Consider the following 57,057-nt stretch of genomic DNA (forward strand, 5'->3'; position numbering starts at 1 on the left):
GCGCGGCCGCGCGGGTCGCCGTAGTCGAGGGCCTGGTTCGGGGCCGAGGTCAGGGCGCGGCGGGCGGCCTTGAGCCACTCGGCACGGGGGAAGGAGGCGAGGTCGGGCAGTCCGGGGACCAGGTCGTAGGCGGGGCTGCTCGGGGCGCGGGGGTGGGGCGCGGGCGCGGAGGGCGGGCTGACCGGGCGGTCGGCCACCCGGGTGCCCGAGCCCTGGCGGGCGGTGAGCCAGCCCTCGGCGACCAGGTCGGCGTAGGCGTCGGCGACCGTGTTGCGGGCGATGCCCAGGTCGGTGGCGAGGGCGCGGGAGGAGGGCAGCCGGGTGCCGGGGGCCAGCCGGCCGGTGCGGACGGCCTCGCGCAGCGCGTCGGTCAGGCCCCGGCGCACGCCCGGTCCGGTCGGTTCCAGGTGCAGGTCGACACCCAAAGTGGCCCATGATTTCGCCATGGAAATGGACCATACTCCTGGGCTGCCTGGCTCCTAGGGTCGAGGCATGACGACACAGGAAGCCACCGAATACGCTGCCGAGCAGCCGGCCCGGATGCGCTGGGCCCAGCACGCCCCCGAGGTCTACAAGGCGATGGTCCGCCTGGACACGGCCGCCAAGAAGGGCCTGGACCCCCGGTTGGTGGAGCTGGTGCGGCTGCGTGCCTCCGCGCTCAACCACTGCGCGTTCTGCCTCGACATGCACACCAAGGACGCGCTCGCGGCGGGTGAGAGCGTCCAGCGGATCGTGCAGCTGAACGCGTGGGAGGAGTCGAAGCACTTCTACACGGAGAAGGAGCTCGTCGCGATCGAGCTGACGGAGGCGGTCACCGTCCTGACCGACGGGTTCGTGCCGGACGAGGTGTACGAGAAGGCCGCCAAGCACTTCGAGGAGGCGGAGCTGGCGCAGCTGATCGCCACCATCGCCGTGATCAACGCGTGGAACCGGTTCGGGGTGACCACGCGCGCGGTGCCCGGTCACTACCAGCCGGGCGACTTCTCGTGACGGCCCGTACGCGGGTCCTGGACCGGGCGGTCGCCCAGGCCATGTCGGCGGTGAGCGCGGCCGCCAAGCGGGGGCTCGGGGATCCCGCCCTCGCCGAGCTGGTCGTCATCCGGGCCTCGCAGCTCAACCACTGCGCCTTCTGTCTGGACATGCATCTCGCGATCGCCCGCGAACACGGGGTGAGCGAGCGGAAGCTGGACCTGCTGGCCGCATGGGAGGAGGCGGAGGACGTCTTCGACGAGCGGGAGCGGGCCGCGCTGGCGCTGACCGAGGCGATCACCGTGTTGACGGCCGGCTTCGTACCGGATGAGGTGTACGACAGGGCGGCCAAGCACTTCGACGACGGCCGGCTCGCCCATCTCGTCGGCCTGGTCGTCGCCATCAACAACTGGAACCGGGTGATGGTCAGCCGCCGTATCCCGCCGGGAGGGTACACGCCATGAGCAAGGTCGACGTCTTCCGCGCCCTGCACCAGGGCCGCCTCCCGAACGACCCGCTGGTGCTGCCGGGCCCGTGGGACGCGGCCGGTGCGCGGGTGCTGGAGGAGGCCGGCTTCCCGGCGCTCGCCACGCCCAGCGCGGGGATCGCGGCCTCGCTCGGGTACGCGGACGGGGCGACCCCGGCCGACGAGATGTTCGCCGCGGTGGCGCGGATCTGCCGGGCGGTGGACGTGCCCGTGTCGGCCGATGTGGAGGGCGGCTACGGGCTGGCGCCGAAGGAGCTGGTGGAGCGGCTCCTCGAGGCGGGGGCCGTGGGCTGCAACCTGGAGGACTCGCACCGGGGCGTGCTCAAGGACCCGCGCGAGCACGCCGACTGGCTGGCCGAGGTGCGGTACGCGGCCGGGGACCAGTTGTTCGTCAACGCCCGCGTCGACACCTTCACGCGCGGCGACGGCGATCCCGAACGGGCCATCGAGCGGGCCGCGTTGTACGTCGCGGCGGGCGCCGACTGCGTCTATCCGATCGGCGCCCCGACGGACGTACTGCCCCTGCTGCGGTCCGGGATCCAGGGGCCGATCAACGTGTACGCCACCCTGGAGGGCGGTCCGCGGCCCGCCGAGCTCGGCGAACTCGGGGCCACCCGCGTCACCTTCGGGCCGGGCCTGCAGCGCTGGGCGACGCTGGCGTTCAAGGGGATGGCCGACGAGCTGAAGAAGCGCTGGTGATCAGGACAGCCACGCCTTCCAGGTGGACGCGTGGCTGTCGACCCACTTCTTCGCCGCGTCCTCGGGCGACAGCTTCTGGTCGGCGATCATCAGGGAGACCTCGTTCTGGTCCTCGGTCGTCCACCTGAACTTCTTCAGGAAGGCCGCCGCCTTGCCGCCCTTCTTCGCGAAGTCGGCGTTGAGGTACTTCTGTAGCGGGGTGTGCGGATAGGCGCAGGCGACCTTCGCCGGGTCCGCGTCGCAGCCCTCCTTGTACGCGGGCAGCTTCACCTCGGTCATCGGGACCTTCTTGAACAGCCACTGCGGCGAGTACCAGTACGTCAGGAAGGGTTTCTTCTCCTTGGCGAACTGGCGGATCTGCGTGATCTGCGCGGCCTCGGAGCCGGCGAAGACGACCTGGTAGTCCAGCTTGAGGTTCTTCACCAGCGCCTTGTCGTTGGTGACGTAGGACGGGGAGCCGTCCATCAGCTGGCCCTTGCCGCCGCTCTCCGCGGTGCGGAAGAGGGAGGCGTACTTGTCGAGGTTCTTCCAGTCGGTGATGTCCGGGTGCTGCTTGACGAGGTACGTCGGCACGTACCAGCCGATGTGCCCGGTGACGCCGAGTGCGCCGCCGTGCGCGATCGTCTTCTTGTCGTCGACGTAGCGCTTCTCCTGGTCGGGGTGGCCCCAGTCCTCCAGGATGGCGTCGACACGGCCCTGGCTGAGCGCGTCCCAGGCGGGCACCTCGTCGACCTGGACGGTGTCGACGCGGTAGCCCAGCTTGTGCTCCAGCAGGTACTGCGCGACGGCCACGTTGGCCTGCGCGCCGACCCAGGACTGCACGGAGAGGGTCACGCTCCTGGTGGTGCCCCCGGCGTGGGCGAAGGGGGACGCCTGCTTGGTCATGTCGGCGGCGCCGCATCCGGTCAGCAGCACCAGGGAGCCCACCACGGCGGTCGTGCGCAGTCGCATGTCACGCTCCCTTCTTCGTACGGCGTTCCGTCGGCTGGGTCACCCGGTCGAGCATCAGCCCGAGGCAGACGATGGCGGCGCCGGCCACCAGACCGGTCGCCAGGTCGCCCTGGGCGAGCCCGAACACGACGTCGTAGCCGAGCGCGCCGCCGCCGACCAGGCCGCCGATGATGACGACGGCGAGGACGAGGACCACGCCCTGGTTGACGGCGAGCAGCAACGCAGGGCGGGCGAGCGGCAGTTGGACCTGGCGCAGCTGCTGGGCGGGGGTCGCCCCGAGCGAGCGGGCCGACTCCAGGGCGGCCGGGTCGACCTGGCGCAGGCCCTGGGTGGTGATGCGGACGACGGCCGGCAGCGCGTAGACGACGGCGGCGGCGACGGCGGGCGCGCGGCCGACGCCGAACAGCGCCACGACCGGGATGAGGTACACGAACTGCGGCATCGTCTGGAAGACGTCCAGGACGGGGCGGAGCAGCCGCTCGAAGCGGTCGCTGCGGGCCGCCGCGACACCGGTCGCGAAACCCAGCACGAGGGTGACGGCGACGGCGGCCAGGACCTGCGACAACGTGTCCAGGGACGGCTTCCACACGCCGAGCACGCCGATCGCGGCCATGGCGAGGACGGCGGTGAGCGCGGTGCGCCAGGTGCCGATCAGCCAGGCCAGGGCGGCGACCAGAAGCAGCACGGACCACCAGGGCAGCCACTGCAGGCCGCCGCGGACCGGGTCGAGCACCCAGGTGGTGAAGTGGCCCGCCCAGTCGGCGGTGCCGCCCACCACGGGCACGCCCGAGTACAGGTGCGCGGTCATCCAGTCGACGGCGCGGTTGACCGGTTCGGCGAGGTTCACCGTCCAGGCGTCGGGCCAGTCCAGGCGGCCGGCGAGCCGCCCGGCCACGGCGACGACGACCACGGCGGCCAGGGCGTACGGCCATCCCCGGGGCCGGGTCTCGCCGGAGCCGTCGCCCGCGGCCGCGGTCACCCGGTCCAGGACGACGGCCAGCAGCACGATCGGGATGCCGGCCTCCAGGGCGGCGCCCACGTCGACCGAGGCCAGCGCCTGGTAGACGCGGTCACCGAGGCCGCCGGCGCCGATGACCGACGCGATGACCGCCATGGACAGGGCCATCATGATCGTCTGGTTGACGCCGAGGAGCAGTTCCCTGCGGGCCAGCGGGAGGCGGGCGGTCAGCAGGCGCTGGCGGGCGGTGGCGCCGAGCGAGTCGACGGCCTCCAGCACCTCCTTGTCGGCGCCGCGCAGGCCGAGGGAGGTCAGGCGGGCCATCGGCGGGGCGGCGTAGACGACGGTGGCGAGCACGGCCGCGGGGACGCCGATGCCGAAGACCAGGACGACCGGGAGCAGGTAGGCGAAGGCGGGCAGCACCTGCATGGTGTCCAGGACCGGGCGCAGGGCGCGGTCGAGGCGGTCGGACAGACCGGCGCCGAGGCCCAGCAGGGCGCCGACGACGACCGAGGCGAGGACGGCGACGACCATCAGGGCGAGCGTCTGCATGGTCGGGATCCACATGCCGAGCAGGCCGCAGGCGAGGAACGCCGCCGCGGTGCCGAGGGCCAGCCGGACACCGGAGGCGCGCCAGGCGACGAACGCGCCCAGCGCGGTGACGCCGGCCCAGCCCGCGCCGAGCAGGAGGAGGTAGACGGCGCGTACGGAGACGACGACCGCCTCGCTGACGTAGCCGAAGCCGTACAGGAACAGCGGGTGGCTGTCGCGGTTGTCGATGATCCAGTCGCTGACGCCGGTCAGCGGCTTGGACAGGTCGACGGTCAGCGCCTGCGGCCAGCTGCCGCCGGCCCAGCGCGCGTTGGCCAGCGGGGCGAGGACGGCGGCGGCCAGGGCCAGGAGCAGGAGCTTCTGGACGGCCCTGCGTTTGAGCAGGCCGCCCGAGAGGGGGACGGGCACGGAGAGGGTCGCCATCACGCGGCCTCCTTCAGCGGCTCGGTTCCGGCGACGACACCGAGGAGCCTTTCGTGGTCCACGACGCCCAGACAGCGGCCGTCCTCCACGACACAGGCCGGCTTGCCGCGGGCGGCGACGACCTTGATCGCCTCGGCGACGACGGCGTCGGCGGCGACGGCACCCGGATGCTCCGGGCCCTCGCACTCCCCGGCGCGCATGGCCCGCCGCACGGTCATGACCTGCTCGCGCGGCACGTCGCGCACGAACTCGCGCACGTAGTCGTCGGCGGGGCTGCCCACGATCTCCTCCGGGGTGCCCAGCTGGACCACCCGGCCGTCGCGCATCAGGGCGATGCGGTCGCCCAGCTTCAGGGCCTCGCTGAGGTCGTGGGTGATGAAGACCATCGTGCGGCCCTCCTCGCGGTGCAGCCGGACCACCTCCTCCTGCATGTCCCGGCGGATGAGCGGGTCGAGCGCGCTGAAGGGCTCGTCGAACAGCAGCACCTCCGGATCGACCGCCAACGCCCGCGCCAGGCCGACCCGTTGGCGCTGGCCGCCGGAGAGCTGGGCGGGGCGGCGCTGTTCCATGCCCTCCAGGCCGACCTTGGCGACGACCTCGGCGGCCCGCTCACGGCGGCGCGCCTTGCCCAGGCCCTGGATCTCCAGGCCGTAGGCGACGTTGTCGAGGACCGTGCGGTGCGGGAGCAGGCCGAAGTGCTGGAAGACCATCGCGGCACGGTGGCGGCGCAGTTCGCGCAGCCGGGTGCGGTCCATCGCGCGGACGTCCTCGCCGTCGATGGCGATGGTGCCCGCGGTGGGCTCGATGAGCCGGGTCAGGCAGCGCACGAGGGTGGACTTGCCGGAGCCGGACAGGCCCATCACCACGAAGACCTCGCCCTTGCGGACGTCGAAGGAGACGTCCCGGACGGCGGCGGTGCAGCCGGTGCGGGCGCGCAGTTCGGCCGGGTGCAGGGAGGTCAGCTCGGGGTCGCCGGGGACGCGGTCGGCCTTCGGGCCGAACACCTTCCACAGACCGTCGACGGCGAACACGGGGGCGTTCATCGCGCACCACCCCCGATCAGGTCGGCGGCCCGCTCACCGACCATGAGCACCCCGATCATCGGGTTGACGGCGGTCATGGTGGGGAACACGGAGGCGTCGGCGACACGGATGCCGTCCAGACCGCGGATGCACAACTCCGGGTCGACGACGGCGAGTTCGTCGTCCGTGGCGCCCATCTTGCAGGTGCCCGCCGGGTGGTAGACGGTGTGCGCGACCTTGCGGGCGTACTCGCTCAGCTCCTCGTCGCCGGTCACCTCCGGCCCCGGGCACATCTCCCGCTTGAGCCAGCCCGCCAGCGGTTCGGTCCTCGCTATCTCGCGGGCGATGCGGATGCCGTCGACGAGGGTGCGGCCGTCGTAGTCGTCCTCGTCGGTGAAGTAGCGGAAGTCCAGGGCCGGTTTGACCGACGGGTCGGCGCTGGTGAGGTACAGCCGGCCGCGGCTCTTGGGCTTGGGGATGTTGGGGGTCATCGAGACGCCGAACTCGGGGCGCCGGTAGCCCAGTCGCTCCGGGTTGTCGGTGAACGGGATCTGGTAGAAGTGGAACATCAGGTCCGGACCCGGGTGTCGGGGGTCGCGGCGCACGAAGAGCCCCGCGTCGCTGTCCATCGCGGAGTTCTCCGGGATGGGCCCGTTCGTCTCCCACACGATCACCGACTCGGGGTGGTCGAGGAGGTTCTCGCCGACGCCGGGCAGGTCGTGGACGACCGGGATGCCGAGCGCTTCGAGGTCCGCGCGCGGGCCGATGCCCGAGTGCAGCAGCAGCCGGGGCGAGTCGACGGCGCCGGCGCACAGGACGACCTCGTCGCGGGCGCGCACGAGGATCTCCTCGCCGTCCTTGGTGCGCACGTGCACGCCCTCGGCGCGGGTGCCGTTCAGCTCCAGCCGGTACGCCCAGGTCTCCAGCAGGATCGTCAGGTTGGGCCGCTCGTCCATCACCGGGTGCAGATACGCCACCGACGCCGACGACCGCTTGTTGTCCTCGGGGTGGTAGGCGAGGTCGAAGAAGCCGACGCCGTCGGTGAACGGCTTCCTGTTGAAGCCCTCCACCCGCGGGACGCCGAGCGCCGTCTGCGCGGCGTCGACGAAGTCGCGGGCGATGGCGTTGCGGTCCTTCTCGTCGACCGGGACGATGTTGTTCTTCAGCCGGGCGTAGTACGCCTCCATCGGCACCGCGCCCCAGCCCTTGGCGCCGGCCGCCTCCCACTCGTCCCAGTCGGAGGGCAGCGGCTTGAACGCGATGAGGGTGTTGTGGGAGGAGCAGCCGCCCAGGACGCGGGCGCGGCTGTGCCGGATGTGGGAGTTGCCGCGGGGCTGCTCGGTGGTGGGGTAGTCGTAGTCCAGCTCGCCGCCGAGCAGGCCCATCCAGCGGCGCAGCGTCAGGACGTCCTCGCGGCCGACGTCACTGGGGCCGCCCTCGATGACGGCGACGGTGACATCGGGGTTCTCGGTGAGGCGGGAGGCTATGACGGAGCCCGCGGTGCCGCCTCCGACGACGACATAGTCGTAGACATGGGGGGACTGGGACATGGAGGTACTCACTCCTGGAGGTGGGGACGGGGGCGGGGGGCTCAGCCGGCGAACCAGCGGACGGGCTTCGGGGCGAGGTTCTGGTAGACGTGCTTGGTCTCGCGGTACTCGGCGAGTCCGGCGGGGCCGAGTTCGCGGCCCACTCCGCTCTTGCCGAAGCCGCCCCACTCCGCCTGCGGGAGGTAGGGGTGGAAGTCGTTGATCCAGACGGTGCCGTGGCGCAGCCGCCCCGCGACCCTGCGGGCCCGGCCCGCGTCGGCGGTCCACACCGCGCCGGCCAGGCCGTACTCGGTGTCGTTGGCGAGGGCCACGGCCTCGTCCTCGGTGCGGAAGGTCTCGACGGTGAGGACGGGTCCGAAGACCTCCTCCCGTACGACCCTCATCTCGCGGTGGCACTGGTCGAGGACGGTCGGCTCGTAGAAGTAGCCGCCGGCCGGGCGCTCGGGGGCCGGTTCGGGCCGGCGTCCGCCGCAGCGCAGCACGGCGCCCTCGTCGAGCGCGGAGGCGACGTACGACTCGACCTTGGCGCGCTGCTGCGCGGAGACCAGCGGCCCGCACTCGACGCCGTCCTCGGTGCCGCGGCCGAGGCGGATCCTCGTGGCGCGGCGGGCGAGTTCGGCGACGAAGCGTTCGCGGACGCTCTCCTCGACGATGAGCCGGGCGCCGGCCGAGCAGACCTGGCCGCTGTGGACGAAGGCCGCGTTGAGGGCCTGGTCGACGGCGGTGTCGAAGCCCTCGTCGGTGGCGCAGGCGTCGGCGAAGACGACGTTGGGGTTCTTGCCGCCGAGTTCGAGGGCGACCTTCTTCACGCCGGGCGCGGCGGCCTGGGCGACCTTGGTGCCGCTGACCAGGCCGCCGGTGAAGGAGACGAGGTCGACGTCGGGGTGCTCGGCGAGCCGGGCGCCGACGGAGTGGCCGGGGCCGGTGACGATGTTGGCGACACCGGTGGGGAGCCCGGCCTCCGCGAGCAGCTCGATGAGCGCGACGGTGGTCAGGGGGGTGATCTCGCTCGGCTTGACGACGAAGGTGTTGCCGGCGGCGAGGGCCGGGGCGATTTTCCAACTGGCCTGGAGCAGCGGGTAGTTCCAGGGGGTGATCAGCGCGCAGACGCCGACCGGCTCGTGCACCACGACGCTGTGGATGTCGGGCGAGCCCGCGTCCACCACCCGGCCCGGGGCCTCGGCGGCCACGAGGTCGGCGAAGTAGCGGAAGGCGTCGGCGACGCAGTCGATGTCGACGCGGCCCTCTTCGGCGGTCTTCCCGGCGTCGCGGCTCTCCAGCAGGCCGAGCCGTTCGCGGTCCCGTACGAGGAGGTCGGCGACCCGGCGCAGCAGGGCGGCGCGGTCGGCGGCCGGGGTGTGCGGCCAGTCGCCGCGGTCGAAGGCGTGGCGGGCGGCGGCGACCGCCAGGTCGGTGTCCTTCTCGTCACCCTCGGCGACGACGGCGAAGGGGAGGCCGTCCGCGGGGTCGATGATCTCCCGGGTGGCGCCGGAGACGGCCTCGCGCCACTCTCCGGCGGTGTGGATGGTCTGCTGTGCCTGCCGTGCCTGGTGTCCGGCCATGATCGGTGTTGCCTTCCGTTCCTGTTCAGCTCCCCTGTGTTTACACACGTGACTTTCGGGGACCGTGAGCACCTGCCCTTGCCCCCCGGATGCATGCGCAATCCATGGCCGAAAGTGCGCCGCGTCACTGAACATCCGGACAAATAGGGTGAAAACCAGGCCGAGTCGGTGGCGCGCATCACAGAGGGGCACCTACGAGCAGCGAGGCGACGTCGTGCGAGGACCCGTCTGCATGCAGAGGGGCGCGGGCCCGGCGTTCGCACCCGCACTCTCGTCCGGCGTCCCAGGGCCTCGTGGAGCGCCTAGTCGACGGCGGGGTCGGCGTCGCAGGTGGTGTAGGGCGGGCAGAACCAGTCCAACGCCGTGGTGAGGTGGGCGAGTCCGTCCTCGTCCTGGCCGTCGGAGTCGGGGCCGTAGGAGGCGATGGCGTAGATGTTGCCGTCCGGGGCGACGAAGCGCTCGTCGTAGACGTGCCAGGTGCCGACGTCGGGCTCGCCCTTGATGGTGTCGGCCAGGTACTCCAGCCGCGAGCCGGTGAACTCGCCGTCGTCCAGGTTCCGCAGGTCGAGCTCCTGGAAACCGGCCGGCTTGCTGGTCTGGTCCGACAGGTACAGGTCGAAGGAGGCGTCCGGGGAGTCCTCCTGCACCTGGTAGACCTGCAACCGGTGTTCCCGGTCCGGGCTGCGGTAGTTGACGACGGCGATCCCGTACGACGACGGAACGGTACTGCGCGTCCACCCCTGGGGGATCGCGATCCGGAACCCCTCCTCGTCGTCGTACGCCTCGTAACCGTCGGGGGGTGCGGTGGCGGACGGGGACGATGACGGCGAGGCGGTGTCGGTGTTGGTGGGGGTCGGTTCGGACGGCGGGGACGTGACGGAGGAGCCGGCCGCGACCTGCTTGTGCCCGGGGTCATCGCCGTCCCCCTTCCCCACGACCAGGGTCAGCACGAGGCTCACGGCCACTCCGACCACGGCGGCCCCGACGACGACGGACCACACGACCCGCCGGTTCGGTCCGGCGGCCGGGGCGGGCTGCCACGACTGGTCGACGGGCGGCCAGGACCCGGCACCGGACCACTCGGGCGAGACGGAACCACCGGGCCCCCCGACGCCGACGCCGTCCTCGTCCACGACGGTCCCCCCGGCCCCGGGACCGTGCCAGCCGCTGCCGGCCCCGCCACCGGGCCACCGCGACGCCTGCCCGGCTCCCCCCGCATCGGAACCCGGACCCGCCGCCGGAGCCGGCACCTCCGACGGCGGCGGAGGCACCGCGGGCGGGGTCGGCGTCGAGGGCGCAGGCGTCGGTGGCGTGGGCAGTGGCGTCGAGGCCGTCGACGTCCCCGTCTCCGTCCCCTCCTCCTCCCACCTCTGCGTGTCCTCGTTCCAGTACCGCGGTCCCCCGGTCATCGCGTCACATCCCCAGCAGGCCGGCGACCGTGGCGGCGGAGGTGAGGACCGTCAGCAGGGACTGGGAGTCGGCGAGGAGCCGGCGCAGGCGTTCGCGGCGGGACGGGGTCGCCTGGCCGGTGCCGGTGAGCTCGGTCTCCGTCTCGGCCAGCGCCGCGTCCAGCGCGGTCGTCTCGTCGCTCGCCCGCACCCGGGCCAGGTCGGCCCGCAACTCCCGTACCGCGGCGAGCAGTCGCTCGGCGTCCTCGTCGCGCTGCGCGCCGCCCGTGCCGTGGTGGTGGCTCTCGGCGTGCGCGTGGCTGCCGATCGCGAACGTGCTCCCCGTGACGTTCCCGAGGTTGACGCGGGGCTCTTCACCGGCCATTGCTGTCGGCTCCCTTCTGCGGCCCGGAGCCGCCCGAAACGCTGGATGCGGAGGCGTACTTGCCCACCGCGAACGTGCTGTTCTCGATCCGCTCGACGTTCAGCACGTCACCCTGCACGATCTTCTGGACGAACTCCCCGGTCTCGTAACCGGATTCGGAGAGCGCCGCACGTACGCCGTTCGCCACCCGGTCCTGCACACTGCGCAGGTAGCGGGCCACGTCCATCTCCTGGAAGAGGGAGCCGTACGGCACCGCCCCCAACTCCCGTACCGACAGCGCCGGTCCGTCCGGCAGCGCCCCCGCGTAACCGCCGGTCAGCAGCCGCCACGCGTACACCAGCCCCCGCCCCAGCGAGGCCAGCGAGCGGCCCGCCGAACCCGGCACCAGGACGATCGCCGCCGCGGCCTTGCCGAACGCGTGGTTGTGCCGGAACCGGTGCGCCGCGCGGTCGGCGTCCTTGAAGTCCTGCCGCACCGGCGTCAGCACATGCGGCGCGATCTCCAGCATCAGCATCCGGCCCTGGGTGTGGATGCGCACGAAGACCGTGACGACCAGTTCCTCCTCCCATCCGCCGACGCGGATGCGCAGGAAGTGCCGCCGCTTCTCGGCGCCCTCCTCCACCGCGCGGGCCCGGTGGTCCTCGAAGGCCTGCGGGTGGTACGGCGCCTGCGCCCGGTCGAGCAGCCCCTCGGCCGGCAGGAACACGCACTCGTCGATCTCCAGCCAGCGCAGCCGGTCCCGGACGCCGGGCCCCGCGTACTCGGCGGGGACCCGCAGCTGTTCGAGCAGCGGGCGCACCCGCTCCAGGATCACGCGGTTGCTCAGCGGCTGCTGCTTCTTCTCCTCGTCCGGCCGCAGTTCGACGGCCAGCACCCAGGTGTCGTACGCCGCTCCCGCCCCGCAGAACGGGCGCGCCTCGTGGTACATGACCAGCGGCGCGTGCTGTTCGAGCCGGATGCGCTGCTTGATCCGCTGGAAGCGCGGGTTGTCGGCCTGCTCGGCGGGGTCGCCCGCGGCGTCCGGGAAGCGCTGCGGGGAGAGTTCGGCGGCCAGCGCCCGGCTGAACTGGTTGCGCTGGGCGTGCACGCACAGGGCGATCAGCACGAAGATCCCGATGGTGAACCAGGCCTGCCAGGGCTTGACGAAGTCGTTGAGACCGAAGTCCGGCACCACGGCGTCGCCGAGGGTGCCGGTGTCCGAGGTGCCGTAGGAGGAGTCGTACGAGTCGTAGGAGGAGCCGCTGTCGTCGCCTCCGCCGAAGGCCGCGACGACCGCGAGGACCAGGAACGCCGCGAAGGCGTACCGCCCCCACCAGCGCACGAGGAACGCGGCGATCTTGCGGTACAGCGGCTGGTCGCCGCGGCCCCGGATCCAGGGCGCGAGCGCGAGCAGCACGCCGGCCAGCAGGAACAGCAGCAGCAGACCGCCGCTGAGCGCCAGCCCCACGATCCACAGGCCGAGGATCGCCGCGGACCACAGCAGTTCCTGGCGGCGGGCGCGCAGGGCGTGGGCGAGGACGCGGGCGGCGTCGAAGCCGAGCGACGGCGCGACGATCCGCTGTTCGTTGAGGTGGAGTTCCTCGATGACCCGGTCGCGGTAAGCGGAGTCCAGATACGTCCCCGCGCACAGCAGCCGGGTCGCCTCGCTGGCGTGCGGCGGGGTGGGCGGCGCCGGTGGCGCGCCCGCGGGCGCGGGCTGTGGCTGCTGCGGCACGAAAGCGGTGCTCACGCGATTCCCCCGATGCGTGTGAAGAGCCGTCGGCATACGCTCAGTTGACAAAGGATCAGCATAGAGCGACGGGTGGGACGGACGAAACCGGAATGCCGGGGTGGACGGCTCACGCTTCTTTGACTAGAGTCAAAGAAATATGGAGGCAGGAGCGCCAGGACCCCGTACGGAGCCGGTGCCCGCGGAGCACGTCGCGGCCCTTCGCCGGTTCAACCGTTACTTCACGCGCCGCATCGGAGCGCTCGACGACCACTACCTCGGCCAGGACCGCCCGCTCGGCGAGGCCCGTCTGCTGTTCGAGATCGGCGAGGGCACCTCCCTGCGCGAGCTCAGGAGCCGGCTCGGCCTGGACGCCGGGTATCTGAGCCGGATGGCCCGGGCGCTGGAGGCGCAGGGCATGGTCCGGCTGAGCGTGCACCCGGACGACAGCCGGCTGCGCAGGGTCGAGCTGACGCCGGCCGGACGCGCCGAGGTCAGGGAGCAGAACCGGCGGGCCGACGCGCTCGCGACGGGCCTGCTGGACGCCCTCGATCCCGCCCAGCGCGCACGCCTGGTCGAGGCCATGGCGACCTCGCAGCGCCTGCTGCGCCTGGCCGCCATCACCGTCGAGCGCGTCGACGGCGCCCATCCCGACGCCCGCGCCTGCCTGGACGCCTACGCCGCCGACCTCGACGCACGCTTCCCGGAGGGCTTCGACAAGGCGGACCTGGTGGGCCCGGAGGAGGTGTCCGGGGCGGCCGGCGCGTTCTTCGTGGCGTACGAGGAGGGCCGGCCGGTGGGCTGCGGGGCGCTGCGCCGGCTGGAGCGGGGCGTGGGCGAGATCAGACACGTGTGGGTGCACGAGGACGCCCGACGGCTCGGGCTGGCCCGCCGCATCCTCGGCGCGCTGGAACAGGAGGCGTCGGCGCGCGGCCTGAGCGTCGTCCGCCTGGACACCCACGCGAGCCTCACCGAGGCGCAGACGATGTACCGGGCGAGCGGCTACACGGAGATCCCGTCGTACACGGACCACGTCTACGCGGCCCACTGGTTCGAGAAGCGGCTCACCGGATAGGCCCCCCGGCCCACTCGGCCAGCAGTTCCCGCACCGTCCGCCGCAGCCACGCGTGCGCGGGATCGGCGTCGTGCCGCGGATGCCAGGCCAGCCCGAGGCTCAGCGGCGGAAGCGGGAGCGGGACGTCGAAGGCGACCAGGTCCAGCGCGGCCGCGAGCGGCAGCGCCCAGGAGCTGATCAGCCCGACCAGATCGGTGTCCCGCACGACGAAGAGCGAAGCGGGGAAGGTGCCGACCGCCCCCACGACCCGGCGCCGGAGGCCGAGTTCGGCGAGGGCGGTGTCAACGGGCCCGTGCAGCTTGCCCCGTCGGGACACGATCAGGTGATCGGCCTCCGCGGCGAACCGCTCCGCCGTCAACTCGCCCTCCAGCAGGGGGTGTCCGGCGCGCACGACCCCCAGCATCCGGTCCTCGTGCAGTGACTCCACACGCACCTCCGGCGCCGAGGTGTCCACCACCCCCACCTCCAGGTCGGCGGTCCCCTCCCGCAGGAACGGCGCGTCCACGTGGCTCTCGGCCAGGAACCGCAGGCGGATGCCGGGTGCCTCGGCGGCCGCGCGGGCGAAGAGGGCGGCACCGCAGGCGGCCGCGATCGCGTCGTGGCCGAGGATCGTCAGCGTGCGCCGCACGGTCCGCAGATCGGCGTCCGGACCCGGCGCGAACAACGCCCGCGCCCGCTCCACGACCGCGCTCACCTCGGCGCGCACGGCGAGCGCGTGCGGGGTCGGCACCATCTGCCGTCCGGCGCGCACCAGGACGGGGTCGCCGAGCGCCTTGCGGATGCGGCCGAGGGTGCGGCTCATCGCCGGTTCCGACAGATGCAGCCGGCGGGCGGCGGCGCCGACGCTCTGCTCCTCCAGCAGGACGTCCAGCGCGACCAGCAGATTCAGGTCCAGGTTCGCGGATTGCGTCACACGCATCGATCCCTTGCAAAGGTTGCACTGGAGTGCAGGACGGGAGCAAGCCTACGGTGACGGCACAGCCCCCCACCAGTCACCGGACTTCCCAGGAGGAGCCATGTCCCCGCCCGCCCTGAAACGGTCCACCCTGCTCGCCCTGTGCGCCTGCGTCCTGGTCGCCCAGAGCATGGTCGCCGCCATCAACCTCCTCATCCCGCAGCTGAGTTCGTCGTCCCTGCACCTCTCGCACGGCGAACTGCTGTGGACCGTCGACGCCTACGTCATCGCCTTCGCCTCGCTCCTCGTCCCGGCCGGCGCCCTCGGCGACCGGCACGGCCGCAAGGGCGCCCTGCTGGCCGGGCTGGGGGTGTTCGCCGCCGGGGCCGCCACCAGCGCCCTGGCGCCGAACCCGGCCCTGCTGATCACCGGACGCGGCCTCTCCGGGGCCGGAGCGGCGCTGATCACGCCGGCCACGCTGTCGATCCTGATGCGCCTGGCCGGCCCCGAGGAGCGGGCGCGGGCCATGGCCTCCTGGACCCTGGCGCTGGGCGCCGGCGGCCTGGTCGGCAACCTCGGCGGCGGCCTGGTCGGCCAGTACCTCAGCTGGCGGGCCCTGTTCGCCGTGATGACCCCCCTGGCCGCGCTGCTCGCCCTCGCCGTCGCCCGCACCACCCCGCGCACCGAACGGGCCCCGCACAACCACCCCGACCCCCTCGGCACCCTCCTGCTCACCGCGGCCCTGGTCGCCCTCCTGTCCGGCATCATCGAGGGCCCGGCGTACGGCTGGAGTTCACCGCTCATCCTGGGCGCCTTCGCGGCGGGCGCGCTGCTGACGGCCGCCTTCGCCCGCCACGCCCTGCGCTCGCGCACCCCCCTGTTCGACCCGCGCGTCTTCGCCTCCCGCCGGCTGCGCGCCGCGGCCCTCGGCATGGCCACCGGCTTCTTCGGCCTGTTCGCCCTCTTCTACGTCAACTCCCAGTTCCTGCAAGGCGAGAAGGGCTACGGTCCGGCCCTCACCGGGGTCGCGATCGTCCCGCTCATCGTCGGCATGGCCCTCATGCCGAGGCTGGCGGCGCGCTGGTCGTCCCGCCCCCGCCCGGTCATCGGCGGCGGGCTCGCCCTGATCGGGCTGGGCCTGTTCGGCGTGTCCGTCGCCGACGCGGGCACGCCCTACCCGCTGTACGCCTGCTGGCTGCTGGTGATCTCGGCCGGCGCCGGCCTGTGCATGCCCGCGCTCACCCTGGGCGTGGTCACCTCGCTGCCGGCACACCAGGCGGGCCTCGGTTCGGGCCTGGGCACCTCCGCCCGCGAGGTCGGCGCGGCCCTCGGCGTCGCCGTCACCGGCACGGTGCTGGCCTCGCACCCCGACTTCGCGCACGGCATGGGACCGGCGCTGCGCACGGTCGCGGTCCTGGTACTGGCGGCCACGGCGGCGGTCGTGGCCGGATACGGCGACCGCGCGAAGTCGCGCACTATCGCGTCGGACGGGAAACGCGTACTATCGCGTTCGGGCCGGCCGTGACGCCGCCACCCCGCCAACTCCCTTTCCCCGCCCGAGAGTTCCAGGAGCACCCCCATGCCCACGCTGCCCTCCCCCGTCCTGGACCTGCTCACGCTCCAGGGCACGATCACCGAGGCCGAACCCGTCGCCGCCCGCATGCGCCGGCTCCGCGTCGAGAGCGAGGCCCTGGCCGGGCTCGCCGTCCGGCCCGGACAGCAGGTGCGGGTGCTGGCCGGCGGCGGGCTGACCCTGCGGACGTACTCGATTTGGCGCTACGACCCCGCCGGCGCCGTGGAGTTGTGCGTGCTGGACCACCCCGGGGACGGGCCCGGGGCGCGGTGGGGGCGCAGCGCCGGGGTGGGCGACCGGGTGCGGCTGCGGAAGCCGGAGGGCACGTTCACGCTCCGGCCCGACGCGGCCCACCACGTCTTCGTCGGCGACGAGACCGCCTCCGTCGCCTTCGGGGCGATGCTGGCCGCGCTGCCGGACGGGGCGCGGATCTCCGGCTGCGTGGAGACGCGGACGCCGGCGGACCGGCTGCCGCTGCGCCACGCCGACCGGCTCGACTGGCTGACCAGGGGCGCGAGTTCACTGCCGGACGCCGTACGGCGGCTGGCTCCCGCACCGGGCGGCATCGCCTATGTCGCCGGGGAGGCGCGGACCGTGCAGCAGGTCCGGCAGGTGCTGGTCCGGGAGGCGGGATGGGACCGGCGCGCGGTCCTCACCAAGCCGTTCTGGGCCCCGGGCAAGAAAGGCCTGGAGTGACGTGCGGGCGCCTCAGACGCACTCCGTGCCCGTCGGGCAGAAGGACCGCACCGCCGTGGCCAGCGGCGTGCGCACCAGGGCGGGGTCCAGGTCCGCGGGACCGCTGGAGCGGATCGCGTACAGGGTGCCGTCGGCGGCGCGGAAGCGGTGGTCGATCACCTGCCGGGCGCCCTTGTCCGCGTCGTCGTAACGGTACGACAGCTCCGCCCAGGTGTCCCCGTGATCGCGGTCGAGGACTTCGTACCCGGGCTGCCTGGCGAAGCCGAACCCGGGGTCCTTCTCGGCGAGGGTGAGGGACTCGTAGGGAGTGGCCTCCGTGACCTCGAAGATCTGCAACTGGCGGCCGTCCGACGGGGAGTCGTAGAAGACGACCGGCGCGAGCTTGCCCTGCTTCTGGCGGCGGGTCCAGCCCTGGGGCACGTCGATCGTGTAGCCGACGGGGTCCTGGGCGCTGCGGTAGCCGGCGGCCGGTGAGACGGGCGCCGGGACCGACGGGGTCGCGGTCGCCGTGTCCTGCGGCGCGCCGCTGCTCGGCGGCGGGCTGGTGGCCGGCCGTGCCGAGGGCGTGACGCCGGCGCTGCTGCTCGTCACCGGCCCGGCCTCGGGGCCCGTGCGGTGGCCGCGCACGAGGTACCAGGTCCCGGCGCCGGTGCCCGCGCCGATCACCACGACGAGGGCGATGACGGCGAGCGTCCGCCCGACCCGCCGGGGCGGCGGAGGCGTGGGCACGGGTGTGGGCGGCAGGGTGTACGGCGGGGTCGGGGGCGCCGGATGGACGGGGCCCGGCGGCGGGGTCGGCACCCAGGGCGGGGGCAGCGTGCCGCCCGTCTGCGTCTCGGCCGAGGCCCACGGCGGCACGGTGCCCGGCTCGCCGTCGGACCAGGCGGCCCGGCCTCTCTCCTCGCTCGGCTCCCGCTCCGGCCCGGAGCCCGAGCCGTACGTGTCCCATCCGTTCATCGCGAACCCCCCGAATCACCCCACCGGGTACCGCTTCAGACGGTAGCGGCGAAAACGGGAACGGGCCCCGCTCCGGCCGGAAACCGGAACAGGGCCCGTGCGGGCTCGTGACAGAGCCGTCGAGAACGCGCGGTTCCCGGTCGGGTCAGATGAGGCCCAGACCGCGGACCGCCTCGCGCTCCTCCTCCAGCTCCTTGACGGAGGCGTCGATGCGGGCGCGGGAGAACTCGTTGATCTCCAGGCCCTGGACGATCTCGTACCTGCCGTCCTTCGTGGTGACCGGGAAGGAGGAGATCAGGCCCTCGGGGACGCCGTAGGAGCCGTCCGACGGGATGCCCATGGAGGTCCAGTCGCCCTCGGCGGTGCCGTTGACCCAGGTGTACACGTGGTCGATGGCGGCGTTGGCGGCGGAGGCGGCCGACGAGGCGCCGCGGGCCTCGATGATGGCGGCGCCGCGCTTGGCGACGGTCGGGATGAAGTCCTCGGCCAGCCACTTCTCGTCGTTCACGACCTCGGCGGCGTTCTTGCCGGCGACCGTGGCGTGGAAGATGTCGGGGTACTGGGTGGCGGAGTGGTTGCCCCAGATGGTCAGGCGCTTGATGTCGGCGACCGTGGAGCCCGTCTTCTTCGCGAGCTGGGTCAGCGCGCGGTTGTGGTCCAGACGGGTCATCGCGGTGAAGCGCTCGGCCGGTACGTCCGGGGCCGCGGCCTGGGCGATCAGGGCGTTGGTGTTGGCCGGGTTGCCGACGACCAGGACCTTGATGTCGTCCGCGGCGTGGTCGTTGATGGCCTTGCCCTGCGGCTTGAAGATGCCGCCGTTGGCCTCGAGCAGGTCACCGCGCTCCATGCCCTTGGTGCGGGGGCGGGCGCCGACGAGGAGGGCGACGTTGGCGCCGTCGAAGGCGACGTTCGGGTCGTCCGTGATGTCGATGCCCCGAAGGAGCGGGAACGCGCAGTCGTCGAGCTCCATGGCGGTGCCCTCGGCGGCCTTGAGCGCGGGCGTGATCTCCAGGAGGCGCAGCTTGACCGGCACGTCCGCGCCGAGCAGCTGGCCGGAGGCGATGCGGAAGAGCAGGGCGTAACCGATCTGGCCGGCCGCGCCGGTGACGGTGACGTTCACGGGAGTGCGGGTCATGGCGTTCTCCGTATGACAGCTGGCGGTGGGCGTCCTTGCCCTGGGGTGCGGACGTACATTTGATCGATCTCTTGGCATCAAGAGATCCACCGGTCAGGCTATCGCGCATCCGGGATGCCGGACGTCCGGGTCCGTGTGGCCCGTCCCACAGCGCCGGGACGAAAGGGGGCGGCCGCCCGGTCCGGGAGAGGAGGGACTGAGGCGGCCGCCGGTGGGGGTTGCCGACAGTGCCGGACTCCCGTGGGGGTACGGGTCGCGTGCCCGCGAATCGGCGGACCATGCGTACCCCGACGGAATTCTTTTCGCCCGGTCTCCTTGCGGCCTTCCGCCCTGCGGCGGACGGCTCTACGGCGTGCAGCCCCGCTGCCCCGAGGCCAGCGTCGCGCAGGCCCTGGCCTCGCCCGCGTCCTTCACGGCGACCATCGGGGTGTAGGCGATCGTGTCGCCGGCCGCCGTGATGCCGTCGCTCTCCTTGGCACCGCCCGCCGTCACCTGGACCTGGTCGCCCTGGGCGGCCTGGGTGATACGGCCCCATGCGGCGGCGCACGTCTTGCTGTAGCGCACCTCGACGGTGACCGTGCCGACGGTGGCGGTCTTGGCGGTCGTCACCGCGGTGGTGTCCTTGGTGCAGCCCATGGCCTCCGCGTCCTTGCCGGTGCAGGAGGCCCCGCTGCACTTCACGCCGGCCGGCAGGTCGGTCCGGGCGCTGGCGGTGGGCGACGGGGACGCCTTCTTGCCGGCGCTGTCGTCGCCGCCGCGGTCGGTCAGGAAGAACACGGCCGCCATCACGACGAGGACACCGACCAGCCCGGCCAGGAACATGGTCAGCCGCCGCCGGCCGCCCCCGGTGGGCGACGGCCCGCCCGGTCGCGGGCCCTGCGGGGGTTCGCCGTACGGACCCGGCGCGTCCGCCGTCCACGCGGAACCGTCGGGCGACGCGGCCGCGCCCGCCCGCGAGGGACCCTGATACCCGGCCACGCCCCACGAGTTGCCGCCCGACCCCTCGGAGGAGGACGAGGGGGCCACCGGATCGGAGGACGCCGGCTGCGGCGGCACCGTGGGCGCCACGCCCGCCGGACCCGCCACCCCCGGTGTCGCGGTCGCGCTGCCGCTCTTGCGGGCCGGTTTGCCCTTGGCGTTGGCCGGCGGCGCGCCGAACTCCCCGAGCGCGGCCCGCGCCTGGGAGATCCGGATCGCCTCCATGGTCATGTCGTGCCGCATCTCCGAGCGGCTCCAGGCCCGCTCGGCCAGCTCCCACATGGTCGTCAGATGGACCGGATTGGTCCCCGTGACCTCGGCCAGCGCCACGATCGCCCCCTTGGGCGCGAGCAGCCGGCCGTTCAGATAGCGCTCCCAGGACGTCTTGCTGTAGCCGGTGCGGTCGGCCACCGACGCCACGCTCAGTCCACTGCGGTCCACGAGCCTGCGCAACTGGCTCGCGAACTCCCTGACCTGCGGATCGAGTTCATCCGGCAAGGCCCTCCAACGAGGCATTGCTTCCCCCCTCTTTCCCCCGGTCTGTGCTGTTCTCCGCTTCCCCCGCGCGTGGCGCCCCGGCCGAGTCCCGTTCTGGCTACCCACAGGGATGCGCCCGGTAAGGATCTCAGTTCCCGGAGTGGGGGCGCACGGGAGCACTCGGACCCGCACACGCTAACCCGGCCGCCGGACGACTCCGCACCGAGTTCGCCAACTTGTCGATACATCAGCACAGTAGCCGCACAGGGGCAACCCCACCCGTAACGGTCGTATCCACCCGCTCACCGGCCACATGATGGTCGTCCGGCGGTCGTTCAGCCCAGGGCGACGACCCCGGCGACCGCGATCAGGGCCATGAGGGCGAGGAGCGCGACGGCGTACCGCAGCAGCCGCCCGCCGGGCGACGGCTCCGGCGCGTCCCACCACGGCAGCGTCGGGTCGTCCTCGTAGGCGTCGGCGTCCTCGGGCCGCGCGGGCGGCTGGGCGGGCCGGGGCCAGGCCTGTACGGCCAGTTCCCAGCGCACCCCGAGGCGTTCGGCGTCCGTGGTGTCGAGGCCCGCGATCCGGCACAGGGCGGCGACGGCCTGCCGGGGCGGGGGCTGGCCGGCGTTGAGGTAGCGGTGCCAGGAGGACTTGCTGTAGGCGGTGCGGGCGCCGAGCGCGACCAGGCTGAGGCCGGTGCGGTCCTTCAGGAGGCGCAGCTGCTCCACGAAGCGCCGCACCTCCGGCGGCAGATCCTCCGGCAGCGGCTGCCAGGCGCCCATCGCTCGCTCACCTCCGCGGCGTCCTCGTCCTGCCCGGTCGGTCCGAGGGACGACGGCGGGCGGCGGTTGGTTCCTTCGCCGTGGCCGTGCGGGGACCGCGTCGCGGAACGGTCACCGCTGTGCCACAGCGCCCTGACAGCGCTTGAACAGGCACTTCAGGGCACGGGAGGGTGAGAACACGCGACGGCCCGTCCTTCCTCGGGGGAGAGGACGGGCCGTCGTGCGACCGCGTTCCTAGTTGCTCAGCGTGAAGTGCAGGGTGTCCTTGAGGAACGGGATCTGCAGCCACGGGTTGGGCTGGACCATCATCGCCAGCAGGACGATCGCCAGGCCGAGCGTCCCGTAGGTGGCGATGTCGGTGAAGCGGGAGCGGACGGCGAGCATGCCGACGTCGGGCAGCAGCCAGCGCAGGACGGCGCCGGCGACCAGCGCGATGCCGATCAGGAGCGTGCCGTAGCGGAAGGCGTCCAGCGCGGTCAGCAGCAGGCCGACGGCGACCACGCCGAGCACCGCGAGCATCGGCCACTGCCGGGCGGGCGCCGGCGCGTCCCCGGGGGCGGCCCGGCCACCGCCCTCGGGCCGCGCGGTGTCCCGGGTGAACAGCGGGAAGCGCCGGGTCACCCGTCGGGGCCGCCCGGTGGCGTCGGGCGCGCTGATCGCGTCCCGGACGGTCTCCTCCGCCTGCGCCTCGGGGTCCTCGACCTTGACGTCGGCGCCGTCGACGTGGTTGTCCGCGGCCCGCGTCCCGGGTGCCGTGACCTCGGGTGCGGGGCCGTCGGTCTCGCCGCGCCCGGGGCCCTTCGCCTCAGCCGACACTGCGCTCCGCCGCCTCGACCACGTTGACGAGCAGCTGCGCCCGGGTCATCGGGCCGACGCCGCCGGGGTTCGGGGAGATCCAGCCGGCCACCTCGCGGACGTCCGGGTGGACGTCGCCCACGATCTTGCCCTCGGGGCTGCGGGAGACGCCGACGTCGAGGACGGCGGCGCCCGGCTTGACGTCCTCGGCGCGGATCAGGTGGCCGACGCCGGCGGCGGCGATGACGATGTCGGCGCGCTTGAGGTGCGCGGAGAGGTCACGGGTGCCGGTGTGGCACTGGGTCACCGTGGCGTTCTCGCTGCGGCGGGTCAGCAGCAGCGGCATCGGGCGGCCGATGGTGACACCGCGGCCGACGACCACGACCTCCGCGCCCTTGATCTCCACACCGTGGCGGCGCAGCAGGGTCAGGATGCCGTTCGGGGTGCAGGGCAGCGGGGCCGGCTCGTTCAGCACGAGGCGGCCGAGGTTCATCGGGTGCAGTCCGTCGGCGTCCTTGGCCGGGTCCATCAGCTCCAGCACGCGGTTCTCGTCGATGCCCTTGGGCAGCGGCAGCTGGACGATGTAACCGGTGCACGCCGGGTCCGCGTTGAGTTCCCGTACGACCGCCTCGATCTCCTCCTGCGTGGCGGTGCCCGGCAGTTCGCGCTGGATGGAGGCGATGCCGACCTCCGCGCAGTCGCGGTGCTTGCCGGCGACGTACTTCTGGCTGCCGGGGTCGTCCCCGACCAGGATCGTGCCGAGGCCGGGCGTGACGCCCTTCTCCTTCAGCGCCGCCACGCGGGCGGTCAGATCGGACTTGATCGCGGCTGCGGTGGCCTTGCCATCGAGAATCTGGGCGGTCATGCCCCCATCCTCGCGGATGACCCGGTCCGGGTTCCAATCCGGGTCCCGCGATCGCCATCCGGTCGTATCCGGTCAAGATCGGCCAGGTTGCAGGTGCACAACGCGTATCGAATGTGGCTGGACAAGTAAGTACTCGGTCAAGAACGATGACTGGGCAGTGCCGCGGGCAGCTCATCGGGGGGACGCACCGCAACCGCAGACCTTCCTCCGTACGGCGCCGCGCGTCGTCCCCGCACTCGGAACAACGGAGGAAGACCCGCCATGAGTTTCGGCGACCCGAACAATCCCTATGGCGCGCCCCAGGGCCAGCAGCCCGGCTACGGCTACCCCCAGGCGCAGGCGCCCGGTTACGGCTACCCGGCCGCTCCTCCGGTGGGCCCCTACGGCGGCGGACCCGTGATGACATCGATGCCCGGCACGGTGAGCGCGGCCCGCGTGATGCTGTGGGTGATCGTCGGCCTCCAGCTCATCGGCGTCGGCCTGTTCGCGGTCGCCGCGGCGGGCGTCAGCGCGGCCAAGAACGACGACCAGCTCAAGGACGACGCGGCCTTCCAGCAGCTCGCCGACTACTCGGCCGGCATGCTGTGGGCGTTCGCGGCGTTCGCGCTGGCCTGGGCGGTGTTCGCGATCGTGCTGGCGGTGAAGTTCAACAGCGGCGGCAACGGCGTGCGCATCACCACCCTCGTCTTCGCGATCATCACGGCGATCCTGGGCATCTACCCGTTCATCGTCGTGGGCCTCATCCACACGGTTCTCGCCATCCTCGTCGCCGTGTTCGTGGGCAACGCCAACGGCAACGCCTGGTTCAACCGCGCCAAGTACGCGGGCGGCGCGCACTACTGAGCACTTCGCGCCAATAACCGTCCGGGGCCGTGTCCCACCCGTCCGAGGGGGGCACGGCCCCGCTGCGTCGCCCTAGTCTGACGTGGGTAGCCGTCAGGCACGGGGAGACGCACCTTGTACAGCATCATCGTGGTACCTCCGCCGACCCCGGAGGACGACCGTGACCGCCCCACGATCCGCCTCGCACCCGGCGAGCGGCTCGCCTTCGGGCGTTCGGCACCCGGCAACGACCTGACCATCGCCCACCCGGGGGTCTCGCGCAGAGCCGGTGAGATCACCGCGCAGGGCGCCTTCTGGATCCTGAGCAACCTCAGCCGGGAGCAGACGTACGTCGTGGAGAACCCGGAGGGCGCCGGCGAGCACATCAAGGTCGGTCCGGGCCGCCTCGACGCGCCCATCCCCTTCGAGTTCTCGCGGATCGTGCTGCCGGCCGCCGGCGACCTGCTGGCCATCGAGGTGTGGGCACCGCGCCACGACTACCTCCACCCCCGGGCAGGCGACGACGACGCTGTCGGCGCGACGACGGCCCCCGCGTTCTCCGTCGACCGCACCAAGCGGTACTTCGCGGTCCTCGCGGCCCTGTGCGAACCCCGGCTGCGCGGCGACCCGCACGCCCCGCTGCCCACGGTCGACCAGGTCGTCGACCGGCTGCGCCCCGGCTGGCCGGCCGCCTCCCGCACCTCCGTGCAGTGGAACATCGACTACCTCGCCGTGAAGCTGCGGCTCAAGCCCGCCCCGGAGGAGGCGGAGAAGGGCCCGCGCCTGAACGGCAAGAAGGAGTCCCTGGTGTCGCTGGCCCTGCGCTTCGACCTGGTGCGCGAGGACGACCTGGTGGTCCTCGCGGCGCCGTCCGGCCGGGTGCCGGGATGAGCGAGCCGTACGCCGTGCCCGTGCCGAAGGGGTACCGGGTCGGCGAGTGGGAGGTGCGGGGTCCTCTCGCGACGGGGGCCTTCGGCAGCGTCTACGAGGGCCGGCGCGCCGCGGGCGAACCGCGCACCGCCGCCCTGAAGTTCCTGCCCACCGGCACGGGCACCCCGCGCCGGCTGGCCCATCTGCGCGAACTGGTGGACCGCGAGGTGGAGTTGCACCGCCGGCTGCGGCGCCCCCGCCTGATCCGCATGTACGACACCCTCACCGTGGACGACCCCGGCCACCCCGCCCTCGACGGCGCCACCGTCCTCGTCCTGGAGAAGGCGCGGACCTCGCTGGCGACCCTGCTGGAGCGGGAGGCGCGTCCGGCCGCGGGACCGGCGCTGCTCGCGCAGGTCTGCGAGGGGCTGGCGCAGCTGCACCGCGCCGGGTGGGTGCACGGCGACCTGAAGCCGGCCAACGTGCTGATCATGGCGGACGGTTCGGCCCGGCTCGCCGACTTCAACATGGCGGGGGAACTGGAGGGCACGCACGCGTACACGCCCGCCTTCTCCACGCCGGACTACACACCGCCCGAGCTCCTCTGGTCCGAGATCGGCGAACGGGGCCGCCGCGTCCGCCCCTCGGCGGACGTCTGGGCGTTCGGCGTACTGGCCCATCTCGTCCTCACCGGTTCCCTCCCGCTGCCCGGCGCCACCCCGAGCACCCGCCGCGACGCGGCCGCGGCCTACGCCCGGGGCGCCGACGAACTGCGCCTGTCCCCCCGGCTCCCCGACGCCTGGCGGGAGATCGTCCGCGCCTGCCTGTCCCGTACGCACGCCGACCGCATCGGCACCGAGGCGCTGCTGCGCCGCGTCGAGGCGGCCGCGGGCACGGGCCGCTCGCCCCGCCCGCGGTTCGCCCGTCGCCGCGTCACCGTGGCCGCCCTCGCCGCCGGGGCCACGGTGACGGCGGCGGCCCTCGGCTACGGCATCAGCACCCGGGCCTCCGACACCGGCACCTCCGCCAAGAGCGCGGCGGCGGCCTACGGCGCCGCCGAACTGCGCACCGACAAGGGCGTCCCCGTGCGGTACCGCAAGCTGATCGTCGACTCGGCGCACCAGTGCAGCCGGCCCGAGGTCACGCCGGCGCTGATCGCGGCGATGCTCAAGTCGGAGAGCGACTTCGACCCGGACCTCTCCGATCCCGGCAACCAGGAGTACGGCATCGCCCGCTGGACGCCGGCGGTGCTGCGCTGGTGGATCCGCGCGGACGGCGTGCCCGCCTCCGCGACGCCCACCCCGCCGCTGACCCCCTCCCAGTCCATCCCGGCCATGGGCCGCTACCTCTGCTACATCGACCAGCACCTCGACGACGGCCTCCCGGGCGACCGGCGCGTCCTCGTCGCCGCCGGCTACCGCACGTCGTACAAGAAGGTGAACGCCGCGGGCGGAGTTCCCCCGAAGAACCGCGACTACTGCGCCCGCGTCGCCCACTACCTCAAGGAGTACACCCCCGCGGTCCGGAAGTGACCCTGGGACTTCACAGGTACCGAAGCCGGGGTGCCGCGTGGTCCGGTGGAGCCCACAGTGTCCAGGCAACTCCATGGGGGAAACGGCATGAAGATCGCACGACCCGCGGCCCTGCTCCTCGCCACCACCGCCCTGCTCACCGTCACGGTGACCACCGCGTCCGCCACCACCCCGGACGGCACGCGGGTGACGAACACCCCGGACGGCACGCGGGTGACCTCCAGCCCGGACGGCACCCGCGTCACGTCCACGCCCGACGGCACGCGGGTCACCGTCACGCCGGACGGCACCCGAGTGACCAGCGTCGGGTGACCGGCGCCGTCCAGGCCGCGGTCTCCGGCTCCCTCGGGGGAGGGCCGGAGACCGCGACCGCGCGGACGGGCGTGCGGGTCAGTGGAAGAAGTGGCGCGTCCCCGTGAAGTACATCGTGATGCCCGCCTTCTTCGCGGCCTCGACGGAGAGTTCGTCGCGGATCGAGCCGCCGGGCTGGACGATGGCCTTGACGCCCGCGGCGGCCAGCACCTCGATGTTGTCGGGGAAGGGGAAGTACGCGTCGGAGGCGGCGTACGAGCCCCGGGCCCGCTCCTCGCCGGCCCGCTCGATGGCGAGCTTGCAGGAGTCGACACGGTTGACCTGCCCCATGCCGACGCCCACGGAGGCGCCGTCCTTGGCGAGCAGGATGGCGTTGGACTTGACCGCGCGGCACGCCTTCCAGGCGAAGGCCAGCTGCCCCAGCTCCGCCGGGTCCAGCGGCTCGCCCGTCGCCAGCGTCCAGTTGGCCGGGTCGTCGCCGTCGGCCTGGAGGCGGTCGGTCTCCTGCAGGAGCACCCCGCCGTCGATCGCCTTGACCTCGACCGGGTTGGCGGGGGCGCCCGCGGCCTTCAGCACCCGGATGTTCTTCTTCTTGGCGAGGGCCTCAAGGGCCCCCTCCTCGTAGTCCGGCGCGACGATGACCTCGGTGAAGATCTCCGCGACCTGCTCGGCCATCTCCTTCGACACCGGACGGTTGACGGCGATGACACCGCCGAACGCCGACAGCGGGTCACAGGCGTGCGCCTTGCGGTGCGCCTCGGCGACGTCCGCGCCGATCGCGATCCCGCACGGGTTGGCGTGCTTGATGATCGCGACGCAGGGCTCGTCGTGGTCGTACGCGGCACGGCGGGCGGCGTCCGTGTCCGTGTAGTTGTTGTACGACATCTCCTTGCCGTGCAGCTGCTCGGCCTCGGCGAGGCCGGAGTGCGTGCCGTCCACGTACAGGGCGGCCGGCTGGTGCGGGTTCTCGCCGTAGCGCAGGGTGTTCTTGCGCTCCCAGGTCGCGCCGAGGAAGTCGGGGAACCGCGAGTCGTCGACGGGGGCGTAGGCGGACGCGAACCAGCTCGCCACCGCGACGTCGTAGGCCGCCGTGTGCTGGAAGGCCTCCGCCGCCAGGCGCTTGCGGGCGGCGAGGTCGAAACCGCCGTCGCGTACGGCGGCCAGCACGTCCGCGTACCGGTCGGGGCTGGTGACGACCGCGACCGACGGGTGGTTCTTGGCCGCGGCGCGGACCATCGAGGGGCCGCCGATGTCGATCTGCTCGACGCACTCGTCGGGGGTGGCCCCGGAGGCGACGGTCTCGCGGAACGGGTAGAGGTTGACGACGACGAGGTCGAACGGCTCCACGCCCAGCTCGGCGAGCTGCTCGCGGTGGCTCTCCAGGCGCAGGTCGGCCAGGATGCCCGCGTGGACCCTGGGGTGCAGCGTCTTGACGCGGCCGTCGAGGCACTCGGGGAAGCCGGTGAGCTCCTCGACCTTGGTGACGGGAACGCCGGCGGCGGCGATACGGCCGGCCGTCGACCCGGTGGAGACGAGCTCGACGCCCGCCTCGTGCAGGCCGCGCGCGAGGTCTTCGAGGCCCGTCTTGTCGTAGACGCTGACGAGCGCCCGGCGGATCGGCCGCTTACTGGTCCCGGCGGTGGCGGTCACTGGATAACTACCTTTCGTCCCTCAATGCGATAGCCGTTGCGGGCGAGCCGCCCCACGACCTCGACGAGCAGCCTTCGCTCGACTTCCTTGATGCGCTCGTGCAGAGCGCTCTCGTCGTCCTCGGTGCGGACCTCCACCACGCCCTGCGCGATGATCGGCCCGGTGTCGACGCCGTCGTCGACGAAGTGGACGGTGCAGCCGGTGACCTTGGCGCCGTACGCGAGCGCGTCCCGCACGCCGTGGGCTCCGGGGAAACTGGGCAGCAGGGCGGGGTGCGTGTTCACGAACCGCCCGCCGAAACGGGCCAGGAACTCCTTGCCCACGATCTTCATGAACCCGGCGGAGACGACCAGGTCGGGCTCGTAGGAGGAGACGGCCTCGGCGAGGGCGGCGTCCCACTCCTCCCGGGTGCCGTAGTCCTTGACCCTGCGCACGAACGTGGGCAGACCGGCGCGCTCCGCGCGCGCGAGCCCCTCGATGCCGTCGCGGTCCGCGCCGACGGCCACGATCTCGGCTCCGTACGCCTCGGCGCCGGTCGTCGCGATGGCGTCGAGGAGCGCCTGGAGGTTCGTACCGGATCCGGAGACCAGCACGACGAGGCGCTTGGCCACGGGCTTGGCGGCCACGGTGGAGCCCTTTCTTCGGGAGACGTCTGCACGACCGGTACGCACGGTCGCTTCGCTCACCGCCGCGTCGCCCGGTCGCTTTGTACGGTCGTACGAATGCTTCGCGCCCCCGGATACGGGGAAGTCTACGAAGCGGCCGACCGTCAGCAACGATACCGGCACACCGGGCGGCCCCCGTGGGACGGGGGCGTGGCCGGAAGGTAGCGTCTGCGTGGAGCGGGCTCGGGAACGCGGTGCGTGTGCGGTGCGTTCTGGGAGTGAGGGGCTCGCGCCACACCAGCCTTGGTCACCGAATCCGCCGTACACACAAGGAGAAGACGCTCACTTGATGCCGGACCGCAGTCTGCGACTCCACCCGCTCCCTCCGCTGTCGGCGCAGGAAGGGGAGCGCATCGGCGTGCTGCTGCGGGAGCGCCCCGCCTCGCCGCCCGACGCGCCCTCGGGCCGCAAGAGCGGGGACGGCCAGGAGAGCGGCGCCCAGGACGACAACCCCTTCGCGCCGCCGCCGGAGGGCACGCCGGACCGCCCCTGGCAGCCGCGCAGGCCGGCCGGCGGCGAAGGCGGCGAAGGCGACCAGGGGCAAGGACACGGCCAGGGGCAGGGCCAGGGGCAGGGTTCTCCCTGGGGCAGCCAGTGGAGCGACCGCCAGCCCGGCCGCTCCCCCGGCGGTTTCGGCGAGCGTCCGGGCGCCCCGGGCCGCAGCCCCGAGGGCCAGGGCCCCGGGCCGGGGCCGGGGCAGGGACAGGGGCCGGGCGGCGGTCCCGGCGCGAACATGCGCTGGGACCCGACGGACCCCGTCCAGCGCCGTGCGCGCTACGCCCTGCTGTGCGGGATGTGGGCCTTCTTCTTCGCCCTCTTCAGCTGGCCGTACGTCGCCCTCCTGCTCGGCGCGCTCGCCCTGTACTGGGGGATCAGCGCCCTGCGCGCCAAGCCCCGCGGCACGGACCCGACGGAGCGGCCCCAGACGACGGCGGCGGTGAGCGGCCTGGTCACGGCGTCCCTGGCCATCGCCCTGGTCGGCGCGGGCTTCACCGCGCAGCTGGTCTACAGCGACTACTACACCTGCACCTCCGACGCCCTCACCAACGAGGCGAAGCAGTCCTGCAGCCACCTCCTGCCGAAGGAGCTGCGGGGGGTGCTGGGGAGCAGCGGCTGACGGGACACCGGCCGGGGCGCCCGGTTCACGGCGTCTCCGGTGGGTCGGCGGCTTCCCGCAGGGCCGTCCAGCGGGACTCGCGGGAGAGGTCGTCGTGCCAGGGGGCCTCGTCCGGGACGGGGTCCGCGGGGAGGAAGTCGTACGGGGCGAGGTCCGGGTCGTCCGGGTAGGGGACGTGGGACGGCGTGGCCGCCGAGGACCGCGGGGACGGCTGCGGCAGGTCGCCTCCGGGCTCCCGCCCCCTCACCCCGCCCGTCGGCCACCCGCCCCGTCCGGGCAGCGGCAGCCGGAACCCGCGCCTTCCGGCCGGCGCCTCCGGCCTCGGCCCGGCCACCGTCGGCCCGCTCCCTCCACGTTCCCGGCACCGCCACGCCCGCAGCCCGAGCGCCGTGGGCACCGCGACGACCGCCGTCCACCCGAGCGCCGCGCCCCCGGCCTGCCACCACACCGGCCCGAACCGCGCCAGCGCCGCGGACCCGAGCCGCCCGCCCGCCAGCCCGGCGAGCACGGCGAGCAGCCCCGCGCACAGCACCGAGGCCGCCGCGGCCACCCCGGCGGTCCGCCCCCGCGACCAGGCCGCCGTCGCCGCCGGACGAGGGCCTGTCGCGGAAGTCCCGTCGTCGCCTTCCGCCACCGCCCCGGGGTCCCCGCCCGCCACGACCCAGCCCACCACCAGGGCCGCCACCACCGGCACACCCCCGGCCAGCCAGTTCAGCAGCCCGCCGGGACCCGCCTCCGGGACCGCCGCGAGCAGGGGGAACCGGGGCAGCAGGGGGGCCGGGGCGGAGGAGAGAGGGGTGACCGTGTGGCCCGCGGCCAGGGTGAAGCCGGGGCCCAGGGCGTAGGACGCCGCCCAGATCGCCGCGTTCGGCGCGAGGGCCACGCACAGCAGCAGCACCGCGAAACGGCCCGACCAGCCCTCCGTCAGCCGCAGGAAGGACGTGCGGGTCGCCCCGCCGTGCCAGGCGAGGGAGAGCACGAGCAGCAGGGCCCCGCCCCCGACGAGCACCGCGGCCCCGGCCCCCGCCGCACGCGCCGCCGTGTCCACGCGTGCCCGGGCCTCCTGGCCGAGGAGCAGGCGCCGCGCGCCGGCCGGCAACGACACCAGCACGTCGTCGATCGCGTCGCGCGGACGGCCGTACGCCGTCCAGACCCCCGCTCCCGCGGCGAGTGCGACGACGAGCGGAACGGAGACCGCCGTCCACACCCACGCGGGCCGCAGCTCGCCGCCGGACGCGTACAGCGCGGCGGCCGTGCCGACGCCGAGGTAGCCGAGGACGACGCCCGCCCACGCCGTACGCGCCGAGACGTGGTCGTCGTCCGCCGCGTCCCGCGCCGCCCGGTGCACCAGCCAGACGGGGAGGACGCACAGCAGCAGGGGCGTGACGCCCACCGGCGCCGGCGCACCGGAGAGCGTGTCGGTGCGCACCAGCTCCGCGCCGTGCGCCAGCAGCCACAGCGCCGCCGCGACGTCCAGCGCCCCGCCCGGTCCCCCGTCGGGGTACGGCGAGCTGATCCACAGCACCATCACGAGCACGGCGAACGCCCCGAGCCCGAGCCCGGCCGCGAGCGCGCCGCCCAGGAGGCCGGCGCCCAGGCCGGGCGATCGGTCGCGCATCCGGGTGAGCAGGGACGGCAACGACGGTCGGCGAGCGGTCATCTGGATCACGACCGCCATGCTCCCAACGACACGCGCTTTCTCGTCGTAACAGGCGAACCCCCGAAGTGTCGCTCAATATACGGTTATGTACTTTTTCGTACGAAGGGGCGCCTCGTGACGCAGAGCCAGGAGACCGACGACCGGCCCGTCCTGACGCCCGCTCAGGCCTTCGACGCGCTCTACGCCTTCTGCGCCCCGGCCCTCGTACGGCAGACCTACCTGCTCACCGGCCGGCGCGACCTGGCCCGCGAGTCCGTGGAGCGCGCCTTCCAACTCGCCTGGCAGCGCTGGCCCGAGGTGGCCCGCGACCGCGACCCGGCGGGCTGGGTGCGGGCGATGGCGCACGACTGCGCCCTCTCCCCCTGGCACCGGTTCCGCCCGCGCCACCGCCACCCGGAGCCCCCACCCGCCGACGCGTCCGACCGCGCCCTGCTGACGACGCTCCTCACCCTCCCCCCGCCCTACCGGCGCACGGTCCTGCTGTACGACGGCGTCGGGCTCGGGCTGCCGGAGACGGCGGCCGAGACGGAGGCGAGCACACCGGCCGCCGCGGGCCGGCTCAGGTACGCCCGCGAGACGATCGCCGCCCGCCTGCCGGACCTGGCCGACCCCGGCGTACTGCGCCGGCGGCTGGCGGAGCTGGCCTCCGCGGAGCGGTTGCGCGCGGCGGAGCCGCCGACGGTGCGGGTGGGCGGCGAGCGCCGGACGCGGTTGTGGACGCGCGCGGCCATCGCCTTCACGGCCGCCCTGATCGGGACGACGGCGGTCGCGCTGCGGACGGCGCCCACGCACTACGAGCCGCCGGTGGCGCCGGGGGTGGCGGTTCGGGGGGTGCCGCCGCGGGTGGCGCAGGGGGCCCTGTCGGAGGCGGAGGCCGAGCTGCGGGCGAAGCTGCGCCGGGAGACGGCGCCAGGCCCGGAGCGACTGGTGCCGCTGACGCGCTAGCGGGCGGCGCGCCCTCGCCGTACGACGGCGGTGGGCCCGCCCCCACCCGGGGACGGGCCCACCGACGAACCGCTTGCGAACCTCAGGCGCTCAGGATCTCCCGCGCCAGCTTCGCCGTCTCCGTCGGCGTCTTGCCGACCTTGACGCCGGCGGCCTCGAGGGCCTCCTTCTTCGCCTGCGCCGTGCCGGAGGAGCCGGAGACGATGGCGCCGGCGTGGCCCATGGTCTTGCCCTCGGGCGCGGTGAAGCCCGCGACGTAGCCGACGACCGGCTTGGTCACGTTCTCCTTGATGAAGGCCGCGGCCCGCTCCTCGGCGTCGCCGCCGATCTCGCCGATCATGACGATCAGGTCGGTGTCGGGGTCGTCCTGGAAGGCGGCCAGGGCGTCGATGTGGGTGGTGCCGATGATCGGGTCACCGCCGATGCCGACGGCCGTGGAGAAGCCGATGTCCCGCAGCTCGTACATCATCTGGTACGTCAGCGTGCCGGACTTCGACACCAGGCCGATGCGGCCCGGCTTGGTGATGTCGCCCGGGATGATGCCGACGTTCGACTGGCCCGGGGTGATGATGCCGGGGCAGTTCGGGCCGATGATGCGGGTCTTGTTGCCCTTCTTGCCGGCGTACGCCCAGAAGGCGGCCGTGTCGTGCACGGCGATGCCCTCGGTGATCACGACGGCCAGCGGGATCTCGGCGTCGATGGCCTCGACGACCGCGTCCTTGGTGAACTTCTCCGGCACGAAGATGACGGAGACGTTGGCGCCGGTCTTCTCGATGGCCTCCTTGACGGTGCCGAAGACCGGTACCTCGGTGCCGTCGAAGTCCACGGAGGTGCCCGCCTTGCGCGGGTTCACGCCGCCCACGACGCTGGTGCCGTCGCCGAGCATGAGCTTGGTGTGCTTCATGCCGGTGGAGCCGGTCATGCCCTGGACGATGACCTTGCTGTCCTTGTTGAGCCAGATAGCCATGGTGTTCGGTGTCCTCGTCCTCGTGCTTACTTGGCGGCGGCCAGCTCGGCGGCCTTGTCGGCCGCGCCGTCCATGGTGTCGACGCGCTGCACCAGCGGGTGGTTGGCGTCGGTGAGGATCTGGCGGCCCAGCTCGGCGTTGTTGCCGTCGAGGCGGACGACCAGCGGCTTGGTGACGTCCTCGCCGCGCTCCTCCAGGAGCTTCAGGGCCTGCACGATGCCGTTGGCGACCTCGTCGCAGGCGGTGATGCCACCGAAGACGTTGACGAAGACGGACTTGACGTCCGGGTCGCCGAGGATGATCTCCAGGCCGTTCGCCATGACCTGGGCGGAGGCGCCACCGCCGATGTCCAGGAAGTTGGCGGGCTTGACGCCGCCGTGCTTCTCGCCGGCGTAGGCGACGACGTCCAGGGTGCTCATCACGAGACCGGCGCCGTTGCCGATGATGCCGACCTCGCCGTCGAGCTTGACGTAGTTGAGGTTCTTCTCCTTGGCGGCGGCCTCCAGCGGGTTGGCCGCGGCCTTGTCGTGGAGCTCCTCGTACTCGGGGTGACGGAACTCGGCGTTGTCGTCGAGCGACACCTTGCCGTCGAGGGCGATGACCTCGCCGGAGGCGACCTTCGCCAGCGGGTTGACCTCGACCAGGAGGGCGTCCGACTTGATGAAGGTGTCCCACAGCTTGACCAGGACGTTGGCGACCTTGTCCGCGACCTCGGCCGGGAACTTGGCGGCCGCGACGATCTCGCGGGCCTTGGCCTCGTCCACACCGTCGATCGGGTCGATCGGGGTCTTGGCGACGGCCTCCGGACGGGTGGCCGCCACCTCCTCGATCTCCATGCCGCCCTCGACGGAGGCGATGGAGAGGAAGGTGCGGTTGGCACGGTCGAGGAGGAAGGAGACGTAGTACTCCTCGACGATCTCCGGGGCGGTCTCGGCGATCATCACCTTGTGGACCGTGTGGCCCTTGATGTCCATGCCGAGGATGTCCGTCGCACGGGCGACGGCCTCGTCCGCGGAGGCGGCCAGCTTGACGCCGCCGGCCTTGCCGCGACCACCGACCTTCACCTGCGCCTTGACGACGGACTTGCCGCCCAGACGCTCGGTGATCTCGCGCGCCGCCTCAGGCGTGTCGATGACTTCACCGGCCAGCACCGGTACATCGTGCTTGGCGAAGAGGTCCCTCGCCTGGTACTCGAACAGGTCCACGCGCTTCCGTCCCTATCAGTGATCTCGCGGTTCGTTGGATGCGTGGGCGTGCCGCGAAGGGCAACGTGACGACGTCCGCATGTGTCACAAGGGAAGCGCACACGGTGTCCGAGCGCGCGGCATGTCCGTCTCGCAGGTTATCGCCGCTTGCGGGACCTCCCTAAATCGAGGGTCACACCTGAGCGGTGATACCTGTCACATGATGCCGCGCTCACTGGCACGGCGTGCCGGATGTGAGGGCGCGCCCCCGGAAAGCGCTCCCGGGGGAGCTGGGGAGGAGAGAGCGGAAAGGTGCGGCGGAGGTGCCGGGGAGAGACCGGGAAGGGGCTCGGCCGGCGGCCGGGAATCGGCCAGGGTGGGTGACGAAGGCCGAGAGGCCGGGGCAGGGCCTCACCGGGCTGGGGTTGGCCCGATGAGGCCCCTTGTACGGCCCCGAAGCCCCTCGGAAGGGCCTGGTCGCGGGGCCTGGGCGGGCGGTCCCCACCCCAATGGGGACCGCCCGCCCCTGCCGTGAGGGTGCCGGACGGACGGACCGACGGCTTTCGGCCGTCCGGGCCCTTCGTCCTCACGGAGTCGGTGTTCGCCGCGGCGGTCGCATCCGCTCGCCGGGCGCGGTCGTCGCGGGTGGCGCCTTACGGCGCCGGTGGGCGGCGGGTCAGATGCTGTACGGGGTGGCCTGGTGGCCGTCGCCCGGCGTGACGTGGCCCGGCGTGACCGACTCGGCGACGCTCTGGACGCCGGTGACGGCGTGCCCGGCGAGCGGGGCGCCGGTGGCCTCGACGGTGCCGGTCAGCTCCTGGGCGAAGGGCGCGACCTGAGCCGTGACGCCGTGCGCGAAGGGGCCGGCCGAGCCGACGACACCGTCCGCGAACGGGGCGACCTCACCGGTCACGCCGTACGCCAGCCCGCCCGCGCTGCCGGCGACGCCCCGCACGACCGGCTGCACGAGGTCGACGACGGGCTGCACGGCCCCGCCGACCCCCTGCGCGAACGGACCGACCTCACCGGTCACGCCGTACGCCAGCCCTTCCGCACTGCCGGTGACGCCGTGGGCGAGCGGCGGCACACCGCCGACGACACCGCCGGCGACCCCGTCGGCGAAGGAGGTGACGTCACCCCCCACGCCGTACGCCAGCCCGCCCGCGTCCCGCACGGCCTGCCCGGCGACGGGCAGCACCCCGTGCACGGCGGTGTCCACGACCGGCGGCAGCACGGACCCGGTGACATCCGACGTGACCTGCCCGACCAGCCCGGTGGCGTAGGCCGGCACGGCACCGACGACACCGGCGACGACCGGGGTCACGCCGTGCACGGCATCCGCCGCGGTCGAGGTGACGCCCTGGGCGGCATCCGTCGCAACCGACGTGACGCCCTGTACGGCAGTCGTGGCGACCGGCGTCACGTCGGCCGCCGCGTTTCCGGCGACCGGGACGACGCCCGTGACCGTGCCCTCGACGACCGGGGTGACGCCGTGCACGGCGGAGACGGCCACCGGCGGGACGGCCGCGGTGACCGCCTCGTCGACGACCGGGGTGACCTGGCCGGGGAGCCCCTGGACGGTGCCGACGACCTGCTGGTGGACGCCGTTCACCGTTCCCGTGACGTGGCTCGGGACGCCGGCGACGGAGGTCTCGGCCGCCGCGGTCACCCGGCGCGCGGCGCTCACCTGGCCGCCGGCGGTGCGGCCCGCGCCCGCGACGGCCTGGACCGCCTTCGTCCGTACGGCGCCGTCGACGCCCTGCGCCTGCGTGCGCGCCGCCGACTGGACGGCCTGGAGCTTGGTCTGGGCGGCGGCCAGGGCCTCCTCCACCTCGGGGGCGAAGGCGGCGAGCGGGCCGAACAGGTAGTCGACCTCGCCCCCGGCGGACGTCGTGTCCGAGACCGCCGTACGCGCCACGGCCTCGCTCTCCCCGGCGGCGGCCTTGGCCCGCGCCTGCGCGGCCCGGGCGGCCTTGGCGCCCTGGATGGCCGCGGCGCCCTTGATCTTCGAGGCCCTGGAGCCGGCGGCCTGGCGGACCTGCTCGGTCGTGGTGGTCGCCGTAGGCGCCTTCGTCGCGCCGGTCACGCCGTCGGCCGTGCCCTCGGCCGTGCCCGTGACGGTGGACGCCGCCTCGCCCGCGCTGTCGGCGGTCGTCGAGGCCGCGTCGCCGGTCACGCCCGCGACGGTGTCCCGCACGCCGGTCACCACACCGTCGACCGTGTCCGTCACGGTGTCGGTGACCTGGCCGAGGGTGTCGGTGAGGACGGAGGTGTCCCCGCTGGTGGTGGTCGTGCCGGTCGTCGCGTCCGGTACGGAGACGGAGGTGGCCGACAGTTCGTCCGCGCTGGCGGCGGCCGAACCGAGCGCCCAGGCGCCGGTGACGCCGGCGGCTATGACGATGGAGCGGCGGATGTTCTTGTTCATGGGTGCGTCAGATCCTTGGATCCTCGGGAGCTTCGCGGGCGCGACGGGACACGCGGAGCCGAGTGGGCTCCCGGTGTTCCCGGGCCTCGGAGGCTGGGGGGACATTTCCGGGGCCGGTTTCCGGTGGTGGTCCGGGGAGTCGGGGACCAGCGGAGCCGGCGCGTGCGTCCGGGGTTCGGAGGGGGTCCGGACGGGTGGGCAGACCTGTTCCGCCCCCGCGCGTCAGGTCTGCGGCGGGGGGAGGGTCTGTCGCCTAGGCGGGGGAAACCGGAATGTCCCGGTGCCTGTCCCGGATCGGCGCCGCGTCGGCGCGCGCGGGGGTACCGGCCACGAGGCGCAGCGGCGCCCGGTGGTCCAGGGTCACGGCGCAGGCGCCGCCGTGACGCGGGGTGCCGTTGTCGACGGCCGAACGGTTGCCCTGCGCACCGCCCGTGTCACCGTCGGGCGCCCGGTGCGCCGGGGGGAACCCGGTGTGGGCGGCCGCCGCCCGGCCACCGGCGTGCGCGGCGCCGCCGGTCGCGGGGGTGGTCCCCGGCCCGTACGTCACGCCGGACGCCCCGGCACGGGTACGGCCGTCGGAGGACGGCGCGTCCGACGGCTGTCCCGCCGTGCCCGGCTGCGGTGCCGGCGTGACCGGTGCCGGCGAGGTCTGCACCGGAAGCCCCGGCAGACCGGGCACGGAGGGCAGGCCGGGCAGGCTCGGGAGACCGGGCAGGGTGGTCGACGCTCCGGGGAGCGTCGGGAGGGCGGGCAGCGACGACAACGGCGGTATCTGCGCCGTCACTTCGCCGAGCCCGGCCGTGACCGTTTCGACCAGCCCGCCGACCGGGCGCAGTACCTGCTCGTCCACGGACCGCAGGACGCCGTCGGTCAGGGGGGCGAGGATCTGACCGACCTGGCCGACCTGGCCGACCTGTGTCGGTGGGGTGGTGACGGGGTCGGTGGGATCAGCGGGGGTGGGCTCGGCCGGTGCCGGCTTCGGCCTGGCCGGGGTTGCCCTGTGGTGGGGGGCCGGCTTGGCCGGGGGTGCCGGGTGGGTCGGTGCCTGGGGGGCGGGGGCGCTCGGGGCGGGCTGGACCGGAGTCGTCCCCTGGGACGGCGTCCCTTGAGGAGCGGTTCCCCGAGGAGCCGTCGCCTGAGGCGTGGCCGGTCCAATCTGCGGCGGCAGCAGCGCGCCGACCGTCCCGTTCACCAACGCGCGCACGGCGTGCGCCGGTTGGGAAGGCACCGACGGAGCCGACGAGCCGTCCTGCGCCGTGAGTGCCGTCGGCGTGCCCTCCGCCGCGTGCGCCTGTTCCCCACAGAGGAACCCGAGCGCGAACAACCCGCCAACCAGCAGCACCACGTGCAGCGCACGCCGCCCCGCCGCCGTGCGCATCACGCGCAGAGCGGCACCGGACAGTGCGGCTGGCGAGGTCAAGAGGGGAAGAGTCCTCCCGTGCGGCGGAACGGTTGACGCGTGACGAGCGACGAGACGGCGCGACGCGGAAGAGCGAGCGGAGCGCTGCGCACCGCTGAGGTGTTCGATCCTTGCACGGCCCTCCCGAGGTTGCGCAAGCCCCGCGTTACCGATGGGTAGTCATGTCCCTTTTGCTGGCCCGGGTCCGACGACGATGGGTCGACAAATCGTCAGCTACCCTGCCGGGTCGCCCGGCCGTCACGCAGTCTCCGGTATCGGCAGCGGCCGCTTCTCGATCGCCGCCGCCATCACCTCCGGGAAGAGATCGGGCGTGCAGGCGAACGCCGGTGCCCCCAGCGCGGCGAGCGCCGCCGCGTGCTCCCGGTCGTAGGCGGGCGCCCCTTCGTCGGACAGCGCGAGCAGCGCCACGAACTGCACGCCCGACGCCTTCATCGCCGCCACCCGCTTCAGCATCTCGTTGCGGATGCCCCCTTCGTACAGGTCGCTGATCAGCACGACGACCGTGTCCGCGGGCCGGGTGATCTGCGACTGGCAGTACGCCAGCGCCCGGTTGATGTCCGTGCCGCCGCCGAGCTGGGTGCCGAACAGGACGTCGACCGGGTCGTCGAGCTGGTCGGTGAGGTCGACGACCGCCGTGTCGAAGACGACGAGCCGGGTGGTGATCGACCGCATGGACGCCAGCACCGCCCCGAAGACGGAGGCGTAGACGACGGATGCCGCCATCGAGCCCGACTGGTCGATGCAGAGCACCACTTCCTTCTTGACCGACTGCGACGCCCGCCCGTACCCGACGAGCCGCTCCGGCACGATCGTGCGGTACTCCGGCAGGTAGTGCTTGAGGTTGGCCGCGATCGTGCGGTTCCAGTCGATGTCGTGGTGGCGCGGCCGGTTGATCCGCGCGCTGCGGTCGAGGGCGCCGGTGAGGGTGGCCCGGGTGCGGGTGGCGAGCCGCTTCTCCAGGTCGTCGACGACCTTGCGGACGACCGCCCGTGCCGTCTCCTTCGTCGTCTCCGGCATCGCCTTGTTGAGGGAGAGCAGCGTGCCGACGAGGTGCACGTCGGCCTCCACCGCCTCCAGCATCTCCGGCTCCAGGAGGAGCGTGGACAGGCCGAGCCGGTCGATGGCGTCACGCTGCATGACCTGGACGACGGAGGAGGGGAAGTACGTGCGGATGTCGCCGAGCCAGCGCGCCACCGACGGCGCCGACGCCCCGAGCCCCGCCGAACGGTCCCGCCCCGCCTGCCCCTGCTTCTCCCCCTTGTCCCGCTTGCCGTACAGCGCGGTGAGCGCCCCGTCCATCGCCGCGTCCTGGCCCGACAGCGCGCATCCGGTGCCGTCGGCCGCGTCGCCCCCGAGGACCAGCCGCCAGCGCCTGAGGCGTTCCCGCGCCGGGTCCGTCGCCGGCGTCGTCATCCCCGCACCCCCGGTCATCCCCGCACCCCCGTACGGTGCCGGTCCCAGAGCGGGACCACGGTCACGGTCGTCGCCGGCCGGACACCGGCCCGGGGCCCGCGTCCTTCCCGGACGGTCTCCGCCTTGCTTCCGCCCCGCGCCTTCCGCTGACCGCTCGTCATCACGCCACCCCCGCGTAGTCGTCGTTCCGTCTGTCCTCGTCGTCGGCGTCCAGTCCGAGCAGCAGCCGCACCACCGGCACCACCGCGTCCGCCCGCTCGGCGTCCAGGTCGGCGGCGAAGCCCGGTATGCCGGCACCGGCCGCCGCGCCGCCCCGCCGGTCCGGACCACGCCGGACCAGCTCACCAAGCGTGCGCCGCACCCCTGGCTCGTACGCCGAGAACGTGCGCCGCAGCAGCGGCAGTACGTCGGTGAACGCCTCCGCCGGCACGCCGGTCAGCCAGGCGTCCACCAGCCCGAGCAGCCGCTCGTCGTGCACGAGCAGCATCCCGCCGCCGGAGCCCCCGCCCACGAAGCCCTCGATCCAGGCGGCCGCGTCGCCCGGCGGTGTCCCCGGCGACAGCACGAGCCCCATCAGCCGGGCCGTCTCGTCCTGCGCCAACTCCCCGTCGTCCAGCAGCAGTCGCGTGGCGCGCCCCCGGACGACGCCGGGAACGGTGTCCCGTGCGGACAGCACCCGCAACACCGTGTGCCACCGCCCGCGCAGGTCGCCGTGGGCCGGTGCGGGCGCGTCGCCGAGCAGGCCCACCGCCCGGTGCACGGCGTCCACATGGCCGCGCATCTCCTGCGCCGCGTCCGCGTCGAGGGCGGCGCAGGCCGGGGGCAGTCCGACGAAGACGCGCTCGGCGAGTCCGGCGGCGACCTCGGCGAGCGCCGCGGTGTCCGTGCCGCGCACGTCGCCGTAGCGCAGGGAGCGGACCAGGGCCGGCAGGGCCTGGGCGAGGTGGCCGACGTCCGCGTCCAGCGCCGCCCGGTCCGCCAGCACCCGCATCACCACGGGCAGCGCGTCGGGCAGTTCGGCCAGCAGGCACCGCTCGGCCAGGCCCGTGACCTCGGCGAGCGCCTGCGCGGCCACGGCGTCCGCCTCCGCCTTGGCGGTCGCGGCGGCGAGCACGGTCGTCCCCCATACCCCGGCCTCGGCCACCCGCACGGACAGCTCCGGCTCCCAGCGCAGCCGCCAGGTCTCCCGGAACGTCCCCGTGCTGCCCCGCGAGGCCGCCGGCTCGCCCCACCCGACGCCCAGCAGCCGCAGCCGGTGCAGCAGCCTGCTGCGCGCGGCGTCGGTCTCCTTGCGCAGGTCGAGCTCCAACTCCCGCTCCAGCGCCTCCGGTTTGAGCCGCAGCCGGCGCTGCAACCGGTCCAGGTCCCGCTGCAACGGCACGGCCGGCGCCGACCGCGGCACCTCCCCCAGCACGTCCCCGACGACCAGCCGGTCGTGCACCAGCGTCAGCGGCACGTCCGAGCCCTCGCACATCACCGCCCGCACCGCGTCGGTCGTCTCGCCGAGCCCGGGCAAGGGTCGTCCGCGCATCGCCGCGAGCGTCTCGGCCAGCCGTACCGCCTCGATGACGTGCGCCGAGGAGACGATCCGGTCCTCGGCCCGCAGCAGCCCGGCCACCTTGGTCATCCACCGCTCCACCGGCCGGTCCGGGGCGCTGAACAGGTGTCCGTACCATCCCGGCGACTCGATGCCCGCGCCGTATCCGCTGACCCGGGACAGCCGCCGGTGCGTCCACGGCACCCACGTCATGTCCGTCTTGACCTTCGGCAGCCCCTTGAGCAGGGCGCGGTCGGCGGCGACAGCGGACTTCCGGCGCAGCGCCGGCACGTGCCAGGCCCCGCACACCACGGCCACCTCGTCCCCGAACTCCCGCTGCGCCGCCCGCACCTGGAGCCGCATGTACGCCTCGCGCACCAGGTCCCGGTCGTGGCCCCCGCTGCCGTACGCCTCCCGCAGCGCCCCCATGGCCTCCTCCAGCGCGGTGAACGGCGCGAAGGCGTCCCCCTCCCCCGCTCCCCGGTGCTCGACGACGTCCTCCCACCAGCGCTCGGGGTCGTCGTAGCCGGCGGTCTCGGCGAGGACGGCGAGGGGGTCGACGCGGACGTCGGAGGCGGGGCCGCCTTCGGGGCCGGGCCGGTCGTCGTCGGCACCGGGCTGCGCCTCCTCCCTCCCCCACGCCAGCGTGTGCGTCGCGGGCAGGTCGATGAAGCTCGCCGGGACGTCGTGTTCCAGGGCCCAGCGGATCGCGACCCACTCCGGGGAGAACTCGGCCAGCGGCCAGAACGCCGAGCGGCCGGGCTCGTCCACGGCGTGGGCGAGGAGGGCGACCGGCGGCCGCATGTCCTCGTCGGCGGCCAGCGGGATGAGGGCGTCGGCCTCCGGCGGTCCCTCGATCAGCACGGCCCGGGGCCGGGCCGCCTCCAGCGCCGCCCGCACGGCCCGGGCCGACCCCGGCCCGTGGTGCCGTACGCCCAGCAGCAGCGGACCGCGCCTGTCCTGTCCCGTCACACCGTCCCCCTCGTCACAGCACCCACCGACCGCCGCCCCGGGACATCCGCCCGGCGCCCGCACCGCCGACTCCGCCCGCACCGCCGTCACCGGTGCCGCCCGCCGCGCCCACTCCGCGCGCCCTGCGTGTCCCGCGCGCCGAACGGGCCGATGCGTTGCTTCCGCCGTTCCCACCGCTGCCACCGTTTCCGGCCGGGCGGCCCCAGCCGAGGTCGTTCACGCGCTCACCTCGCGGCAGGCGCGGTAGAAGTCCATCCAGTCGTCCCGCTCGCGGACGACCGCCTCCAGGTACTCCTGCCAGATGACGCGGTCGGCGGCGGGGTCGCGCACCACGGCGCCGAGGATGCCCGCGGCGACGTCGCCGGCCCGCAGCACGCCGTCGCCGAAGTGGGCGGCCAGCGCGAGGCCGTTGGTGACGACCGAGATCGCCTCCGCCGTCGACAGCGTGCCGCTGGGCGACTTGAGCTTCGTGCGGCCGTCGGCGGTGACGCCGTCGCGCAGCTCACGGAAGACGGTCACCACGCGGCGGATCTCGTCGATGCCGTCCGGCACGGCCGGCAGGTCGAGGGAGCGGCCGATCTGGTCGACGCGGCGCGAGACGATGTCGACCTCGGCCTCGACGCTCTCCGGCAGCGGCAGCACCACCGTGTTGAAGCGCCGGCGCAGGGCGCTGGAGAGGTCGTTGACCCCGCGGTCGCGGTCGTTGGCCGTGGCGATGAGGTTGAACCCGCGGACCGCCTGCACCTCCTGGCCCAACTCCGGTATGGGCAGCGTCTTCTCGGACAGGATCGTGATGAGTGTGTCCTGCACGTCGGCCGGGATCCGGGTGAGCTCCTCCACCCGCGCCGTCATCCCCTCGGCCATGGCCCGCATGACGGGGCTGGGCACGAGGGCGTCGCGGCTCGGGCCGTGCGCGAGCAGCTGCGCGTAGTTCCAGCCGTACCGGATCGCCTCCTCCGGCGTGCCGGCCGTGCCCTGCACCAGCAGGGTCGAGTCGCCGCTGACCGCCGCCGCCAGGTGCTCCGACACCCACGTCTTCGCGGTGCCGGGCACGCCGAGCAGGAGCAGGGCGCGGTCGGTGGCGAGCGTGGTGACGGCGACCTCGACGATGCGGCGCGGGCCCACGTACTTCGGCGTGATCACCGTGCCGTCCGGCAGGGTGCCGCCCAGCAGATACGTCGCCACCGCCCACGGCGACAGCTTCCAGCGGGCCGGACGCGGGCGGTCGTCCTGCGCGGCGAGCGCCGCCAGTTCCTCCGCGAAGGCGTCCTCGGCGTGCGGTCGCAACGCCTCGGCCCGCTCTTTCTCCAGCGGGTCGACGGAAGTCGGTTCGACGGACACAGACATGGCTGAGGCCCCCTCCAGCTCGGCCGGTTCGGTTCTGCCACCAACCCTGCACCACGCCACTGACAATCGCTCTGACCTGGGAAAACGTGCTCGCGAGGCCGATTGTCAGTGGGGGGATCTACCTTCGATGGCATGACTCAGCAGGGGGTGCGCTGGACCGCGGACCAGGTGCTGGCACTGGCGCCTGACGACGCGTCACGCAAAGCGGGAAGCAAACTCGGCGCGGCCGGCCCGTGGTCCGAGGCCGGCAGTTCCGACGAGGGGACGGTGTGGGGGCTGTGCAAGGGCAGTGGCAGCAAGCCGTATCAGACGGTCATCGACATGGCCGACGCCTCCGGGCCCGCGTACAAGTGCAGTTGTCCGAGCCGGAAGTTCCCGTGCAAACACGCGCTCGGGCTGCTGCTGCTCTGGGCGGGCGGGGACGGGGCGGTGCCGACCGGCCAGGCGCCGGACTGGGCCGAGCAGTGGCTCGCGGGCCGGCGCAGACGCGCGCAGGAGAAGAAGGGAGAAGAGGCGGCATCCGCGCCGGGGTCCGCTGATCCCGAGGCGGCGCGGCGGCGGGCGGAGCGCCGGGCCGAGCGGATCACGGCGGGGGCGACGGAGCTGGAGCAGCGCCTGGCCGACCTGCTGCGCGGCGGTCTGGCCGCGGCGGAAGGCGCGGGGTACGGGCTGTGGGAGGAGACGGCGGCCCGCATGGTCGACGCCCAGGCTCCCGGACTGGCCACGCGCGTGCGGGAGTTGGGGTCGATACCGGCCTCCGGGCCCGGCTGGCCGGTGCGGTTGCTGGAGGAGTGCGCGCTGCTCCACCTCCTCGACCAGGGCTGGCTGCGGCGCGGGCGGCTGCCGGAGGGGCTGGCGGCGACGGTCCGGTCACGCGTCGGCCTGAGCTCCTCGGCGGACGGACCGCCGGTGCGGGACCGCTGGCTGGTGCTGGCCCAGTACGACACGTCGGACGTGCGCCTGACGACTCGCCGGATCTGGCTGTACGGCGCCGACTCGGACCGCACGGCGCTGCTGCTCTCCTACGGCGCCGCGGGCCGCGCCCCGGAGCTGGCGTTGCCGGTGGGGCTGGCCCTGGAGGCGGAGGTGGCCGCGTATCCGGGCGCGGGGCAGCCGCGGGCGGCCCTGGGGGAGCAGTTCGCGGCCCCGGCGCCGACGCAGCTGCGGCCGCCGGGGGTGACGACGGCCGAGGCGGCGGCGCGGTACGGCAGGGCGCTGCGCGACGACCCGTGGCTGGACTCCGTCCCGGTCACCCTGGACCGGGTGGTGCCCGTTCCGGACGGCGAGGGGTGGCAGCTCGCGGACGCCGACGAGGACTCGGCGCTGCCGCTGACGCCGGCCGCCCGGGCCCGCTCCGGCCTGTGGCGGCTCGTCGCCCTCTCCGGCGGAGCACCGGTCAGGGTCTTCGGCGAGTGCGGCCACCAGGGCTTCACCCCGCTGACGGCGTGGCCGGAGGGGCCGGGAGAGGCGGTCGCCCTGTGCTGAGCAGCCTCGACGGCGGGCGCCGCGTCACCCGTCCCGCTCCTCACCGACCGCACCCATCACACGACGCCCCATGCGCGCATGTGTGCCGCATAACTGGACACCCGACAGGGCCGTCCCTCGCCGCACTCACCGGCAGGCGCCGACGGAAAGGAACCGTATGAGCAGCACCCCCACCTCCGTGGACACGCCCGCTGCGGGCGCCTGGGAGGAGCTCGTCACGGCGGCGCTGCTCGGGACGGAGCGCCGGACCCCGCCGGGCTGCGTGCCGGGGCGGCAGGCGCCGGTGGCGCTGCTGGACGCGGCGGCCGCCGAGACCGTACGGCGCCGGGCCGGGCTGCGCCCCGCACGGGCGGCCGCCCGTCCGGAACCGGCCCCCGAGGACCCGCGCCCGGCGCTGCCCGCCGCGGCGGCGCGCCGGCTGGCGATGCTGCTGGCCGACCGCCCCGGCACGGGCGGCGGTGGCCGCAGGGGCACGGCGCCGGACCTCATGGAGCTGCTGCCCCAGTGGCTGGCGGCGGCCAACGCCCGCGGTTTCGCGGCGCCCGCCGCGCTGCTGCCCGCGCTGCTGGACGCCGCGCGCGGACGGACGGACCTGCGGTCGGCGGTGCTGACGTTCGCGGGGCCGCGGGCCGTGTGGCTGGCCCGGTTGAACACGGAGTGGCGGTTCGCGCTGCGGGCCGCACCGGGCGGGGGCACCGCACTGCCGGACCCGCGGGACACGGAGCGGATCCACCGCCTGTGGCAGGAGGGCCTGTTCGCCGAGCGGGTGGCCCTGCTCGCCGCGATCCGCGCGCGTGAGCCGGCCGCCGCCCGCGAGCTGCTGGCGACGACCTGGCCGACGGAGCGGGCCGAGGACCGCCTGATGTTCCTCGACTCGCTGCGCACGGGCCTCGGCCCGCAGGACGAGCCCTTCCTGGAGCAGGCGCTGTCCGACCGCAGTCGCAACGTCCGGGCGACGGCGGCCGAGTTGCTCTCCGCGCTGCCGGACTCCGCGCTCGCGGCGCGCATGGCGGTCCGGGCCGGGTCGTGCGTGGCCGTGGACCACACGCGGGACACGCCGACGCTCACCGTCGAGGCCCCGCACGAGTGCGACTCGAGCATGGAGCGCGACGGTGTGGTGGCCAAGGCGCCCGCGGGACGGGGTGAACGGTCGTGGTGGTTCGGTCAGTTGGTGGAGGCGGCACCGCTCGGGACATGGCCGGCGCGGCTCGGCGGACGTACGCCCGGGCAGATCGTGGCCCTTCCGGTGGCGGACGACTGGCAGGGCGAGCTGCACGCGGCCTGGTGCCGGGCGGCCGTGCGGCAGCGGAACGCCGAGTGGGCGCGGGCGCTGCTGGGCGCGCCCTCCGCTCCCGAGGCGGGCGGGCCGGGAGCGGTGTCACTGGCCGAGCGGGCCAAGCTGCTCGGCACGCTGGGCGCCGCCGAACGGGCCGACTGGGTGGCCGGCTTCATCGCGGCGCACGGTCTGTCCGAGGCGTTCCAGCTGCTGGGGGTGTGCGCGGCGCCGTGGGCGGCGCCGCTCGGACGGGCGGTGGTCGACGCCCTCAACATCGCGCGCGACGCGGGGAGTTACCCATGGAGTTTCAGTGGAGTGATGGGCCTGGCCGAGCGCTGCCTCGACCCGTGCGAGGCGAGCCGCCTCGACGGCCTGCTGGCCGTCCCGGACGAGTCCGAGGACGCCTCGCCGGGAGCGGGCGGGTACTGGGCCGAGGCGTTCCAGCGGCTGGTGTCGACGTTGCGCCTGCGCGCGGCGATGGCGCAGGAACTGGAGGCGGAGCCCCCAGGGACGCCCACCCCGACGCATCCGCGGCGGGCGACGGGCTAGGCGCCTGCCGGCTGCCGGACGTTGGCCCGCACCCAGTCCACGATCGACTGCGTCGTCGCCCCGGGCGTGAAGATCTCCGCGACGCCCTTCTCCTTCAGCGGCGGGATGTCCGCCTCCGGGATGATCCCGCCGCCGAAGACCAGGATGTCCTCGGCGTCCCGCTCCTTGAGCAGGTCGATCACGGCCGCGAACAGCGTGTTGTGCGCGCCGGAGAGGATGGACAGCCCGATCGCGTCGGCGTCCTCCTGGATCGCGGTGTCGACGATCTGTTCGGGCGTCTGATGGAGCCCGGTGTAGATGACCTCCATGCCGGCGTCGCGCAGCGCCCGCGCGATCACCTTGGCCCCGCGATCATGGCCGTCGAGCCCCGGCTTGGCCACCACGACGCGGATCGGACCGGCTGCCACACCCATCACTGCCTCCATGAAGCGACTGCATGCGTCCCTACCGACGAGTACCTCGGTACCCGCACCGGCCGGGGAAGTGAACGAACGTTATCGCCAGCATCCCGCAACCGGCCGTTTCACGGTGGACAGCGAGGGGGAAATCACACGGTGGGACACGTTCGCAGCGCAACGTTCCAGCGGGAGCAAGCGCAACGGGAGCCGCAACGAGGTCGCCGCACCACCGCGCCGCAGGCCGCGCGCCGTGGCGGTGCGGCGCATCGACCAGGGCAGGAAAGGCACGCAGGGCAGGTCAGGCACGACAGCGGGGATCCTCGTCGCCACACCGGCACAGGGCCTCGCCGTCTCATCGGCGTCACAGGCGCACCACCAGGCACGACCAGAACCACCCGTACGACCGGAACCACCGGAGCCATCCGAACCACCCGCGCCGTATTCGCCGTATCCAGGCCTCGTCTCGCGCGCCTCTTTCGCGCCTCGTCGACCGTCTTCGGCGCGATTCCCCATGAGGGCGCACGGGGGACGGAGTCGTCCTCCCGTGTGCCGACAGGAGGTCGGCCATGATGGTCACCAGGGCGGTGCAGCCCTTTCTTCCGTTCTGCCAGCGCCTGCTGCCGGGCAGACTGGCCGGACTCTCACTGACCCTCCTGAAGGCGACGGCCCTGGAGTTCGCGATCCTCGCCGGTCACCTCCTCCTCTATCCCTCGGGCATCACGCAGGAACGCCGGGCGCCGGCCCCCTTCCCCGCGCCGGAGGGCGCCGCGCCGCTGCCGACCGAGGCCAAGCCGCCGGTCGTGCTGCTGCACGGCTTCATCGACAACCGCTCGGTCTTCGTCCTGCTGCGCCGCAGCCTGGCCCAGCACGGCCGGCAGCAGATCGAGTCGCTCAACTACTCGCCGCTGACCTGCGACATCCGTACGGCGGCCGAGCTGCTGGGCCGGCACATAGAGGAGATCTGCGAGCGCACCGGCAGCCGGCAGGTCGACGTCGTCGGCCACAGCCTCGGCGGCCTGATCGCCCGGTACTACGTCCAGTGCCTCGGCGGTGACCTGCGCGTCCGCACCCTGGTCACGCTCGGCACCCCGCACGCGGGAACCCGTGTGGTGCCGCTGGCCAACGCGCACCCCATCGTGCGCCAGATGCGCCCGGGCTCGGAGGTGCTGGAGGAGCTGTCGAGGCCCGCGCCCGGCTGCCGTACGCACTTCGTGAGTTTCTGGAGCGACCTCGACCATCTGATGGACCCGCTGGAGACCGCCTGCATCGACCACCCGGACCTGCTGGCGCAGAACGTGCGGGTGAGCGGGATCGGGCATCTCGCCCTGCCCGTGCACCCGGCCGTCGCGACGGGCATACGGCAGGCCCTCGACGCCGAGGGGACCGGAGCCGAGTCCGCCGCCCACTCCGGTGGTCTGACCGTGGCGTGACACCGGGAGAACCCCGACCGCGATCGAACACTCCTCGAACACAGGGCCAAGGCCGTGCCCGCACTCCCCCGAAACACGGCCGAATGCCCGTTTCCCGCGCGCCCGAAACCCGTTGAAGATTGTCGCGCCCGCATACCGCCGGGTACAGTCGCCGCACTGCTCTGGCAGCCCCTGTTGTCGAGGCGAAAGAGAAGTTGGTGAACGACCGTCACCCGTCGGGGATCCTGACCACCCCGACCCCGGCTTCCGACGCCGCCTCGGCGCACTACGCGTCGTACGGCACGCAGGAAGCCCAGTACGGCGACTTCACCACCTACGGCGGCTACGACGCGAACGGTTTCGCCACCGGCGCCCACACCACGGCGACCTTCGACGCGGACCCCCTCTTCGGGAGCCTGCCGGGCGAGCACACGGGCGCCTACGACACGACCGCCTGGAGCACGGGCGGCCACCAGACCCTGAACTACGACGCCTACGCGGCCCAGCACCACGCCGCCTACGACACCGGCGCGTACGACACGACCGCCTGGGGCACCGGCCACCCGCAGCTCTCCGCCATCCCGCCGCAGTCCACCGGCAACGACACCTCCGGCCAGTGGGACGCCGGCGCGTGGCTCCAGCCCGGGCAGTCCGAGGCCCCGGCCGACCAGACGCAGCACTGGGAATGGGGCACGCAGGCCTTCGACACCGGCGCCTACGACGCCACGCAGTGGAACGCGGCCCCCGACGAACCCGCCGCCGAGGACGAGAGGCCGGCCGCCACCGGCGTGCTGCCCGTCCTGGACCCGGAGACCGGGGACACGGCGGAGACGGCGCAGGCGGAGGCGGAGTCCCCGCTTCTCGACGACCAGGAAGAGGCCGCGCCGGCTCCGGCCTCGCGCGTGGCCGCCCGTGCCGCGGGCCGCTCCCGCCGCCGTACGCCCGCCAAGCGCTCCGCGCTGCTGACGGTGGCCGTGCCCTCGGCGTGCGTGATGGGCGTGGCGGGGATCGCCGCCGCCTCTGTCGGCACCCTGACCGGCGACAAGGACACCTCGACGACGGCCTCGGACGCGCACGCGGTGAAACCGTCCGCCGCCAACAACAAGCTGGACACCCAGCTGGAGAGCCTCTCCGCCGGCGCCGACGACTTCGCCGACCGGGCCAGCCGTACGCAGGAGCGCATCGACCTCAAGGCCGAGCAGCTCGCCGAGAAGAAGAAGGCGGCGGCCGAGGCGGCCCGCAAGGAGCGGCTGCGCCCGAAGTACGTCCTGCCGGTGACCCAGAGGGGGCTCAGCGCCTACTTCGGCCAGGCGGGCGTCAACTGGATGTCCGTGCACACCGGCATCGACTTCCCCGTCTCCTACGGCACGACGGTGATGGCCGCGACCGACGGCACCGTCCGCACGCAGTGGAACAGCGCGTACGGCAACATGATGATCGTGACGGCGAAGGACGGCACGGAGACCTGGTACTGCCACCTCTCCAGCTACCGCGTCGCCTCCGGTACGACGGTGAAGGCCGGCGACCCGATCGCGTACTCCGGCAACTCCGGCAACTCGACCGGCCCCCACCTGCACTTCGAGGTGCGGCCGGCGGGCGGTTCGCCGATAGACCCGCTGCCGTGGCTGCGCAGCCACGGGCTGGACCCGACGTAGGGCCCAGCCCCTTGGGACCGGCGGGCCGTCCCGCTACAGCTTCTCCACCGGCGCGTACCGCAGCAGCAGCCGCTTCGGCTTGGCGTCCCCGAAGTCGATCGTCGCCTCCGCGTTGGCGCCCGTGCCCTTCACCGCGACGACCGTGCCGAGCCCGAACTGGTCGTGGGTGACCCGGTCGCCGACCGCGAGCGAGACCACCGGCTTGTCGGAGGCCCGGCTGGTGGCGAACCCGGAGGCACCCTTCGCCGAGGAGCGCGAACGCGAGGACGACAGGGAGGCCGCCACACCCGACACCGGGCCGGAGGAGACCGGTGCCGTGGCGCCGGTCCGCTTCCAGTCGACGTGCTGCGCCGGGATCTCCTCCAGGAAGCGGGAGGGCGGGTTGTACGACGGCTGCCCCCACGCGCTGCGCAGCGACGAGCGCGTCAGATACAGCCGTTCCCGCGCGCGGGTGATGCCGACGTAGGCCAGGCGCCGCTCCTCCTCCAGCTCCTTGGTCTGGCCGAGGGCGCGCATGTGCGGGAAGACGCCGTCCTCCATGCCGGTGAGGAAGACGACCGGGAACTCCAGGCCCTTGGCGGTGTGCAGGGTCATCAGGGTGATGACGCCGGAGCCGTCCTCGTCCTCGTCGGGGATCTGGTCGGAGTCGGCGACCAGGGCGACCCGCTCCAGGAAGTCGGCGAGCGAGCCGGTGGCCTCCTCCGACTCCTGCTCGAACTCCAGCGCCACGGCCGCGAGTTCCTGGAGGTTCTCGATCCGGGTCTCGTCCTGCGGGTCGGTGGAGGCCTGCAACTCGGCGAGGTAGCCGGTGCGTTCGAGCACCGCCTCCAGGACGGTCGCCGGGCCCGCGCCGGACTCGACGATCGTACGGAGCTCCTCCATCAGCGTGTTGAACTTCTTGACGGCGTTGGTCGACCGGGCCGCCATGCCGTACGCCTCGTCGACGCGGCGCAGCGCCTGCGGGAAGCTGATCTTCTCCCGCTGGGCGAGGGCGTCGATCATCGCCTCCGCGCGCTCGCCGATGCCGCGCTTGGGGACGTTGAGGATGCGGCGCAGCGGCACCGAGTCCTCCGGGTTGGCCAGCACCCGCAGGTAGGCCAGGACGTCCCGGACCTCCTTGCGCTCGTAGAAGCGGACGCCGCCGACGACCTTGTAGGGCAGGCCGACGCGGATGAAGACCTCTTCGAAGACACGGGACTGGGCGTTGGTGCGGTAGAAGACGGCGACGTCGCCGGCCTTCGCCTCGCCCGCGTCGACCAGGCGGTCTATCTCGTCGGCGACGAACTGGGCCTCGTCGTGCTCGGTGTCGGCGACGTAGCCGGTGATGCGCGCGCCCGCGCCGGCGTTGGTCCACAGGTTCTTCGGGCGGCGGGACTCGTTGCGCTCGATGACCGCGTTGGCCGCGCTGAGGATGGTCTGCGTGGAGCGGTAGTTCTGCTCCAGCAGGATCGTCGTCGCGTCCGGGTAGTCCTCCTCGAACTGGAGGATGTTGCGGATGGTCGCGCCGCGGAAGGCGTAGATCGACTGGTCGGCGTCGCCCACCACGCACAGTTCGGCCGGTGGCACGTCGTGCTCGTCGGGCGGTACGTCGACGGGGTGCTCGCTGGTGCCGACGAGCTCCCTGACCAGGGCGTACTGGGCGTGGTTGGTGTCCTGGTACTCGTCGACGAGGACGTGGCGGAAGCGGCGGCGGTAGTGCTCGGCGACGTCCGGGAAGGCGCGCAGCAGGTTGACCGTCGTCATGATCAGGTCGTCGAAGTCGAGGGCGTTCGCCTCGCGCAGCCGCGACTGGTAGAGGGCGTAGGCCTGGGCGAGGGTCTTCTCGAAGCCGTCGCCGGCCTGGGCGGCGAAGTCCTCCTCGTCGATCAGCTCGTTCTTGAGGTTGCTGATCTTGGCGCTGAAGGACTTGGGCGGGAAGCGCTTGGGGTCGAGGTCCAGGTCGCGGCAGACCAGGGCCATCAGGCGCTTGGAGTCGGCGGCGTCGTAGATCGAGAAGGACGAGGTGAAGCCGAGCTTCTTGCTCTCGCGGCGCAGGATGCGCACGCAGGCGCTGTGGAAGGTCATGACCCACATCGCGTTCGCGCGCGGGCCGACGAGCTGCTCCACGCGCTCCTTCATCTCGCCGGCGGCCTTGTTGGTGAAGGTGATGGCGAGGATCTGGCCCGGGTGGACGCCCCGCTCGGCGAGCAGGTGGGCGATGCGGTGGGTGAGCACGCGCGTCTTGCCGGAGCCGGCGCCGGCGACGATGAGCAGGGGGCTGCCGGCGTGCACGACGGCCGCGCGCTGGTTCTCGTTGAGCCCCTCCAGCAGGGCCGCCGCGTCGATCGCCGGGCGCGGGGCGCCGTCCCGGTAGTAGGCGTCCCGGTCCGGCGGCACGTCGAACTTCCCGCCGAACAGATCGTCCGGAACCGGTTCCGGTACGTGATCGTCCTCGGGGGGCGGCGGGGGTTCCTCCTCGTGGCCGCGGGGGGCCTGGAGGTCCGCCAGGAAGCTGTCGTCAAAGAGGCTGCTCATCGCTCTCCGAGTCTAGGGCGCCCCACTGACAGCCCGCCGCCGCCCTGGGAACATCCGCCGGATCGGTGGCCGGCGGGCCTCAGAAGCCGAGGATCTTCCAGACCTGGCCGCCCGGCGTCCGGTGACCGTCCAGGACGGTCCCGTCACGGTCGGCGACCGACCAGGCCGAGACGTAGACCTTGCCGTCCCAGGGGTCGACGGCCACGCCCGCCGGGAACGGCACCTTCACGCTCGTCCGCGTGGCGCCCGAGACCTTGGTCACGACGCCGGCGAAGAGCTGGCTGACGTAGAGGTCGCCGTGGCCGTTGAAGGCGAGGCCGGTGACCGAGCCGAAGCCGGAGCGCCAGCCGAGGATCTTCCCGCTCGCGGGGTCGACCTTCCACACGCGCGCGGTGGGCTTCGCGGGCTCCCCGTTGAGCTCGCCGACGTAGAGGGAGCCGTCGGGGCCGAGGGCGAGCGAGGTCGGGACCGCCTCGTGGCCGTCGTGGTCCTTGAAGACGGTGAACGGGCGGGCCGAGCCGTCCGGGGCGACCTCGACCAGGTCGTTGCCGGCCGCGTCCGCGACGATCTCGCGGCCGTCGGGGAGGGCGAGGACGGCGTAGGGGTTGGAGTCGACGGAGGCCTTGTGCGGGTTGTACTTCAGTTCGACGGCGGAGATGTCGGCGGCGATCCGTGCCCCGCCCCGGTCGATGGACAGCAGCTTGCCAAGCTTGTTCCAGGGCGGTGCGGTGGGCACGCCGGCCTCCGGCGGCGCCCAGGTCTCCACGCCCCACACGCAGCCGCCCAGGGCCGTGACGCCGTCCAGGCCGACCGAGAAGCCGCCGTCGGGGGCGCCGGCCGAGGGCAGGCCGCCGACCAGGCGCCGGTGCTTCCAGGCACCGCCGTCCCAGAAGATCTTGGTGACGCCCGCCGAGAGGCCGATGCAGGTGGGACCCTCGGGTCCCTGGCCGAGGCACTTCCTGCCGCCCCGGCCCGCCTCGGCGACGTACAGGTGACCGTTGTCGTACGAGAGCTGGCGCGGGTTGTCGAGGCCGGTGGCGATCACGCGGACCACCGGCTTGCCCCCGCCGTGCGCGCCCGCCGCGCTCGCGGGTGCGATGCCCGCGGTGGCGGCGAGTGCGACGGATGTGCCGACGACGAGTGCGGTGCGCTTCCTCATGGCCGTACCCCCTCCCGCCACGGCAGCGGACCGTGGCTGGCTGGAAGTTAGCGCCGGGAACGGGGCGGACGAGGTCACTCCGGGCAGAACACGCACAAGTCGTGGCAGATCACTCCACATTGGCGACCGCGTGCGACGCATTGACCAAAGGTCACGAAAATGTATCGGGCATATCGAACATCAACCTTCACAGGCGCCACACGAGTTGGCTACGGTTCCGGGCAGGCCGTACGACCCCCACCGGCGAACGTCGCCGGGCCGCGCGGCCTCCGCCGAGTCCGGGGCGCCGCCGCGCATCCGGAGCCGGGGACCCAAACCGACCTGGGGTGAATCGGCCCGACTCCCCGCCGGGATCAGGCCGTAGGGCAACCCTTCCGAACCACCCGCGCTCACTCGGCAGGCGGAACATGGAAGGAGTCGCCTCCCTTGGCGTCGCACCGCAAGTCGCGCCCCGCGGGTCCGCGCGTGGCAGGCATACGCACCCCCGCCCTCGCCACGGCCGCCCTCACCTCCGTGGCCCTGCTGTCCCAGTCGGCCAACGCCGCCCCCGCCGCCGACGGCAGGCCGAGCCTGGAGGAGGTCGAGAAGAAGGTCGACGACCTCTACCGCCAGGCCGAGTCGGCCACCGAGAAGTACAACGCGGCCAAGGAGAGGACCACCAAGCAGCGCAAGCGCGTGGACACCCTCCTCGACGACGTGGCCAGGCGCACCCAGAAGCTCAACGAGGCGCGGGAGCAGCTGGGTTCCTTCGCCGCCGCCCAGTACCGCACGGGCGCCGCCGCGCCCGACACCGCGACCTTCCTGCTCGCGGACTCGCCGCAGGACTACTTCGACGAGACGCAGCTGATGAGCCGGCTGACCGGCCGTCAGAAGAGCGCCGTCGACGCCTACGTCACCGAGCAGTCCACGACGATGAAGAAGCGTCAGGAGGCCACCCGGAGCCTGCAGACGCTCACCGAGACGCAGAGCGATCTGCGGACCGCCAAGTCCACGGTCCAGAAGAAGCTCTCCGACGCGCGCGAGCTGCTGTCGCGGCTGAACGCGGAGGAGAAGGCGCGGCTCGCGGCGATCGAGAAGCGCAAGCAGGAGGAGGCCGACCGCAAGGCGGCCGAGCTGGCGGCGCAGCAGAAGGCGGCGGCGCAGGAGGCGAGCGCCTCCTCGGGCACGAGCACCGGCACGAGCACCGGCACGGGCACGAGCAGCGGCACGGGCACCGGCACCTCCTCCGACGGCTCGTACGCCACCAAGGCCGACAAGGCGCTCGCGTTCGCCCGCGCGCAGATCGGCAAGCCGTACGTCTGGGGTGCCACCGGCCCCGACTCCTACGACTGCTCGGGCCTGACCCAGGCCGCCTGGAAGGCCGCCGGCGTCACCCTCCCGCGCACCACCTACGACCAGGTGAACGCGGGCACCACGGTCTCCCTCGCCGACGCCCAGCCCGGTGACCTGATCTTCTTCTACGACGACGTCAGCCACGTCGGCATCTACATCGGCAACGGCATGATGATCCACGCCCCGAAGCCGGGCGCGTACGTCCGCGAGGAGTCGATCTACTACGGCGGCGAGTCGATCATCCACAGCGTGGTACGACCGGCCTGAGCACGCGCCGGCCGCGGCCCGAAGGCGTCTCAGGCGGTCAGGCCGGCACTGGTCAGCCAGATGTGCTCGCAGGTCGCCGATGCCTCCCGCAGCCTCTCGCGGGACTCCTGGGATGCGTGGTAGAAGGTCCGCTCGATCATCCAGCACAGGGCGCGCGCCATCGCTGAGGCCTGCTGCGGCCCGGGGCCGGCCGGGACGCCGGCCCGCTCCAGGACCGCGGCGATCGCCGTGATGAACAGGTCGGCCGTGCGCTGCCACAGTGCGCCGATCTCCGGCACGGTCAGCGAGAGGTCGATCGCCGTACGCATGACCAGGCCGTGCTCGTTCCACAGCTCGACCGTGCGCCGCATGGCCGCCGCGATGGCCTGGCGCGGCTCGTCCGCCTGCGCGGTGGCCCGGGACCGTTCCCACAGGTGCTCGACGGTCCGGGCCACGAGCGCCGTGACCACCTCCTGCTTGGAGCCGAAGTAGAAGTACAGGGCGCCGCGCGTGATGCCGGCGCCCTGGGCGATGTCGCCGACGGTCATGGCGTCGTAGCCCTTCTCCGCCAGCAGGGCCTCGCAGGTGTCCAGGATGGCCCGCTCCCGGACATCGCCCTTGCGTTCGGTGCCGCGCCGCCCGCGCGCGGGGTGGTGGCCGGGCGTCACAGCTGAGCGCCCTCGGCGAAGTCGGTCGTACGCGAGAGCGTCTCCCACGCTCGGATGTCCTCGTCCACGGCCGTGCGCGCGGCGGTGACCAGTCGCAGCGCGTCCGAGCCCAGGACGAGGTGGGCCGGTGGCCGCTCGACCGAGGTGATGTGCACGACCGCTTCCCCGGCCTTGGCCGGATTGCCCAGCTGGTTGCCGCTGGCCTTCTGCCGGGCCGCCCGGATCGGGGTGAACAGCTCGTCGTAGTCGTCGATGGTCCGCGCGGCGCGGGTCATGGACCGTCCGGCCCAGTCGGTGCGGAAGGAGCCGGGCTCGATCGCCGTCACGTGGATCCCGAACTGCGCGACCTCCTTGCCCAGCGCCTCCAGGATGCCTTCCAGGGCGAACTTGCTGCCGCAGTAGGCGGACATGCCGGGCACGGCCATGAGCCCGCCCATCGAGGTGACGGCCATCAGGTGCCCGCGACGGCGCCGGCGCATGGCGGGCAGCGCCGCCTGAAGGGTGGCCACCGCCCCGAACACGTTGACCTCGAACTGCCGCCGCACCTCGGCCAGCGGGGTCTCCTCGAAGACGCCCTCCAGCCCGTAGCCGGCGTTGGCGATGACGACGTCCAGGGGGCCGACGCTCCGCTCCGCTTCCGTGA

The 57,057-nt window shown here is 73.4% G+C and carries 48 protein-coding genes (2 of these 48 running past the window's edge); 17 read left to right on the forward strand and 31 right to left on the reverse strand.

The window, feature by feature from the left end:
* Positions 1-446, reverse strand: partial view of a MocR-like pyridoxine biosynthesis transcription factor PdxR gene (pdxR, locus tag ACYF6T_RS06085; protein ID WP_461694011.1) — the start only. Its footprint begins 940 nt before the window's first position; 446 of the gene's 1,386 nt are visible here — the first part of the coding sequence; the start codon lies at positions 444-446; its stop codon lies beyond the left edge, outside the window.
* A 46-nt stretch (positions 447-492) separates the two neighbouring features.
* Here pdxR and ACYF6T_RS06090 point away from each other — a divergent pair, with 46 nt between their 5' ends.
* Genes ACYF6T_RS06090 through ACYF6T_RS06100 form a run of 3 tightly spaced genes read left to right on the forward strand, consistent with a single transcriptional unit; the run spans position 493 to position 2,155 of the window.
* A complete protein-coding gene (locus ACYF6T_RS06090) occupies positions 493-990 on the forward strand; it encodes a carboxymuconolactone decarboxylase family protein (protein WP_461694012.1) in 498 nt (165 codons plus the stop codon).
* The gene (locus ACYF6T_RS06095; RefSeq protein WP_461694014.1) at positions 987-1,433 is read left to right on the forward strand and encodes a carboxymuconolactone decarboxylase family protein; all 447 of its coding nucleotides are present in this window, start codon (positions 987-989) and stop codon (positions 1,431-1,433) included. Before ACYF6T_RS06090 ends, ACYF6T_RS06095 begins: the two co-directional genes overlap by 4 nt.
* Positions 1,430-2,155: an isocitrate lyase/PEP mutase family protein gene (locus tag ACYF6T_RS06100; RefSeq protein WP_461694016.1), complete on the forward strand. Its 726-nt coding sequence runs from the start codon at positions 1,430-1,432 to the stop codon at positions 2,153-2,155. The genes ACYF6T_RS06095 and ACYF6T_RS06100 overlap by 4 nt, the downstream gene beginning before the upstream one ends.
* On the opposite strand, the gene ACYF6T_RS06105 is transcribed toward ACYF6T_RS06100, so the two are convergent.
* From ACYF6T_RS06105 to ACYF6T_RS06140, 8 genes are all read right to left on the reverse strand, one after another.
* Positions 2,156-3,106 carry an ABC transporter substrate-binding protein gene (locus tag ACYF6T_RS06105; protein WP_461694017.1) on the reverse strand — a complete coding sequence of 317 codons (951 nt, stop codon included), beginning with the start codon at positions 3,104-3,106 and terminating at the stop codon, positions 2,156-2,158.
* A gap of 1 nt (position 3,107) precedes the next feature.
* Positions 3,108-5,039, reverse strand: a complete 1,932-nt coding sequence (locus ACYF6T_RS06110) for an ABC transporter permease (RefSeq protein WP_461694018.1) — start codon at positions 5,037-5,039, stop codon at positions 3,108-3,110.
* The gene (locus tag ACYF6T_RS06115; protein WP_461694019.1) at positions 5,039-6,082 is read right to left on the reverse strand and encodes a quaternary amine ABC transporter ATP-binding protein; all 1,044 of its coding nucleotides are present in this window, start codon (positions 6,080-6,082) and stop codon (positions 5,039-5,041) included. Before ACYF6T_RS06115 ends, ACYF6T_RS06110 begins: the two co-directional genes overlap by 1 nt.
* The gene (locus tag ACYF6T_RS06120) at positions 6,079-7,611 is read right to left on the reverse strand and encodes a GMC family oxidoreductase (RefSeq protein WP_461694020.1); all 1,533 of its coding nucleotides are present in this window, start codon (positions 7,609-7,611) and stop codon (positions 6,079-6,081) included. The genes ACYF6T_RS06115 and ACYF6T_RS06120 overlap by 4 nt, the downstream gene beginning before the upstream one ends.
* Positions 7,612-7,652: 41 nt before the next feature.
* The gene (locus ACYF6T_RS06125; protein WP_461694021.1) at positions 7,653-9,173 is read right to left on the reverse strand and encodes an aldehyde dehydrogenase family protein; all 1,521 of its coding nucleotides are present in this window, start codon (positions 9,171-9,173) and stop codon (positions 7,653-7,655) included.
* A 302-nt stretch (positions 9,174-9,475) separates the two neighbouring features.
* On the reverse strand, positions 9,476-10,306 hold the full coding sequence (locus ACYF6T_RS06130; RefSeq protein WP_461694022.1) for a hypothetical protein: 831 nt from the start codon (positions 10,304-10,306) through the stop codon (positions 9,476-9,478).
* Between the two features lie 280 nt (positions 10,307-10,586).
* Positions 10,587-10,946, reverse strand: coding sequence for a hypothetical protein (locus tag ACYF6T_RS06135; RefSeq protein ID WP_461694023.1), 360 nt, complete (start codon positions 10,944-10,946; stop codon positions 10,587-10,589).
* The gene (locus tag ACYF6T_RS06140) at positions 10,936-12,675 is read right to left on the reverse strand and encodes a hypothetical protein (RefSeq protein WP_461694024.1); all 1,740 of its coding nucleotides are present in this window, start codon (positions 12,673-12,675) and stop codon (positions 10,936-10,938) included. Before ACYF6T_RS06140 ends, ACYF6T_RS06135 begins: the two co-directional genes overlap by 11 nt.
* Before the next feature lie 139 nt (positions 12,676-12,814).
* Here ACYF6T_RS06140 and ACYF6T_RS06145 point away from each other — a divergent pair, with 139 nt between their 5' ends.
* Positions 12,815-13,729, forward strand: coding sequence for a GNAT family N-acetyltransferase (locus ACYF6T_RS06145; RefSeq protein ID WP_461694026.1), 915 nt, complete (start codon positions 12,815-12,817; stop codon positions 13,727-13,729).
* Here ACYF6T_RS06145 and ACYF6T_RS06150 read toward each other — a convergent pair.
* Entirely contained in the window at positions 13,719-14,648 is a 930-nt protein-coding gene (locus ACYF6T_RS06150; RefSeq protein WP_461694027.1) for a LysR family transcriptional regulator, read from the reverse strand. The two genes, ACYF6T_RS06145 and ACYF6T_RS06150, sit on opposite strands and share 11 nt — an antisense overlap.
* A gap of 97 nt (positions 14,649-14,745) precedes the next feature.
* On the opposite strand from ACYF6T_RS06150, the gene ACYF6T_RS06155 reads away from it, so the two are divergent.
* Together ACYF6T_RS06155 and ACYF6T_RS06160 are read left to right on the forward strand one after the other, a co-directional pair.
* Entirely contained in the window at positions 14,746-16,149 is a 1,404-nt protein-coding gene (locus tag ACYF6T_RS06155; RefSeq protein WP_461694029.1) for an MFS transporter, read from the forward strand.
* Positions 16,150-16,203: 54 nt separating this feature from the next.
* Positions 16,204-16,893, forward strand: coding sequence for a siderophore-interacting protein (locus tag ACYF6T_RS06160; RefSeq protein WP_461694031.1), 690 nt, complete (start codon positions 16,204-16,206; stop codon positions 16,891-16,893).
* Positions 16,894-16,905: 12 nt separating this feature from the next.
* Here ACYF6T_RS06160 and ACYF6T_RS06165 read toward each other — a convergent pair whose 3' ends face one another.
* The 6 genes from ACYF6T_RS06165 to ACYF6T_RS06190 form a co-directional block, all read right to left on the reverse strand.
* Complete coding sequence (locus tag ACYF6T_RS06165; RefSeq protein ID WP_461694032.1) at positions 16,906-17,850, reverse strand: hypothetical protein; 945 nt, start codon at positions 17,848-17,850, stop codon at positions 16,906-16,908.
* Between the two features lie 145 nt (positions 17,851-17,995).
* Complete coding sequence (locus ACYF6T_RS06170) at positions 17,996-18,985, reverse strand: malate dehydrogenase (protein WP_461694033.1); 990 nt, start codon at positions 18,983-18,985, stop codon at positions 17,996-17,998.
* 345 nt (positions 18,986-19,330) lie between these two features.
* Entirely contained in the window at positions 19,331-20,479 is a 1,149-nt protein-coding gene (locus ACYF6T_RS06175) for a helix-turn-helix domain-containing protein (RefSeq protein ID WP_461694035.1), read from the reverse strand.
* Between the two features lie 296 nt (positions 20,480-20,775).
* Entirely contained in the window at positions 20,776-21,225 is a 450-nt protein-coding gene (locus ACYF6T_RS06180; protein ID WP_461694037.1) for a helix-turn-helix domain-containing protein, read from the reverse strand.
* A gap of 234 nt (positions 21,226-21,459) precedes the next feature.
* Entirely contained in the window at positions 21,460-21,882 is a 423-nt protein-coding gene (locus ACYF6T_RS06185) for a DUF3017 domain-containing protein (protein WP_461694196.1), read from the reverse strand.
* Between the two features lie 148 nt (positions 21,883-22,030).
* Positions 22,031-22,885 carry a bifunctional methylenetetrahydrofolate dehydrogenase/methenyltetrahydrofolate cyclohydrolase gene (locus ACYF6T_RS06190; protein WP_461694039.1) on the reverse strand — a complete coding sequence of 285 codons (855 nt, stop codon included), beginning with the start codon at positions 22,883-22,885 and terminating at the stop codon, positions 22,031-22,033.
* Positions 22,886-23,146: 261 nt separating this feature from the next.
* Between ACYF6T_RS06190 and ACYF6T_RS06195 the strand changes: the two genes are divergently transcribed.
* The 4 genes from ACYF6T_RS06195 (at position 23,147) to ACYF6T_RS06210 (ending at position 26,421) form a co-directional block, all read left to right on the forward strand.
* Positions 23,147-23,728 (forward strand): hypothetical protein, encoded by a 582-nt coding sequence (locus ACYF6T_RS06195; protein ID WP_461694041.1) that lies wholly within the window; start codon positions 23,147-23,149, stop codon positions 23,726-23,728.
* A gap of 114 nt (positions 23,729-23,842) precedes the next feature.
* Positions 23,843-24,598, forward strand: a complete 756-nt coding sequence (locus ACYF6T_RS06200) for an FHA domain-containing protein (protein ID WP_461694042.1) — start codon at positions 23,843-23,845, stop codon at positions 24,596-24,598.
* A complete protein-coding gene (locus ACYF6T_RS06205; RefSeq protein WP_461694043.1) occupies positions 24,595-26,109 on the forward strand; it encodes a protein kinase domain-containing protein in 1,515 nt (504 codons plus the stop codon). The genes ACYF6T_RS06200 and ACYF6T_RS06205 overlap by 4 nt, the downstream gene beginning before the upstream one ends.
* A gap of 87 nt (positions 26,110-26,196) precedes the next feature.
* On the forward strand, positions 26,197-26,421 hold the full coding sequence (locus tag ACYF6T_RS06210; protein WP_461694044.1) for a hypothetical protein: 225 nt from the start codon (positions 26,197-26,199) through the stop codon (positions 26,419-26,421).
* A 78-nt stretch (positions 26,422-26,499) separates the two neighbouring features.
* On the opposite strand, the gene purH is transcribed toward ACYF6T_RS06210, so the two are convergent.
* Together purH and purN are read right to left on the reverse strand one after the other, a co-directional pair.
* On the reverse strand, positions 26,500-28,071 hold the full coding sequence (purH, locus tag ACYF6T_RS06215; RefSeq protein WP_461694045.1) for a bifunctional phosphoribosylaminoimidazolecarboxamide formyltransferase/IMP cyclohydrolase: 1,572 nt from the start codon (positions 28,069-28,071) through the stop codon (positions 26,500-26,502).
* Entirely contained in the window at positions 28,068-28,697 is a 630-nt protein-coding gene (purN, locus tag ACYF6T_RS06220; protein WP_461694046.1) for a phosphoribosylglycinamide formyltransferase, read from the reverse strand. The genes purH and purN overlap by 4 nt, the downstream gene beginning before the upstream one ends.
* Before the next feature lie 328 nt (positions 28,698-29,025).
* Here purN and ACYF6T_RS06225 point away from each other — a divergent pair, with 328 nt between their 5' ends.
* Positions 29,026-29,853 carry a hypothetical protein gene (locus ACYF6T_RS06225; protein ID WP_461694047.1) on the forward strand — a complete coding sequence of 276 codons (828 nt, stop codon included), beginning with the start codon at positions 29,026-29,028 and terminating at the stop codon, positions 29,851-29,853.
* 25 nt (positions 29,854-29,878) lie between these two features.
* Here the strand turns inward: ACYF6T_RS06225 and ACYF6T_RS06230 are convergent, their stop codons facing one another.
* On the reverse strand, positions 29,879-31,531 hold the full coding sequence (locus tag ACYF6T_RS06230) for a cell division protein PerM (protein WP_461694048.1): 1,653 nt from the start codon (positions 31,529-31,531) through the stop codon (positions 29,879-29,881).
* A 96-nt stretch (positions 31,532-31,627) separates the two neighbouring features.
* On the opposite strand from ACYF6T_RS06230, the gene ACYF6T_RS06235 reads away from it, so the two are divergent.
* On the forward strand, positions 31,628-32,458 hold the full coding sequence (locus tag ACYF6T_RS06235; RefSeq protein ID WP_461694049.1) for an RNA polymerase sigma factor: 831 nt from the start codon (positions 31,628-31,630) through the stop codon (positions 32,456-32,458).
* Positions 32,459-32,540: 82 nt separating this feature from the next.
* Here ACYF6T_RS06235 and sucD read toward each other — a convergent pair whose 3' ends face one another.
* From sucD to ACYF6T_RS06270, 7 genes are all read right to left on the reverse strand, one after another.
* Complete coding sequence (gene sucD, locus ACYF6T_RS06240) at positions 32,541-33,425, reverse strand: succinate--CoA ligase subunit alpha (RefSeq protein WP_461694051.1); 885 nt, start codon at positions 33,423-33,425, stop codon at positions 32,541-32,543.
* Between the two features lie 26 nt (positions 33,426-33,451).
* Positions 33,452-34,630, reverse strand: coding sequence for an ADP-forming succinate--CoA ligase subunit beta (gene sucC, locus ACYF6T_RS06245; protein ID WP_461694053.1), 1,179 nt, complete (start codon positions 34,628-34,630; stop codon positions 33,452-33,454).
* Positions 34,631-35,285: 655 nt separating this feature from the next.
* Complete coding sequence (locus ACYF6T_RS06250; protein WP_461694055.1) at positions 35,286-37,034, reverse strand: hypothetical protein; 1,749 nt, start codon at positions 37,032-37,034, stop codon at positions 35,286-35,288.
* A 253-nt stretch (positions 37,035-37,287) separates the two neighbouring features.
* A complete protein-coding gene (locus tag ACYF6T_RS06255) occupies positions 37,288-38,454 on the reverse strand; it encodes a hypothetical protein (protein WP_461694056.1) in 1,167 nt (388 codons plus the stop codon).
* A 237-nt stretch (positions 38,455-38,691) separates the two neighbouring features.
* Positions 38,692-39,867, reverse strand: a complete 1,176-nt coding sequence (locus ACYF6T_RS06260; RefSeq protein WP_461694057.1) for a VWA domain-containing protein — start codon at positions 39,865-39,867, stop codon at positions 38,692-38,694.
* Positions 39,868-40,027: 160 nt separating this feature from the next.
* On the reverse strand, positions 40,028-42,376 hold the full coding sequence (locus tag ACYF6T_RS06265; RefSeq protein ID WP_461694059.1) for a DUF5682 family protein: 2,349 nt from the start codon (positions 42,374-42,376) through the stop codon (positions 40,028-40,030).
* Between the two features lie 216 nt (positions 42,377-42,592).
* Positions 42,593-43,723 carry an ATP-binding protein gene (locus tag ACYF6T_RS06270; RefSeq protein ID WP_461694061.1) on the reverse strand — a complete coding sequence of 377 codons (1,131 nt, stop codon included), beginning with the start codon at positions 43,721-43,723 and terminating at the stop codon, positions 42,593-42,595.
* 132 nt (positions 43,724-43,855) lie between these two features.
* On the opposite strand from ACYF6T_RS06270, the gene ACYF6T_RS06275 reads away from it, so the two are divergent.
* Both ACYF6T_RS06275 and ACYF6T_RS06280 read left to right on the forward strand, forming a co-directional pair.
* Positions 43,856-45,208, forward strand: coding sequence for an SWIM zinc finger family protein (locus ACYF6T_RS06275; protein WP_461694063.1), 1,353 nt, complete (start codon positions 43,856-43,858; stop codon positions 45,206-45,208).
* 157 nt (positions 45,209-45,365) lie between these two features.
* Positions 45,366-47,033: a DUF5691 domain-containing protein gene (locus tag ACYF6T_RS06280; protein ID WP_461694064.1), complete on the forward strand. Its 1,668-nt coding sequence runs from the start codon at positions 45,366-45,368 to the stop codon at positions 47,031-47,033.
* Here the strand turns inward: ACYF6T_RS06280 and ACYF6T_RS06285 are convergent.
* Positions 47,030-47,446, reverse strand: coding sequence for a cobalamin B12-binding domain-containing protein (locus tag ACYF6T_RS06285; RefSeq protein WP_037886971.1), 417 nt, complete (start codon positions 47,444-47,446; stop codon positions 47,030-47,032). The two genes, ACYF6T_RS06280 and ACYF6T_RS06285, sit on opposite strands and share 4 nt — an antisense overlap.
* Before the next feature lie 551 nt (positions 47,447-47,997).
* Between ACYF6T_RS06285 and ACYF6T_RS06290 the strand changes: the two genes are divergently transcribed.
* Together ACYF6T_RS06290 and ACYF6T_RS06295 are read left to right on the forward strand one after the other, a co-directional pair.
* Positions 47,998-48,861 (forward strand): lipase family alpha/beta hydrolase, encoded by an 864-nt coding sequence (locus ACYF6T_RS06290; protein ID WP_461694065.1) that lies wholly within the window; start codon positions 47,998-48,000, stop codon positions 48,859-48,861.
* Between the two features lie 197 nt (positions 48,862-49,058).
* Positions 49,059-50,495 carry a M23 family metallopeptidase gene (locus ACYF6T_RS06295; protein ID WP_461694067.1) on the forward strand — a complete coding sequence of 479 codons (1,437 nt, stop codon included), beginning with the start codon at positions 49,059-49,061 and terminating at the stop codon, positions 50,493-50,495.
* A 33-nt stretch (positions 50,496-50,528) separates the two neighbouring features.
* Here the strand turns inward: ACYF6T_RS06295 and pcrA are convergent, their stop codons facing one another.
* On the reverse strand, positions 50,529-53,009 hold the full coding sequence (gene pcrA, locus ACYF6T_RS06300; protein WP_461694069.1) for a DNA helicase PcrA: 2,481 nt from the start codon (positions 53,007-53,009) through the stop codon (positions 50,529-50,531).
* Between the two features lie 79 nt (positions 53,010-53,088).
* Positions 53,089-54,168 (reverse strand): ScyD/ScyE family protein, encoded by a 1,080-nt coding sequence (locus ACYF6T_RS06305; RefSeq protein ID WP_461694070.1) that lies wholly within the window; start codon positions 54,166-54,168, stop codon positions 53,089-53,091.
* A 426-nt stretch (positions 54,169-54,594) separates the two neighbouring features.
* Here ACYF6T_RS06305 and ACYF6T_RS06310 point away from each other — a divergent pair, with 426 nt between their 5' ends.
* On the forward strand, positions 54,595-55,767 hold the full coding sequence (locus ACYF6T_RS06310; protein ID WP_461694071.1) for a C40 family peptidase: 1,173 nt from the start codon (positions 54,595-54,597) through the stop codon (positions 55,765-55,767).
* 29 nt (positions 55,768-55,796) lie between these two features.
* On the opposite strand, the gene ACYF6T_RS06315 is transcribed toward ACYF6T_RS06310, so the two are convergent.
* Together ACYF6T_RS06315 and ACYF6T_RS06320 are read right to left on the reverse strand one after the other, a co-directional pair.
* Positions 55,797-56,414 (reverse strand): TetR/AcrR family transcriptional regulator, encoded by a 618-nt coding sequence (locus ACYF6T_RS06315; protein ID WP_461694072.1) that lies wholly within the window; start codon positions 56,412-56,414, stop codon positions 55,797-55,799.
* A protein-coding gene (locus ACYF6T_RS06320; RefSeq protein WP_461694074.1) for an oxidoreductase crosses the window boundary here: on the reverse strand, positions 56,411-57,057 show its 3' portion. It continues 202 nt past the right edge of the window; the window shows 647 of its 849 coding nt (coding positions 203-849); its start codon lies beyond the right edge, outside the window; the stop codon is at positions 56,411-56,413. The genes ACYF6T_RS06315 and ACYF6T_RS06320 overlap by 4 nt, the downstream gene beginning before the upstream one ends.

The sequence above is a fragment of the Streptomyces sp. 7R007 genome, from assembly GCF_054850255.1.

Coding starts and splice junctions, on each gene's coding strand:
- ACYF6T_RS06090 (WP_461694012.1), top strand. CDS start 493: ATGACGACACAGGAAGCCACCGAATACGCTGCCGAGCAGCCGGCCCGG.
- ACYF6T_RS06100 (WP_461694016.1), top strand. CDS start 1,430: ATGAGCAAGGTCGACGTCTTCCGCGCCCTGCACCAGGGCCGCCTCCCG.
- ACYF6T_RS06105 (WP_461694017.1), bottom strand. CDS start 3,106: ATGCGACTGCGCACGACCGCCGTGGTGGGCTCCCTGGTGCTGCTGACC.
- ACYF6T_RS06110 (WP_461694018.1), bottom strand. CDS start 5,039: ATGGCGACCCTCTCCGTGCCCGTCCCCCTCTCGGGCGGCCTGCTCAAA.
- ACYF6T_RS06115 (WP_461694019.1), bottom strand. CDS start 6,082: ATGAACGCCCCCGTGTTCGCCGTCGACGGTCTGTGGAAGGTGTTCGGC.
- ACYF6T_RS06120 (WP_461694020.1), bottom strand. CDS start 7,611: ATGTCCCAGTCCCCCCATGTCTACGACTATGTCGTCGTCGGAGGCGGC.
- ACYF6T_RS06125 (WP_461694021.1), bottom strand. CDS start 9,173: ATGGCCGGACACCAGGCACGGCAGGCACAGCAGACCATCCACACCGCC.
- ACYF6T_RS06135 (WP_461694023.1), bottom strand. CDS start 10,946: ATGGCCGGTGAAGAGCCCCGCGTCAACCTCGGGAACGTCACGGGGAGC.
- ACYF6T_RS06145 (WP_461694026.1), top strand. CDS start 12,815: ATGGAGGCAGGAGCGCCAGGACCCCGTACGGAGCCGGTGCCCGCGGAG.
- ACYF6T_RS06150 (WP_461694027.1), bottom strand. CDS start 14,648: ATGCGTGTGACGCAATCCGCGAACCTGGACCTGAATCTGCTGGTCGCG.
- ACYF6T_RS06155 (WP_461694029.1), top strand. CDS start 14,746: ATGTCCCCGCCCGCCCTGAAACGGTCCACCCTGCTCGCCCTGTGCGCC.
- ACYF6T_RS06160 (WP_461694031.1), top strand. CDS start 16,204: ATGCCCACGCTGCCCTCCCCCGTCCTGGACCTGCTCACGCTCCAGGGC.
- ACYF6T_RS06165 (WP_461694032.1), bottom strand. CDS start 17,850: ATGAACGGATGGGACACGTACGGCTCGGGCTCCGGGCCGGAGCGGGAG.
- ACYF6T_RS06170 (WP_461694033.1), bottom strand. CDS start 18,985: ATGACCCGCACTCCCGTGAACGTCACCGTCACCGGCGCGGCCGGCCAG.
- ACYF6T_RS06175 (WP_461694035.1), bottom strand. CDS start 20,479: ATGCCTCGTTGGAGGGCCTTGCCGGATGAACTCGATCCGCAGGTCAGG.
- ACYF6T_RS06180 (WP_461694037.1), bottom strand. CDS start 21,225: ATGGGCGCCTGGCAGCCGCTGCCGGAGGATCTGCCGCCGGAGGTGCGG.
- ACYF6T_RS06190 (WP_461694039.1), bottom strand. CDS start 22,885: ATGACCGCCCAGATTCTCGATGGCAAGGCCACCGCAGCCGCGATCAAG.
- ACYF6T_RS06195 (WP_461694041.1), top strand. CDS start 23,147: ATGAGTTTCGGCGACCCGAACAATCCCTATGGCGCGCCCCAGGGCCAG.
- ACYF6T_RS06205 (WP_461694043.1), top strand. CDS start 24,595: ATGAGCGAGCCGTACGCCGTGCCCGTGCCGAAGGGGTACCGGGTCGGC.
- ACYF6T_RS06210 (WP_461694044.1), top strand. CDS start 26,197: ATGAAGATCGCACGACCCGCGGCCCTGCTCCTCGCCACCACCGCCCTG.
- ACYF6T_RS06225 (WP_461694047.1), top strand. CDS start 29,026: ATGCCGGACCGCAGTCTGCGACTCCACCCGCTCCCTCCGCTGTCGGCG.
- ACYF6T_RS06230 (WP_461694048.1), bottom strand. CDS start 31,531: ATGGCGGTCGTGATCCAGATGACCGCTCGCCGACCGTCGTTGCCGTCC.
- sucD (WP_461694051.1), bottom strand. CDS start 33,425: ATGGCTATCTGGCTCAACAAGGACAGCAAGGTCATCGTCCAGGGCATG.
- ACYF6T_RS06250 (WP_461694055.1), bottom strand. CDS start 37,034: ATGAACAAGAACATCCGCCGCTCCATCGTCATAGCCGCCGGCGTCACC.
- ACYF6T_RS06260 (WP_461694057.1), bottom strand. CDS start 39,867: ATGACGACGCCGGCGACGGACCCGGCGCGGGAACGCCTCAGGCGCTGG.
- ACYF6T_RS06270 (WP_461694061.1), bottom strand. CDS start 43,723: ATGTCTGTGTCCGTCGAACCGACTTCCGTCGACCCGCTGGAGAAAGAG.
- ACYF6T_RS06275 (WP_461694063.1), top strand. CDS start 43,856: ATGACTCAGCAGGGGGTGCGCTGGACCGCGGACCAGGTGCTGGCACTG.
- ACYF6T_RS06280 (WP_461694064.1), top strand. CDS start 45,366: ATGAGCAGCACCCCCACCTCCGTGGACACGCCCGCTGCGGGCGCCTGG.
- ACYF6T_RS06285 (WP_037886971.1), bottom strand. CDS start 47,446: ATGGGTGTGGCAGCCGGTCCGATCCGCGTCGTGGTGGCCAAGCCGGGG.
- ACYF6T_RS06290 (WP_461694065.1), top strand. CDS start 47,998: ATGATGGTCACCAGGGCGGTGCAGCCCTTTCTTCCGTTCTGCCAGCGC.
- pcrA (WP_461694069.1), bottom strand. CDS start 53,009: ATGAGCAGCCTCTTTGACGACAGCTTCCTGGCGGACCTCCAGGCCCCC.
- ACYF6T_RS06305 (WP_461694070.1), bottom strand. CDS start 54,168: ATGAGGAAGCGCACCGCACTCGTCGTCGGCACATCCGTCGCACTCGCC.